Origin of the sequence: Gandjariella thermophila (assembly GCF_005405885.1) — a bacterium.
Taxonomy (GTDB): domain Bacteria; phylum Actinomycetota; class Actinomycetes; order Mycobacteriales; family Pseudonocardiaceae; genus Gandjariella; species Gandjariella thermophila.
The window spans coordinates 57,672-99,662 of sequence record NZ_BJFL01000022.1; the positions used below are offsets into that span (position 1 = coordinate 57,672).

A 41,991-nucleotide genomic window follows, 5' to 3' on the forward strand; every position below is an offset into this window, starting at 1 on the left:
GGGCACATGCGCTCCCCGGAGTTCCTCGCCGCGGTGGACGACCTGCTCGCCGAGGCCCGCCTCCGGCGCACCGCGGTGATGTGCGCCGAGTCGGTGTGGTGGCGCTGCCACCGCCGGATGATCGCCGACTTCGTGGTGCTGGCCAGGGAGACGCCCGTGCTGCACCTGGGCCACGACGGGTCGCTGGCCCGGCACGCGCCCACCGACGCGGCCCGCCGCCGCCCCGACGGCCTCCTGGTCTACGACCAGGGGCAGGACGCCCTCTTTCGAGAATGATCTAGAGTCGCACGACGGCGCCTTCGGTGGCCGAGCGGCGAGCCGCCTCCAGCACGACCAGCCCGGCGATCGCCTCGTCCGGGTCGACCGGGGGCGAACCGCCGTCCACCAAGGCGTCCCGGACGCCGGCGTAGAAGTTCTGGTACGCGCCGGGCTCGCCGGGCACCTCGCGGGTGTCCCCGGGTACGCCGAGCACGCCCCAGCACTCCCGCGGCTCCTCACCCCACCCCGGCTGTCCCGGCCGCCGACCCGCCTGAAGTGCCGCCTCCTGGCCGTCCAACCCGTGCTTGGTGTAGGCCGCCCGGTCGCCCAGCACCCGGAACCGCGGCCCGTGGTGCGCGCTCACCGAGCCCATCCACAGGTGCGAGCGCGCGCCGCCGGCGTGGGTCAGGGCGACGAACGCGTCGTCGTCCACCTCGACACCCGGCCGGCGCCGGTTTAGCTCGGCGTAGACCGAGGTGGCCGGGCCGAGCAGGTGCAGCGCCTGGTCCACCAGGTGGCTGCCCAGGTCGTACAGCACGCCGCCGGCGTCCTCCGGCGCGCCGTTCTCCCGCCAGCCGGTCCTGGGCGTGGGCACCCAGCGCTCGAACCGGGACTCCAGGCGCAGCACCCGGCCGAGGTCGCCGGCGGCCACCACGCGGCGCAGCGTCCGGAAGTCGCCGTCCCACCGGCGGTTCTGGAACACGGTGAGCAGCAGGCCCCGGCTGCGCGCCTCGGCGGCCAGCCGCCGACCCTGCTCGGCGGTGGCGGCGAACGGCTTGTCCACCACCACGGGCAGGCCGGCGGCGAGCGCGGCCCCGGTGAGCGGCACGTGGCTGCGGTTCGGCGTGGCGACCACCACGAGATCCAGGTCCGCCGCACGCTCCCACAGCCGGTCCGGATGGTCGAGTACGACCACGCCGGGATGGTCGCGGCGCGCGCGGTCGGCGCGCTCCGGGTTGCCGGTGACCACGGTGGTCAGCCGGAGCCCCGGGGTGGCGGCGATCAGTGGACCGTGGAAGACGGCGCCGGCCAGCCCGTACCCGAGCAGGCCGACGCGCAGCTCGTCGCGTGCGGTAGTAGACATGGCCGGCAAGTTACTCAACACTGTTGTCTAAATCCAGCCTGGCAGGATGATCGCGATGACCGACACCACGCCCACCACCGGGCCGAGCGGCCCGGGCGGTGCCAACCTGCGCGCGCTGCGCGACCACAACAGCGGGCTGCTGCTGGACCTGGTGCGGGACTCCGGCGAACTCAGCCGCGCGGAGCTAGCCGAGCGTTCCGGGCTGACCGCGCAGGCGGTGTCCAAGATCGTGGCGCGGCTGATCGGCGACGGTGTCCTCGCCGAGTCCGGGCGGGCGGCGCCCAGCGTCGGCAAGCCGCGCACGCTGCTCCGGCTGGTGCCGGAGGCGCGCCTGGCCCTCGGTGCCCACCTGGACCGCGACGAGCTGCGCCTGGTCCTGGTCGACCTCGCCGGCCGGATCGTCCGGAGCCGGCGGGTGCGGCTGCGTACCCCGCCGCGGCCGGCCACGGCGATCGCGCGCATCGCCGGCGAGGCCCACGACCTGGTGTCGGCCGGCGGCGTGAGCACCGACCGCGTGCTCGGCCTGGGGGTCGGCGCTCCCGGGCCGCTGGACCACCGCGCCGGCGTGGTGTCCGGGGCGACCAACCTGCCCGGTTGGCACGAGGTGCCGCTGCGGGACCGGCTCGCCGAGGCGACCGGGTTCCCGGTCGCCGTGGACAAGGACACCAACGCGGCGGTGGTGGCGGAGTGCTGGCGGCGCGGCGAGCGGTTCCGCGACGCGGTGCTGGTCTACCTGGGCACCGGCGTGGGCGCCGGCCTGGTGCTGGACGGCCGGGTGCACCGCGGCAGCAGGACCAACGCCGGGGAGTTCGGGCACACCACGCTGGTGGCGGGCGGTCCGCGGTGCGCCTGCGGCCGGCGGGGCTGCGTCGAGGCGGTGTGCGGCCCCGGTGCGGTGGTCGCCCGGCTGGCCAGGCTGCGGGGCTCCGACCCGGTGCCGCAGGCCGAGGTGCTGCGACGCTTCGCCGAGGCGTGCGCGGCGGCCCGGAACGGGGACCGCGTCGCCGGGGCCGAGCTGGTGCGGGCGGCGCGGCTGTTCGGCGTGGCTGTGGTGGACCTGGTCAACCTGCTGGACGTGGACCAGGTCGTGCTCGGCGGCCGCGCGGTGGGCCCGGCGGGGGAGCCGCTGCTGGCCGGGCTGCGGCGGGCGCTGGCCGGGCAGGCACGCCCGGTGGGGCGGGCGCCGGTCGAGGTGTCCGTCAGCGATCTCGGTGAGGACCTGGTCGCGGCGGGCGCGGCGATGCTGGTGCTGGCCGGCCTCTCCGGCCGCCGGCTGGGTGCCGCGCTCGCCGGCTGACCGCCCTCCGCCGATCGGTGGGTGGGCGTCGGCGAAACTGTCCGCATGCCGTACGAATGGATGTCGTTCACGACCGACTACGGGCTCAGCGACGGCTTCGTGGCCGCCTGCAAGGGAGTGATCGCGCGCACCGCGCCCGGTGTGCGCGTCATCGACGTGACGCACGACGTGCCGCCGCAGGACGTGCGCCGGGGGGCCGTGCTGCTCGCGCAGGTCGTGCCGTACCTGCCGGCCGCGGTGCACGTCGCGGTGGTCGACCCCGGGGTGGGTACCGACCGCCGGGGCATCGCCCTGCTGGCCCGGGACGGAGTCCTCGTCGGCCCGGACAACGGCCTGCTCACGCCGGCCGCCGAGGTGCTCGGCGGGATCGTCGCCGCGTACGAGCTGACCGTGCCCGACTACTGGCTGGCGCACGTCTCCGCCACCTTCCACGGCCGGGACATCTTCGCCCCGGTGGCGGCGAACCTGGCCAACGGCCTGGACCCGGGCCAGCTCGGCCCCGAACTCGATCCGGCCACCCTGGTCCGCCTGCCGGAGCCGCACCGCTGGGTCGAGCAGGGCCGGCTGGAGAGCGACGTGCTGGTCGTGGACCGGTTCGGCAACGTGCAGCTCGCCGCCACCGCCGGGGACGTGCACGCGGCCGGGCTGGCGCTGGGCGCCCAGCTCACCGTGCGCGCCGGCGACGCCGTGCTGCCCGCGACGCTCGGCACCACCTTCGGCGACGTGGCACCGGCCGAGGCGGTGGTGCACGTGGACTCCTCCGACCACCTCGCCGTCGCCATCAACGGCGGTTCGGCCGCCGCGCACCTGGCGGTGGTCCCCGGCACCACGGTGGTGACGCTGGAAAGCTGAGGCAACCGACCGTCCGGCGCAGCGACCACCGGCCGCCCGCCGCGTGCCTCCCGGCACGACCCGCCGTTGCCCGGCGAGCGCAACGACGACCGCGCGCGGACCGCGGGCGGCGCTCTGGTGGCCGAGGACGCGCACGCGGCCAGCGCGCTGGTCGCCGATCGCGGCTTCGACGCGACCTCTGGGCACTGGTCGCAGAACACCACGGTCGCCGGGCAGCCGTACTGGACCAGCGTGCAGCTCGACGAGACCGCCGCGCCGATGCTGCTCGCCGGGCTGCTCGACCGGCACGACCCGGCCACCCTGGACCACCTGGAGCGGGGCGCCGAGTTCCTGGTCAACTACACCAAGGACGGCCACGCCGCGCCGTACAGCGAGCAGGAGCGCTGGGAGAACCAGAGCGGCTACTCGCCGGCCACCATCGCCTCGGCGGTGGCCGGTCTGGTCACCCTGGCCGACCTGCTGAAGCGGGCCGGGGACGCCGCCACCGCCGACCGCTACCTCGCGGTGGCCGACCGGTGGCGCGGGCAGGTCGACGGGTGGACCGCCACGCACATCGGGCCGTACTCGCCGCTGCCGTACTACCTGCGGCTGACCAAGGACGGCCGGCCGGACGCCGGCACCCGGTACGCGCTCGGCGACAACAATCCGGGCACGGTGGACCGACCGCCTCGGCCACCCCGCTGGCCTGGACGCACGCCCAGTTCGTCCGGCTGGCGTGGTCCATCTCGGCGGGCCACCCGGTGGAGCGGCCGGCACCGGTCGCCTGCCGCTACCTCGGCTGCTGACGCTGTGTGCGGTCGGCCACATCCTGGTGGCGGCTTGTGAACCCGTGCACGGGCCGAGAAACATCGTTTTCATGGCGAAACACGGGCCGCCCCGGGCGCGCCGGCAGGTCGTCCTGGACGACACCGCGAGGCGGATCATCGACGAACTGCGCGCCGACGGCCGCCGCCCGTACGCGGCCATCGGCAATGCCGTGGGGCTGTCCGAGGCGGCGGTGCGGCAGCGGGTGCAGCGCCTGGTCGACTCCGGGCTGCTGCGCATCGTCGCCGTGGTCGACCAGGACCGGCTGGGTCACACCCGCAGGGCGCTGGTCGGCGTGCGGGTGGAGGGCGACGTGGACGCGGTCGCCGCCGCCCTGACCGAGTTGGACGAGGTGTCCCGGGTGCTGTTCACCACCGGGTCGTTCGACGTGCTGGCCGAGGTGGCCTGCCGGGACGACGAGCACCTGCTCGACCTGCTGGGCAAGCACATCCGCCGCCTACCGGGCGTGGTGGTCACCGAGACCTTCGTGGTGCTCGGCGAGTCCGGCCCGGGGGCACGCCATGGGCCGGCCTGACCATCGGCAGCCCGGTCCCCGCCCTCACCCGGCCCGCAACGCCAGCCGGCGTACCGCGGCGACCAGCGACCGCTCCCACACCCAGTCGCCGAGCCGGCCCGTGGTCGGCCAGTACACCGCGAACATGCGGCCGGCCCGCGGCTCGACCGGTTTGGCGACCCGGGTCTCGCACACCAGGCGGCTCGCGCCGTCGCGGGGCTCGACCCGGTAGGACACCACGAACGCGGCGTGCCGGGCGTCGTGCTGCCGGACCGTCCTGGCCGAGTCGACCGGCACGAACGGCGAGCGCAGGCTCCACAGTGGACCAACGCCGGCCTGGATGATCTCGTTGGCCGACTGCTCCAGGTACACCTCGCGGACCCGGCGCATGCCCTCGAACACCGGGGTGCGGCCGAGCGCCTCCCGGCTCGGCGCGCGCAGCCGCAGCAGCGACCCGAGCAGCGGTAGGTCGGCCAGCCGGATCTCGCGCAGCGCGGCGAACACCGTCTCCGGCGGGCGGGGGATGTCCGCGGCCACCAGCATCCGCGCGTCCCACGCCGGCATCAGCTCGTCGATGCGGGATCCGGCGACGTCCGGGTGTTCCCTGGCCCGGCGCACGGTGGCCAGCGCCTCGGCCCGCCTGCGGATGCCGACCAGCGTACGGTGCGCCAGCGGGAACTCGGCCAGCTCGAAGAACAGCACGTCGCGGACGCCGCGCAGGGTGGGCCGGTAGCGCACCCGCAGCCGGGTGACCAGCCGGGTGTGCTCGCCGTCGATCGGCGCCAGCGACCACGACCAGGTGCAGTCCCGCCGGCTCCACAGCAGCCAGTGGTCCAGTTCGAAGGCGTGCACCCGCAGCGCGGCATGCTCGATCGTCGCCTTGGACGCCGGGACCAGTTCGCCGACCCGCACCCGGCGCAGTTCCGGGATGGGATCGGCGCCGGGCGGGACGCCGGCCAGGCCGCCGTGCTCGGCGAGCCCGCCCGGCCCCCGCCCGGACTTCACGATCCACGGGTACACCTCCTCGGGCCGCGCCCCGATGCTGACCGCGCGGGTGGCGCGGAAGTGCGGCAGCGGCACGAGATCGTCGCCCGGCATCGGCTGGCGCTGCTCGAATCCGGTCGCGCCGAAGCGCAGGTGCCGGCGGCGGTACCCGGCGAAGGCGCACGCGGCCCCCGCCGCGGCCGCGACGCCGATCGCCGTGCGGCTGGCCATGGTTTCACCCTGCCCCGGCTGGTCCCGCCCCGCGGTAGGGCCGCTGGTCCGGGGCGCCCGGGCCGGATGGCGTGTTTGTCCCGGCGTGCCCGCGGTAACCCGGCGAGCGGTGCCCGAACTGCCTGACGTGGAGGGATTCCGCCGCGTGCTCGCGGAGCACGCGGTGGACGCACGCGTGCGCGGCGTCGACGTCACCGACACCGGGGTGCTGCGCGGCACCACGCCTGCCGCGCTGGACCGTGCGCTCGCCGGCCAGCGGTTCACCGAACCCCGGCGGCACGGCAAGTGGCTGCTCGCCGGCACCGGAGGTCCGACCGTGGTCATGCACTTCGGCATGACCGGCAGCCTGCTGTGGTGCGCCGGGGACGAGCCGAGGCATCCACACGACCGGGTCATCTTCCGCCTCGACCGCGGTGAGCTGCGGTTTCGCGACTCCCGCAAGCTGCAGGGCATCCGCCTGGCCGAGAACGACGACGCGGTCGACCGACTGCTCGCCGACACCGGACCGGACGCGCTGTCCATCGGTCGCGGCGAGTTCGACGCGTTGCTGACCGGTGCTCGGCGGCGGATCAAGGCGCTGCTCACCGACCAGTCCGCGCTCGCGGGGCTGGGCAACCTGCTCGCCGACGAGCTGCTCTGGCGGGTCGGCGTGCATCCCGCGCGTCCCGCGGGCGAGCTGAGCGAGGACGAGCGTGCCCGGCTCTACGACGAGATGCGCCGGGTGCTGCGGGCGGCGGTGCGCGCCGGCCGGGTGCCGCCACGCGAGGGCTGGCTGACCGGGGTGCGGGACGAGCGGGACGCACCGTGCCCCCGCTGCGGCGGTCCCCTGGAGCGCACCCGCACGGCGGGCCGGTCGACCGTGTGGTGCCCGCGCTGCCAGCCCCGCTGAACGGGAGGACCTACCGGTGCGGCGGGGGATCAGCCGGTGCCGGTGACGCCGGAGTGATCGACGGTGGGAGGCTCGTCGGCGACGCCGGCACGCCGGCCGGCGGGGAGGCGGCCGTCCCGGTCGCGCCCGGCGCACCGGGACGGCCGGACTGGAGACCGGGCTTGCCGCTGCCGGTGTAGGAGAGCGGGTAGTTGGCGCCCTCGCAGTCCTTCGGGGTGTTCGGCGACATCCGCACGTTCAGCGTGGTGTCGGTCTGCCCGTGCGCCGGCACGCTGACCGGGGTCTGCAAGGGTGTCACGGTCACGGCATCGGCCGAGCACCGCGCCATCGGCTTGCCCGACCGATCGACCGGCTGGCCGACCGTGGCGGACAGCGAGGAGACCTCGATCGGCACGTCGTTCGGGTTGGTCAGGCGCACCCACTGGCGCTGCGTGCTGCCGGGCCGGAGGTTCAGCACGCGTCCCGGCGTGTCGCTCACCGTGAAGCTGACCGCGGCGCTGGCGGTGCCGGTCCCGCCGCCGGTGGCCGCTCCGGCGGGCGCCGCGCTGGTGTCCCGGTCCGCGCTCCCCGCCCCGCCGTCGGCGCCGTTCGTGGCCCCGTTGTCGACCACGATCGGTGCCACGTCGCCCGGCGGCACCAGCAGCGAGGCGGTGAGCACGCCGCTGCATATGGCAATGGCCGCGAGGGCAAGCGTGGTTAGGCGGATCCGGGACATCGAACGCTCCTCACCCCTCGCAGGAACGGCCGCGCCTGCCCGCCTTCGCGGGTCGTCTGTGGCTTCCCTCTGGTGCTTTCCACGGCTCCTCGCGGCCGTGCCGTGGGACAGTTTGTTGATGCGCCGCCGGTCACGCGCCGGGCGGGAGGCCCGAAACTCCGGGGCTACCTGCCGTTGCGCGTAGCGCCTTGGCCGTGCTACGGGCACCCGCCGAGTGCTACTCGATCAGCCGACTGGCCGAAGGACGGGCCTCGCTACTACTCACAGTGGGCGTTCGGCTGCCGTTAACCGTCATGCTGACCGTCTTCATTCAAAGTCTGCATTCAGGGTGTCACCGAAGTCCACGGTTTCGTCGCATTGTCTCCTCGCGGTTGTCCGGCGCGTCGCCCGCCCCGCTGTCGCCCGATTCGTCGCCCCGCCGGTCGGACGGTGGACGACCCGCCATGGTTCCGCATCTCCCCGGTTCCGCGTTCAGCAGCGGTTCAGAATGTTCAGCACGGCGGCGAACTCGACGGCGTTGCCCGCGTCGGTCGGGTGAATCCGGTCCGGGTTGAGCAGGTGTGTGTCGGCATCGGCGGAGTAGTTCGGCGGGAAGAACTGCCGCAGGTCGATCCAGCCGGCGTGGTACTTCACCACCAGCCGGTGCATGGCCGCGGCGTACTCGTCCCAGGAGTGCACCGCGGTCGGCGAGTGGCGCGGATCGAACGGCCAGATCGTCTCGTAGACCAGCGTGGAGCGCGGCGAGACGGACCAGATCGCACGGGTGAGCCGGTCCAGGTCCGCCTGGTACCGGGCGGGGTCGCGGTCCATGTAGTAGTCGTTGCCGCCGATCTCGATCAGCACCAGGGACGGCTGCCGCCGGCCGATGTCCCGCACCGCTCCGGTGGTCTGCGGCCAGCGGCCACCCGGCAGGAAGTCCGACACCATCGCGCCGTCGTGCGCGTAGTTGACGATCCGGGTGTGCGGCTTGGCCCGGCGCAGCGCCGCCACCCAGGCGTTCTTCGGGTCCACCACGCCGTATCCGGTGGAACCGGAGTCGCCGATAACGGCCATCGACGACTTGTCCCGGCACCAGGTCAGCGGCGAGCGCGGGGCGGTGGACGATGCGGAGGCCGGCGAGGTCAGCGCGGTACCGCCGAGCGCGGCGACCGCCACGATCATCGGCGTGGCATTGGTCCACGCGCGGCGCGGCGGGACGAGGCGGACGCCGCCAAGGCTCGGCACCCGGCGCGGCCACCGCGGCACCCCAGACGGGGGCCAACGCCGCAGCGCTCGCCGCACCAGCGCGGCGGCATCCCGCGGTGCTGCGATGCGCCCGGCCCGCGAGGCCTCGTCCGCCAGCAGCGGCAGGTACCTGTCCGGCATGCGCTGCAGGGCGGGCAGGTGGTGGCCGGTCAGCATACGGCCGGGCCACGACGCCGCGAGGACGCGCAGCAGATCGGCAAGGTCGCCGGCCGGGCCGCTCAGCCGTCTCACGGCAAGCCTGCTCACCCGCGGTACGAGGAAGAGGAAGTCGTTCGGCCGTCTGACGACGAAGTCGCTCGGCCGTCTCAGGCCAAAGCTACGGAGAGTGGCGATGACAGCCGCGCATTTCCGGCGCACGGCGGACGATTCGGCACGGCCTTTCACCCGTCCGGACAGCCCCATGCTCGCTTCCGATCTCCCCGCGTTGCCTGATCGCCCGAACAGGTTAGAGGGTGGGCGTGGCATGCCGTGCGCGGCACGATCAATTCGTCTCGCGGCTCACGGTGCGGATGGTCGTGGCCGGTTCGAGCCGGGGCTCATCCCAGGTTGAAGAAGATCATCGGGTTGTCCCGGCTGGTGCGCACCGGTTCGCCGAGACCGATCTCCCGCTTCAGTTCGCCGAGCCGCCGGTAGACCTCCGGGGCCCGCGCCGCCGACGCGGTGAAGTAGGGGATGTTCTGGCGGGCCAGCCACCGCAGGACCACCGCGCCCTCGGTGAACGGCAGCGCCCAGCGCCCGTGGAAGACGTCGTGCACGCTCACCGGAATCCCGGCCGGCATCGCCGGGAACAGGTTCTCGATGTACCAGCGGGCGAAGCGCGCGCTGTGCGCCGCGTCGATGAACAGGTAACCGGTGTCCCTCGGCACCACGTCGAGCCTGGTCCGGACGTCGCCCTGGGTGAACGTCCAGCGGTCGGCGGCGAGTTCGGCGGGCACGTTGCGCACCACGTTGTCGACGATGTCGAACGAGTACAGGTGGCCGGTCCCGTTGTCCCGCAACGCGCGCAGAATCCAGGTGGTGGACCAACCGTGGAAGGTGCCGATTTCCACCACGGTTTCCGGCCGGTGCTCGCGCAGTAGCAGGTAGGTGATCTCGGCCTCGAGGTCGTCCAGTTGCGGCGTCACCGTCTCGCTGTTCCGCCGCAGGAAGGCGCGCTGGGCGTCGCGCACCTCGGCCAGCGCGGAACCGTACTTCTGGTAGAGCTGCGAGACGTACTCGAGGTCGATCGCGGTCATCAATTTCTCCCCTGGCGTTCCGGACCGCGCGACGCTACCACGGGCGATCAGCGCGCACGGTTGATCACGCTGCGTGCCGAATCCTCGGCGGCGGGGCCGATCGGCCGTGCCATGAGTCCGTAAGCGCGCGGGTCCAAGGGCCCACCATTGCCCGCGCGTGACGTGAATTGTCGGCCCCCGGGGCTAGCGTCGGCACCGACCAGCGCTGGACCGCCCGGCGAGCCTCGCGTCAGGCCGGCCCGGTGCCCGTCCTCGAACCAGTGTGGAGGCAGCGATGGTGACTCGGGACAGCGCTTGGCCCGGCGGCGTGCCGTGCTGGGTGGATCTTGGCGTCGACGACCTCGATCGGGCCAGAGCCTTCTATGGCGAACTGCTGGGCTGGGAGGCGCCGCCCGGTTCGCCGGAGACGGGCGGATACTCGATCTGTCTCAAGAACGGCCGCGCCGTCGCCGGGATCGGCCCCAAGCAGGGTCCGCCGGACGTGCCCCCGGCGTGGACCACATACCTGTCCGTGGCCGACGCCGACGAGACGGCCCGCAAGATCAGCGCAGCCGGTGGGAAGCTGCTGGTGGAGCCCGGCGACGTGATGGACGCCGGCCGGCTGGCCATCGCGGCCGACCCGGGCGGCGCGGTCTTCGGCATCTGGCAGTCCCGCGCGCACACCGGCATCGGGTTGGCCAACGAGCCGGGCGCGCTGTGCTGGAACGAGAACATGAGCCGGGACTACGAGGCCAACCTGGCCTTCTACCGCTCCGTGTTCGGCTACGACTACGACGACATGAGCGCGAACGGCTTCCGGTACTCGGTGTTCAAGGTGGACGGAAACCCCGCGGGCGGCATCGGGGAGCTCGGCGCGGACTTCCCGGCCGACATTCCGCCGCACTGGATGGCGTACTTCGCGGTGGCGGACACCGACGCCGCCGTCGCCAAGGTGACCGAATTGGGCGGCGGCGTGCTGCGAACACCGTGGGACACCCCGTACGGGCGAATGGCCATCCTTGGCGACAGCCAGGGCGCGGTGTTCGCCGTGATCGCCATGCCGGCCGGCGGCTGAGATCCGCGCGGGCGCCACGGGGTCGGGGCGGCGCCGCGCCCGGCCCCCTGGCGCCCCGGCGAATCGGGCCGGAAAGCCGGGCCCGGATCGCGGACCGGATCCGGGTGCGGGTTCTTGCTGAGATCGCGGACCGGAACTGACCGCGATTGTTCCTAGGGTGCCGCCATGGAATTCAACCGGCACATCGTCGACCAACTCGACTGGCACTGGCGGCACCAGCTGCGGAAGCGGCTGGACGGCCTGACCGACGAGGAGTACTTCTGGGAGCCCGTCAGGGATTGCTGGAACGTGCGGCCCCGCGGGGAGAGCACCGCGCCGATCGCGGCCGGCTCGGGCGCGTTCACCATCGACTTCGCCGCACCGGAACCCGATCCGGCGCCGGTGACCACCATCGCGTGGCGGCTCGGGCATATCATCGTCGGCGTCCTGGGCATGCGGGTGGCCAACCACTTCGGCGGCCCGCCCGTCGACTACCAGACCTTCGACTACCCGGGCACCGCCGCCGAGGCGCTGGCACTGCTCGACCGGGGGTACGCGGCCTGGATCGGCGGCGTGCGTGGGCTGGGTGAGGAGGGGCTCGCCCGGCCGTGCGGACCTGCGGAGGGGCCCTACGCGGACCTCCCGATGGCCGCGCTGGTCCTGCACATCCACCGAGAGGTGATCCACCACGGCGCCGAGATAGCCCTGCTGCGGGACCTGTACCTGCACCGCGACCGCTGATATGAGGGTGAGTCCCGGCGGGTCGTCGGGACTCACCCGTGGTAGCGGCGGAGAAGTTCCTCGGCGGCCCGCCGGACGCGGTCGCGCAGCTGGGGCGGCCGCAACACCTCGACGTCCGGCCCGAAGCGCAGCAACTCGCCGGTCGCATGCTCCAGCGACTCGATCGGCAGCGTGGTCCGTACCCAACCGTCCCGGTCCGGGGTGGACGCCCGCCGCGCACCCGCCTCCGCCACGACCGGGCCGAGCAGGAACAGCAGCCGGCGCGCCCGCGGTGACAGGCGCACCTCGGCCTCACCGCGGAACAGCCGCGCCTGCAGCGCCTCCTCCCGCCGCGCCCAGAACTCCGCCAGCACGAAGCCCTCCGGCCGCCGGAACGTCTCGTCCAGCGGCCGGCAGGCGTGGATGCGGGACACCCGGTACATCCTCGGGTTGGCGGCGCCGGCGATCAGGTACCAGACGCCGCTCTTGAGCACCAGGCCGAGCGGCTCCAGCGTGCGGTCCACCACGCTGCGATCCCACCGCTGGTAGCGCACCTCGATGCGGTGCTCGTCCCACACCGCCCTGGCGACCGCCGCGAGCCACGGCACCGAGTCCGCCTCCCGGAACCAGGCCAGCGGGTCGAGTAGGAACCGCTCGCGCACCCGTCCGGCCCGGATGCGCAGTACGGCCGGCAGCGCGGCGGACAGCTTGAGCTGCGCGGCGGCGAGCACCTCGCCGAGCCCCAGTTCGGTCGCGGCCGCCGGCATGCCCGCGAACAGCAGCGACCGCGCCTCGTCCTCGGTGAGCCCGGTCAACCGGGTGCGGTAGCCCTCGAGCAACTGGTAGCCGCCGGCCGAGCCGCGCTCCGCGTACACCGGCACGCCGGCCGAGGACAGCGATTCCACGTCCCGGTACACGGTGCGCACCGACACGCCCAGCTCGCGGGCGATCTCGCCGGCCGTCATCCGGCCGCGCGTCTGCAGCAGCAACAGCAGCGACAGCAGGCGAGAGGCGCGCATGGCAGGAAGTATCCGCGCATACCTGACAGCAGGTGGCAGATATTGGCGGAAGGCTGTCCGCCAGCCGGCGCGCGACGGGCACGCCGGCCCGAGCCAGGGAGCCGACCGACCATGACCGAGCCGATGCCCACCTCAACACCTGGCGCCACGTCCACAGCGAAGGCGAGGTTCGACATCGTCAGCTGGGATGAGGAGCCCTACGACGAGACCGGGCCCAAGCTGGTCCGCGGCCGGGTCCGCTGCCGCTACACCGGCGACATGGCGGGAGAATCCACCTGGGAGGCGCTGATGGCGTACGGCACCGACGGCACGGCGAGCTACGTCGCCCTGGAGCGGTTCACCGGCACGGTGGCCGGCCGCTCCGGCAGCGTGGTGCTGCGCCAGACCGGCATGTTCGACGGGGCGGTGGCCCACACGGCGTGGGCCGTGCTGCCCGGCACCGGCACCGGTGAGCTGAGCGGCCTTCGCGGCGAGGGCGGATACTCCGCCGGCGAGGGCCGGCACGTTTCGGAGGTCGTCCTCCACTGCTTCTTCGCATGAGCGAGCCAACGGGACGGATCGGATGAAGGTCACCCGCCAGCAGGTGCTGGCCTACCGGATCGCCGAGCACGGGTTGCACCGCGCCGCGCGCGACGAGAGCGAGTTGGCGCTGTTCGATCTCGGGGTACAGGACACCTCCAACGCCACCGCCCGGCTCGCGCTCGCCGCCCGGCTGCCCCGCCCGGCGGGTGACCTCGCCGGATTCACCCTGATCTGGTCCTACCGCGGCGCCCCGCACCTGCACCGCGGCGCCGACCTGCCGGCGCTCGCCGAGGCGCTGTGGCCCGGGTCCGAGTCGGACGCCTGGGCGCGGCTGGCGTGGCGCGCCGACCGCGGCATCCCGGCGCTCGAGGCGTACGCGGTGACCGCTCGCGCGCTGCGCGAGGCCGTGCCGCGGACCATGGGCAAGGGGGCCGCCAGCGCCGCGCTGACCGCCGCCATCCCACCCGGCCTCTCCCAGTGGTGCCGCGGCTGCCAGGCGACGCACGTGTCCGAGCAGCTCATGCGATTGGCCGTGCTACCCGCCGGCATCCGGCTGGAGACGGATCGCTACCCGGCCACGCTGAGCCCGATCGAGCCGTGGCCGGGCATCCCCGAGCGCACCCGCGGCGTGGACCGGGTGATCACCACGTACCTGCGCTTCTTCGGCCCCGCGACGCCGGGCGAGGTGGCCGGTTTCCTGGGCACCACGCGGAAGTCCGTGCTGCCGTACTGGCCGGACGATCTGTCCGAAGTGGACGTCGAGGGCCGAACCTGCTGGCTGCCGGAGGACCGGCTCGACCTGCTCCGCGATCCGCCGGCACCGCCGCCGGTGCGGCTGCTGCCGGCCCTGGACCCGTACCTGCAGGCCCGGGACCGGGATCTGCTTGTCCCGGACAAGGCGGCGCAGAAGGCGCTGTGGCGGATCCTGGGCAACCCCGGTGCGCTGCTGGTGGACGGCGAGGTAGCCGGCGTGTGGCGGGCCAGGACCGCCAGGACCAGGATCGAGATCACGGTGCAGCCGTTCGCGCCGCTGGACCCGGAGACCAGGGCGGAGGTCGAGGCGGAGGCCACCACGATCGGCGCGGTGCGCGGAGCCGGCTCGGTGGCCGTGCGGTTCGCCACCGGGTGAGCCCTCGGGTTCAGACCAGCCCGCGGAGCACGCCGGACGGGGGCCGGGAGCCCTGGATGCTGGCCACCATGTCCAGCACCCGGCGAGTCCGCGCCACGTCGTGGGCGCGGAACACCGCGGCGCCCTGCCAGGCGGCCACCGCGGTGGCGGCCAGGGTGGCGTCCACCCGCTCGCTGATCCGCGCGCCGAGCGTCTCACCGACGAAGTCCTTGTTGGACAGTGCCATCAGCACCGGCCAACCGGTTTCGGCCAACTCGCCGACCCGGCGGACGAGTTCCAGGCTGTGCCAGGTGTTCTTGCCGAAGTCGTGGGTGGGGTCGATGAGCACCCCCTCGCGCGGCACGCCGAGCGCGACCACCTCCTCGGCCCGCCGGGTCAGTTCCGCCCGCACCTCGGCCAGCACGTCCACGTAGCGGACCCGGTACGGCCGGCCGCGGGGCGGGCTGCCGCCGGTGTGCGAGCACACGTACCCGGCGCCGAACTCGGCGGCCACCTCGGCGAGTTTCGGGTCGGCGCCCTGCCAGGCGTCGTTCAGCAGGTCCGCGCCCGCCGGGCAGGCCTCCCTGCCGACCTGGTGCCGCCAGGTGTCCACGCTGATCACCAGCTCCGGGTGGTGCTCCCGGACGGCGGCCACGAGCGGCACCACCCGCCGGGTCTCCTCGGCGACGTCCACCTCGGGTCCGGCGCCGGCCTTCACCCCGCCGATGTCCACGATGTCCGCGCCGGCCGCCACCGCGATCCGCACCGCCCGCAGCGCCAGTTCGAAGGAGAACGTGGCGCCCTGGTCGTAGAACGAGTCCGGGGTGCGGTTGACGATCGCCATCACCAGCGGCCGGTCGCGGACGACCCGCCGGCCGCGGAAGGTCAGCTCGACCATGTGCACCGCTTCCCCGCCCGGTCCTCACCCGTCGCCTGGTCCCGGACCGCGCACGGCGGCGGGTCACGCGCCGCGCCCGTCACCCGGCCATCCGCCGTGCCTGGCGGCGAGCCACCGCGTCGTAGCCAGGCTACCGCCGCGTTCGGCCAGGTGACGCGGTCTCGCCGCCCCCGGATCCGCGGACCGGGAGCCCCGGCCATGACCTCGCGGGTAATGGCGGCCGTCCGGCGGCTCGCCTAGCGTCCGAGTGTGGACGGGGTGCGGGTGGATGCGCCGAGCGGCGGGCAGCGGATGGCGACGGGAGCGCCGCCGGACCGGCGGTCCGTCGGGCACCTGCTGCGCGAGTGGCGCAACCGCCGCCGGCTCAGCCAGCTCGACCTGGCCATCCAGGCCGAGATCTCCACCAGACACCTGAGCTTCGTGGAGACCGGGCGGTCCCGGCCGACCCGGGAGATGATCCTGCGCCTCGCCGAGAGCCTGGACGTGCCGCTGCGGGAGCGGAACCGGCTGCTGCTCGCCGGTGGCTACGCGCCCGTCTACCCGGAGCATCCCCTGGACGCGCCGGAGATGAGCGCGGTGCGTACCGCGCTGCGCCAGGTGCTCACCGGGCACGAGCCGTACCCCGCCGCGGTGGTGGACCGGGACTGGCACCTGGTGGACGCCAACACCAGCATCGAGTTGTTCACCGCGAGCGCCGCCGACGAACTGCTCGCGCCACCCGTCAACGTGCTGCGGATCGCGTTGCACCCCAACGGGATGGCGCCGCACATCGTCAACCTCGGCGAGTGGCGTGCTCACCTGCTCGGCCGGCTGCGCCGCCAGGCCGCCGTCACCGCCGACCCCGGGCTCGCCGAGCTTCACCGGGAACTCCGGGCTTACCCCTGCGACCAGCCGGAACCGGAGCTGGAGCTACCCGGGCCGGCCGACGTGGTCGTGCCGCTGCGATACCGGTACCGGGGGACGGAACTCTCCTTCCTGAGCACCATGGCGGTGTTCGGAACACCGCTGGACGTGACCGTGGCCGAACTCGCGATCGAGTCCTTCTTCCCCGCCGACCCGGACACCGCGGCCGCGCTACGCGAGATGCCGGCGGCCGGCGACGGGCAGCCGGTCAGGAGTCGGTACGCCCAGTAACGGGTACGCCCGGGGTGACCGATACAGCGGGTGCAGAGGGGGACCCAGCACAACGGCACATCGGTGGCCGGCCGGGAGTCCGAGATCCGGGCGGCGGTGGTTACGGGCCGTCACGTCCGGCCCGTGCCACGCCGGGCGGCGAGTGCCCGTCGCGGGCGACGTGCCGGTCACCGTCGTGGCGAGGAGGGGATAGTGGTGTTGCGACTGGTGGGGCACGACGATCCGCGCGTGGTCGCGGTGAGCCGGGCGCTGCGACCGCAGGCGTGGCGTTCCTTCACCCCCGAGACGGTCGCCCGGCACGCGCTCGGCGCGCTCGACCATCACCGCGTGATGGAACTGCTCGGCACCGTGCCCGGGGTGCGGACCGAGGACGTTTCGGCCGCCACGCCGGCGGATCGGGACGACGAGCGCGTGCCGATGCTGGTCGAGTTCCTGGCCACCTGCCACTGGCGGACGTTCACCGTGGTCGGCGTGAGCCGGCATCTGGTGAGCGTGCTGGACACCTGCTGGCGGGAACGGGAGTGGCTCGACCTGGAGGCCCACTGGCTGCGCGACAGCGACCGCTGACCGCGCCTGCCCCGTAGCGCCGGATCCGCCGCGGTTCGGCCGTGATCGACCTTCCGCCGACGATCAGCCGCGCTCGCCGCTTTCTGAAACCCTTTGCCGTTCGGCTGTTGTGACCCCCTTCCCGACCGTTCGTCGGGCGTCACCGCGCACCGCCGCCCCACCGGTGTGCGGATTGCCACGTTTCCGGCGGGTAACCGTGCGATCTGCCTATGGGACCGAGTGCGCACGGGTCACTACGGTATGGACTCGTCCCGGACTGCCCACCTGGCGCCCGCGTGGGCGCCGGCCACCCTGGGGGTGTGGCTGGCGGTGATCGCCCGCGACGCCCACGTGCCGCCGACCGGGCCCGCCCTGCCCCATGACCGTGCCCCATGATCTGCTCGATGACGCGACCCGACGTGGCCCGGGTGCGTGCGGCACGCCCCGGCGACGCGCTCGCGGTCGCGCAACCGGCGGAGGAGCTTCCCCATGCGCATCGGCATCGACGTCGGCGGCACCAACACCGACGCCGTCCTGATGGACGGTGCGCGGGTGCTCGCCACCGTCAAGAGCGTCACCACCGAGGACGTCACCTCCGGCATCGTGGCCGCCCTCCACGACCTGCGCGCCCGGTCGCACCTCGATCCGGCGGACGTGCGGGCGGTGATGATCGGCACCACGCACTTCATCAACGCGCTGGTCGAGGCGAACCGGCTGGCGCCGACCGCGGCGCTGCGGTTGGGCCTGCCCGCGACCGAGGCGCTGCCACCGATGGTCGACTGGCCGCGGTCACTGGTCGACGCCGTCGGTGGGCACCGGTACCTGTGCCACGGCGGCTTCGAGTTCGACGGGCATACCATCGCCGACCTCGACGAGGCGGAGATCCGGCGGGCGGTGCGCGACATGCTCGATCGTGGCGTGCGGAGCGTGGCCATCTCGTCGGTGTTCTCCCCGGTCAGCGCGGAGCACGAGACCCGGGCCGCGGAACTGGTGGCCGCCGAGGCGCCGCACCTGGCCGTCAGCCTGTCGCACGAGATCGGCCGGCTCGGCCTCCTGCAACGGGAGAACGCCACGATCATCAACGCCGCACTCCGCGAGATGGCGGCGCAGATCGTGGACGGGCTGGCCGCCGCGGTATGGGCGGCCGGCATCCATGCGCCGCTGTACCTCAGCCAGAACGACGGCACGCTGATGGAGACCGAGTACGCCCGGCGCTACCCGGTGGCCACCTTCGCCTCCGGCCCGACCAACTCGATGCGTGGCGCGGCGTTCCTGTCCGGGCTGGCCGACTGCGCGGTGGTCGACGTCGGCGGCACGACCACCGACGTCGGCGTGCTGCAGCGCGGCTTTCCGCGCGAGGCCGCGACCGAGGTGGTGGTCGCCGGGGTGCGCACCAACTTCCGCATGCCCGACGTGGTGTCCATCGGTCTCGGCGGCGGCTCGCTGGTGCGCGAACTCGACTCCGGTGGTGTCGCGGTCGGCCCCGACAGCGTCGGCTACCGGCTGACCAGGGACGCGCTGGTCTTCGGCGGCGACACGCTCACCGCCACGGACGTCGCGGTCGCGGCGCGCGTCCTCGACCTCGGCGACCGCGACCGGGTGCGGCGCCTCTCCCGGCGGTTCGTCGCCGACGCGCTGGACACGATCGCCGCGAAGATCACCGACGTGATCGACCGCATGCGCACCTCGCCCGAGCGGCCGCCGGTGGTGGTGGTCGGCGGCGCGGGGGTACTGGTCCCGGACCGGCTGGAGGGCGTCGAGACGGTACACCGCGCCGAGCACTACGCGGTGGCCAACGCGATCGGCGCGGCCATCGCCCAGGTCGGCGGGGAGGTCGACCGCATCTACCCGATCGAGCCCGGGCGCCGGGACGCCGTGCTGGACGCGGCCAAGCAGGAGGCCGTGGACCGGGCCGTCGCCGCCGGCGCCGACCCGGACCGGGTGGAGATCGTCGACGTGGACGAGGTGCCCATCGCCTACCTGCCCGGCAACGCCACCCGCATCCGGGTCAAGGCGGTCGGCGACCTGTTGCTCACCGGGCCGCGAGCCGGGAACGTGGCGCGGTGAGCGGCGCCGCCGAGTCCACTGCGGAGTCCTTTGTGGACCGCCTGGCGGGGGACGACGTCGAGGCGCTGGAGCGGGGCGCCAGCCTGCTCGGCTCCGGGGGCGGCGGCCACCCGAGGCTCGGTGCGCTGTGGCTGAACCGGGAACTCGCCGGCGGCGCGGAGGTGCGCGTGGTGGGGGTGGACTCGCTGACCGGCTGGGTGCTGCCCGTCGCGGCGGCCGGGTCCACCGCGTCGGTGGCGGTGGAGAAGCTGTCCGCCGGTGACGAGCTGCGCCGGTGCGTCGAGGTGGCCGAGCAGCACCTGGGCATCGAGGTGGACACCATCGGCGTGCTGGCGATCGGCGGCGGCAATGCGCTGTTCCCGTTCATCGCGGCCGCGCAGACCGGGAAACCCGTGCCGGACGCCGACCTGACGGGCCGGGCGTTCTCCGGCCTGGAGCAGACCGTGGTCGGCTGTGGACCGGAGTTCACCGGGACCTGGGTGTCCGCCGAGGCGCACGGCGCCGCGATGGTGATCGACGGCGCCGGTCCTCCGGCGGCGGAGCGGGTCATGCGGGGTGCGCTGGCCGGCCTGGGCGGCTGGGCCGCGCTGGCCTACCCGCCGCTGCCCGCGGACACCTTCCGCCGGTTGGCGCTGGCCGGCACGGTGAGCCACGCTCTCCGGCTCGGCCACCAGCACCGGCAGGCGGCGCAGGCGGCCGAGGACGGTGCCACGCTGGCGCGCCGGCTGGGCGGCGAGCACCTCGGCCGCGGCACGGTGCTGGAGGTGCACCGCGGTTCCGGCGGGAAGTACGCCGGCGGCAGCGTGGCCATGCGGTCCCCGGACGGCGATGGTCTGTTCCGGGTGGAGATGGGGGACGAGTACACGATGGTGCTCCGGGACGGGGAGGTCGTGGCGACCACACCGGACGTGATCTGCCTGCTGGACACGCACCGGCGGCAGGTGATCCCCACCGGGCAGGTGCGCCGCGGTCACGAGGTGGACATCCTGCTCCTCCCGGTTCCCGACCGGCTGTGGCATGCCGACGTGCTGCCGCGGCTCGCGCCCCGGGCGTACGGCCTGGACGCCGACCCCGTCCGGTACCGGGCGGGTGGGCCGGTGCCGGCGCCCGGCGGCGGGAGTTGACCGCCGGGTGGCGGGATCTCGCTAACGTGAGCGCGCGGATATACCCGGGAGAGTGACCCCGCCCCGGGGTGGAGAGGTTGGCGCGGTGAAGGAGCCGACGAAGCAGCAGCCCGGCGAGCAGCCGCCCGAGCCGGTCACGCTGCGCCAGCTCGTCGGGCATCCGGTGCTGGCCGGCGCCGAGCACGCCGGCGGCGCGTCCCTGGACCGGCAGGTTCGCCGGGTCAGCGTGCGAGCCGGGGTGGACCCGGCCGGGCTGGGCAGCGGTGATCTGATCGTGGTGAGCGGGGCGGTGGACGCCAGCGGCTGGCAGGTGGAGGCTGGCATCCGGCGGTGCGCGCTGGCCGGGATCGCCGGGCTGGTGCTGCCCGTGCGGGACCGTGGACCGCTGGCCACCACCGTGCTGCTGGCCGAGCGACTCAACCTGCCGCTCGTGCTGCTGCCCGCCGACGCCAGCCCGAACGACGTGGCGCTGCGGCTGGCGCAGCTGGTCGCCACCCCGGAGGTGGTGCGCTCGGAGCAGGTGCTGCGGTTCGTCCGCCGGATCCGTGGCCAGGTGGACAGCCTGGAGGCGGTGACCACCGCGGTCGCCGAGGTGATCCACGCTCCGGTCAGCGCGCTCGGCCCGGACGGCGCTCTGGTGCATGGCCGGCACGGCCCGGCCTCCTTCCGGCGCGACCTCAACCTTCCCCAGGTGGTCGTCGAGGGTGAGTTCACCCACGTGATCCAGCCGGTCAGCGTCGGGTCGGCGCCGCTGTGGCTGGTCGCCGCGCTGAGGCTGCCCGCGCCGGCGCAGGTGGAGGTGGCTCAGGCGGTGCTGGCCACCGCGGAGCCGTGGGCGATGTCCTGGCTGGCCACTCGGCGGCTGGCCGCCGAGCGGGACGCCAGGGCGCGCACCACGCTGCTCGCCGACCTGCTGCGGCTGCGGGAGGACGCCGGGACGGTCACCCGGCACCGCGCGGCGATCCTCGGCTGGCGGCTGGACGGTTGGCACACCGCCGCCTACCTGCGCCGGCTCAACGAGCCGCCGACCGACAACCTCACCGACCGCGACGAGATCGCGCGCGCCCTCGCCCAGGCCGGCATCGACGGCCCGCTGGTCGAGCAGTCCGACGGCTGGGTCGCCTGGCAGACCGTGCGCGACGAGCCGTCACCGCAGGAGGTGAAGGTCGTGCTCGAGGCGGTGCGCCGGACGCTGGCGCTGCTTGGCTCGCGGATCGAGCTGGCCGCCGGGGTGGGGCGGCTGCACCCCGGCATCGGCGGCTTGGCACGCACCGTGGACGAGGCCCGCGAGGCGGCGCTGTCCATCGACCCCACCTCGGTGGACGTCAGCCAGGACCCGGCCGCACGCGTCGCGCACATCGACGCGCTGGGAGTGGGCCGCCTGGTGCGTGCGTGGACGCGGTCCCGGTCCGCGCGGGCACTGGCCAACACCCTGCTCGCGCCCCTGGCCGACCAGGAGACCCTGCTCGCCACGCTGGACGTGTACCTGGAACACGAGTCCTCGGTGGTGGCCACGGCCGCCGCGCTCGGCCTGCACCGCAACACGGTGTCCGACCGGATCGCCCGCACCCAGCGCATCCTCGGCGTGGACCTGCGCGACCCGGACGACCGGCTCGCCGTCGAACTCGCCTGCCGGGCCCTACGCCCCAACGTGCGGCGCACGAGTAGCAAATCGCAAATTGCAAATAGCTGATTGCCCGGCAATGTCGGGTGCCCGATGCCTTGCCGAAGCGCGCCGAACTCGCCTGCCCTCTTCTGCCCTCTTCTGCGCTCTTCTGAAGCCTTCTGAAGCTTTCTGAACTCGCGCCGGCCCGACCCGAGCCGTCCATCGGGGCAAACCGCTGAATTTTCAACCGTTCCGGCGGATAATCGGGTTGCCGAAGGGGTTCGTGCTGGCCCGGGCTGCGGCCGCGCGATGTGGGTGTGCGATGTGCCTGCCTCATCTGGTCCCGCCGTGCAAATGGCCCATGGACCGCATGTGCGTGCGTGGCTACCGTGTGCGGTGCTCGACCGAGGCTTCGGTCGTCGCGCCGGGATATCGGTACGCGGTCGTTGCCGAGGCGGTGGGTGAACGCGGTAGTAAGGGGAACGCGCGAATGGCCGCACCTCTGGAAAAGCCGATTGCCTGCCCACGATGTGGCACTGGAACGGAATAATCGCGGGACGTCGGGAATGTTGTCGCATCGCGCCGCGCCGCGTCTTGGCGGTTTCCGCCGGGCAACCGGAGCACCCGGGCCGGGCGCCGGCCCGGTCACGCGCCCCCTCGCGCCGGTGACGCGGGCATGGACGCCGCAGAGCGATCGCGCAACGCCCCCGCCGCACCCCGCGGCCTTGCGACCGCGCCGGGTAGCTCACCGTGTACCAGGAGGAGGCGTGACCACATGGTGGTAGGCAGGCCCGACCAACCCGGCGAGCACGTCCGGCTCGAGCGGTCTTCGGGCCGTGATCGAGCCACGGTCGACCCGTTCGGCCTCGAAACCTGCTATGAGGTCCCGGCCCGCGACAGGTTCGGGCGGCCGCACAAGCTCCGGCTGTGGCCGGAGCGCGGCACGATCGCGCTCGACTGCGCCCCGGCGGACGGTCCGCTGTACGTCGACGTCGCGCATGCCGGTGAACTGCGGAGTTTCCTGAGCGCGAGCGCCTACCGTGCGGCGCTCCTCGCGGGCGAGTCGAACCTGCGCGAAGCGGACGGAGCCGCTGATGACTGCGCGTGACCCGCTGTCCGCGACCGTGTGGGCGCAGGTGGCCGGCACCATGCTCGGTGAGGCGTGCGCCAGCGACGGCATCAGGGTGCCGGGCGACGAACTGCACCGCTGGGCGGGCGCGCTGGGCACCATCGCGGTGGCCGTGTCCCGCTACGTCTCGCGTACCGAAGACGTTCCGAGCCAGCGGAACCCTGCGGACCACTAGCTCGCACCGAGGGTCAGCCCTCCGCCGGCGCCGCGCGGCGCGGATCGGACGGCGACGGTCGTCGGGCGGGAGGCCGACGAACGGACGTGGTCGGCGGGCCGCGCGTGCTGGTACCTCTCGACGGGGCCAGGGAAATCGGCGGCAAGCCAGGAGACGTCTCCGTCTCGTCGAGCCAGGGAGAGCGCCATGCTCGGTGGAAGGGTCGGCCGGATCGCCGGCGCCGTGATCACGTTGGTGCTTCCGTTGCTGGGCGGGGCGATCGCCGAGCCGAGCGCCGAAGCGGCGCCGCCGTCCCCGCACGCCGCGCGGATCGTGTACTACGACGCCAGCGGCGCGGCGGAGTTCAAGCAGGCCGTGGACGAGGGCGCACAGGCGTGGAACGCGGCCGTGCACAACGTCCAGTTACGGCCGGCCGGCCCAGGCCAGGCGCAGGTGACCGTGCTGGCCGACGACGGATGGCCACGCACCGAACCGAGCGGCCTCGGCGCCGGCACCGTCTACATGGGACGCGAGGCGGTGAGCGAGGGCTTCTACCCGCCCCGAATCGCGGCACACGAGTTCGGCCATATCCTCGGCCTGCCCGACAACCGCAACGGCCGGTGCGACTACCTGATGTCCGGGCACAGCTCGCCGACCTCGTGCCGGAGCACCACGCCGCACCCGAGCGAGGCGCAGCAGGTGGAGCAGAACTTCGCCGGCGGGTCCGCGGCCTACCGGGTTGCCGCGGTCAAGGGCGACGACGGGTGTTTCCGGGCACCCGAATCGTCCGAGCCGTCGGCAGCGCGGGGCGGCACCGCTCGCGCGGCGGGCGCACGGCACGCGGCGTGACCGGCCGGCGCGTCCGGGCCCGCACCGGGCGCGGCGCGAGGCGTCACGACGAGCGCTTCACGGCGTGCTCGGCGGCCGGCCAGTTCGCGCGCAGCCGGTCCAGATAGGACTGTGCCTGCGCACCCGGTGGCACGCCGCGGGCGAATGCCCGCATGTTGCCGACGCCTGCGTTGTAGCCGAGGGCGAGCAACTCGTCCCTCGTGTAGGTACCGGGCGATTTCGCGGGCAACTCGTTGGCCAGGTCGTGCAGGTACCACGCGGCCGCCTCGATGGCGAGATCCGGGTCGTCGGGCAGCTCCTGCCAGTCCCGGTTGGCGAAGTCGCGCCCGCGCCTGGTCTGGTCGTACGTGGCCCTGTGCATGTTGGCGACGCCGAGCGCGGCGTCCGGTTTGATGTTCAGCCACGCGCGCTCGGAACCGGGATCGTGCGGCTTGTACGACTCGTTGTAGAGGATCGCCATCAGCAACGTCGGGTTGATCCCGGCCTGGTGGGCGCGCGCGACGACCTGAGTGGCGAACCGCGCCGGGTCCGCCTCGGCGGGCAACGCCGGCCCGGCCGGGCCGGGACTCGCCGGAGCGGGCGACGCGGCGGGCGGCACGGCGCCGGTCCGGCCGGCGTCGGTCCCGGTGCCGGTGGGCTGGCATCCGGCGGACGCGGCCACGACGGTCACCACGGCAAGCCCGGCCAACCACTGCCGACGCATCCGCACCCCCGTCTCCTCCCTACCCGGCGGCGACGGTAGCAGCCGGATGACCACCGGCGCCCGCGGAGCGCCACCCGGTCGGCTGGCGCGGAACGGGCGCGCGGGGAGTCAGGAGAGGTGCGGGAGCACCTCGGCGGCCAGCCGTTCCATCTGCTCAGCCTCGTCGAAAAGCGGGTTGAGCAGGATCATCTCCGCGCCGGCCTCGGCCACCTCGCGCAGCCCGCGCACACAGTCGTCCGGGGTGCCGGCGACGGCCCGAAGTGCGCCGCGATCACGACGGCGCTGACCCGGCGGAGCCACAAGCGCCGGCGCTTCCGACCGGCCGGGTGCCGATCACCACGGTGGCGCCCACCGCGTCGGAGTGAGCCACCCGAGGCGCCAGGTCGTGCGCGGCGAAGGCGGCGAGGGCGGCGGGTGCCTGCCGTTCGCCGGTCTCGATCAGCAGGTGACCGCCCGGCGCCAGCCACCGTGGCGCCGCCGCGGCCACCCGGCGCAGCACGTCCAACCCGTCCGGCCCGCCGTCGAGGGCCGCCCGCGGTTCGTGCACCCGCGCCTCGGGCGGCATCAGCCCGATCGCCTCGGTGGGCACGTAGGGCACGTTGGCCACCAGCACGTCGACCCGGCCGCGCAGCGTGGCCGGCAGTGGTTCGGTCAGGTCGCCCTGGTAGACCCGGCCCCCGGCGGGGGCGAGGTTCCGGCGGGCGCACGCCACCGCCGCGGGCTCGACATCGACCGCGTGCAGCTCGACGCGGCCCAGGGCGGCGGCCAGCGCGGCACCGACCGCGCCCGAGCCGCAGCACAGGTCGACGGCGACGGCGCCCGGCGCCGCGAGGTCAACGGCCAGGCGGACCAGGAACTCGGTGCGCCGGCGGGGGACGAACACACCGGCGTCCACGGCGATCCGCAGGCCGCAGAACTCCGCCCACCCGAGCACGTGCTCCAACGGTTCGCCGGCGACCCGCCGCTCCACCAGGGCGTCAAGCTCGGCCGCGGTGCGGGCCGCGGCGACGAGCAGCGCGGCCTCGTCCTCGGCGAACACGCAGCCGGCGGCCCGCAGCCTGCCGACGGCGGAAGCCCGGGTCGGCGGCGTGGACGGCGAAGAAGGTGGGGAGGCTGGCACGGGAACGCCGCGGGGGTGACTATGCCGCGCCGCCGTGCGGGGAGAGCACCCGGTCCGACCGTGCGGTCATGGGTCTCACCTCCCCGGGGCCGCCGCTGGAAACGGGGCAACACTACCGGAACCGGCGGCCGGCGGGCGCCGCCGTGGCGCTCCTGCCCGCGCCGGCGCGCCGCCGCGTCGCCTATCGTGGGGCGGTCGACGTCCCGCGTGTCGCCCGCTGAGTCGCGGAGAAGGTGAGCCGATGACCGCCGACTCCTCCGGGCGTTCCAGCCCCGAAAGCGCCCCGGAAGGCGTCTCGAACGTCTCCGAACGGCGCCCTGCCCGCACCCCCGGCTCCGAAGGTCGCTCCGAGGGGGTCGCCGCGAGAACGGCCGGGCGCGCGCGGCTGCTGCCGCTGTACGCGGCCGGGTTCGTGACCGCGTTCGGCGCGCACAGCATCGCCGCCAGCCTGGGCGCCTACACCGGCGGACCGCACGCCTCGCTGCTCGCGCTCGGCGTGCTGCTGGCCGCTTACGACGGTGCGGAAGTGCTGCTCAAACCGGTGTTCGGGGCGCTGGCCGACCGGATCGGACCGCGGCCGGTGCTGCTGGGTGGGCTGCTGGCCTTCGCCGCCGCCTCCGCCGCGTTCGTGCTCGCCGGTAGCCCCGCGCTGGTCGGCGTGGCTCGGCTCGGGCAGGGCGCGGCCGCCGCGGCGTTCTCCCCGGCCGCCGGCGCGCTGGTCGCCCGGCTCTCGCCCGGTATCCGGCACGGCCGCGCGTTCGGCGGCTACGGCGCCTGGAAGGGGCTCGGCTACACGCTCGGCCCGCTCGGCGGCGGGGTGCTGATCACCCTCGGCGGGTTCACCCTGCTGTTCGGCACCCTCGCGGTGCTGGCCCTGGCGGTCGCCGGCTGGGCACTGCGGGCGGTGCCGGCCGCGCCGCCGCTGCCCCGCACCCGGCAGACCGTGCTCGCGCTGGCGCGCCGGCTGGGCCGGGGCAGCTTCCTGCGGCCCACCGCGGCCCTCGCCGCGGTGACCGCCGCGCTGGCGGTGGGCGTCGGGTTCCTGCCGGTGGCCGGTATCGACGCCGGGCTCGGGCCGCTGGCCACTGGTGGGGCGGTGTCGCTGCTGGCCGCGTGCGCCGCCCTGGTGCAGCCCAGGGCGGGGCGTGCCCGCGACGCCGGCCGCCTTCCCGACGGCGCCGGCATGGCCGCCGGGCTGGGGCTCGCCGCGGCCGGGCTGGCCGCCGCGGCGGTGTTGCCGGGCGCGGGCGGGATCTTCACCGCCGCCGTGCTCGTCGGCGTCGGCACCGGCGTGGCCACCCCGCTCGGATTCGCGCACCTGGCCGCCACCACACCCACCGAGCGGCTGGGCCAGACCATGGGCGCCGCCGAGGTGGGCCGTGAACTCGGCGACGCGGGCGGCCCGCTGGTCGTGGGCATGCTCGCGGCCGGGCTGTCGCTGGGCGCCGGCCTGGCCGGACTCGCCGTGCTGCTCGCCCTCGTGGCCGTCGCGGTCGCCGGCGCCCATGCCCCGCCCGCGGACACCTCGCCCGGCCACCCGTGACCCAACCGCCAGGCGGCCGGCGCCCGTGCCCGCGCCGCGCCCGCTGCGTACCCCGATGGCGCGTGCAACCCTTTCCGGGTGGGAGGATGGCGGTGGCACCGCCGCCATCCGGTTGTCGGGTGCGAGCCGCGGTGCGTTCCACAGAGGACTGAGAAGCGATGTCGGGTGCCGAACCACTGACCTGGCGCGCCGCCCTGACGGTGTGGGACATGCCGCTTCCCGCGGCGGTTCTTCTCGTGCTGGCCGCCGCGCTCTACCTGTGGGGCGTGACCAGGGCCGCGCGGTGGCCGTGGCCCAACACGGTGTCCTTCCTCGCCGGGCTGCTGGTGACCGCCGTCGCGGTGGGCGGCAGCGTCGGGGTGTACAGCCACGTGCTGTTCGTGATGCACATGGTCCAGCACCTGGCCCTGATCGCGGTGGCACCGATCCTGCTGGTCCTCGGGCACCCGCTGGAGTTGCTGCGCCGCACGACCACGGGACGGCCGCGCGACCTGCTGCGCCGAGCCGGGCGGAGCCGCGTCGTCACGGTGGTGACCCACCCGCTGGTCGTGTTCGTCTGCTACGCCGTCGTGGTCTTCGGCACCCACCTGACCGGCTTCCAGCAGGGCGCCATGACCGTCCCGGCGCTGCACCCGGCGGAGGAGGTCCTGTACCTGGCCAGCGGCTATCTCCTGGCCCTGCTGGTGCTCGGCGACGGGCCGCTGCCGCGCCGGTTCCCCTACCTGATGCGGGTGGTGTTGCTGCTGGTGGGCATGGTGGTGGACACCGTGGTCGGCGTCACCCTGCTGATGACCACGCACGAGCCCTTCCCCGCCTACGCCGAGATGGCGCGTACCTGGGGCCCCGATCCGCTCACCGACCTGCACTGGGGCGGCGCGCTGATGTGGGTCGGCGGCGACGGGTTGATGACCGCGCTGGCCATCGTGGTGATCGCGGCGTGGCTGCGGTCCTCCGAGGGCGGCGATCTCGGACCCTGGCTGGAGGCGGCCCGGCGGTCCGCGCTGCTCGGCACCGGGGCGGGAGAAGGAGCCGGCGCGGACCGCGACACCGCGCCTGCCGGCACCGCCGACATCGACGAGGACGAGGAGGCGCTGCGCGCCTACAACGCGATGCTCGCCCGGCTGTCCGCGACCGAGCGGGACCAGCACCGCCGCGGGCCGGACGCCGGGACCGACCGCGGTCGCCCCCGGCGACCGCCGTCCACGGAGTAGCGTGGCCAGCACGAAGGAGTGCGCCATGAGCCTCATCGGAACCGTACTCGGCTACGTCCTGACAGCGTTCGTCGTGCTGCTGCTCGCCCGGCTGGTGCTGGACTGGGCGGGTGTGGTGACCAGCGGTCCGGCGTGGATGAGCCGGGCCCGGGCGCTGGCCCGCGCTGGGACGGAACCCGTGATCGCACCGGTACGCCGGGTCCTGCGGCCGGTGCGGGTCGGTGGGCTGTCGATCGACCTGGCGTTCACCGCGGTGTTCCTCGTCGCGCTGGTGCTGCGCTCCATCGCCTTCAACCTGTAGCGGTCGGTGGACGACCGCGGTCGGGCGGGAGCGGGCACCGGGCCGGCGTCAGAACGCTGACAACTTGATCGATCATGCTCGCCGGAGCGCCGGGTCGGTTTGCCGGGGATAGGTACGGTCGGAGGCGGACGCACCAGAAACGGCTCGACCACGGGAGCCTCGGCGGACACCGAGTCCCGTTCCGCGTTGCGAGGGCCCGGTTGATGGGTTTCCGCCAAAGGCGACCCGTGCCGAGCCGACAGGCGCCGACAAGGTGGCATCACGATGGGAAGTGCCCTGCACATCCGAAACGACAGCCCCGACCATGCCCTGGTGGTCCGCGTCTCCGGCGAGGTGGACATGACCACCGCCGCCCAGCTGGAACGGCAGCTCGAGCAGGCCTGCGCGCAGGCCGGTCCGGAGGCGGCCGTGGTGGTGGACCTGCTCGACGTGTCCTTCCTCGACGCCGCCGGCCTGGGCGCCATGGTGCGGGTACAGCAGCGCTGCCACCAGCACGGGCACCGGCTGCGGGTGGTGGCCAGCCACCGCCCGGTGCTGCGACCGCTGACCCTGACGGGTCTCGACGCGGTTCTCGAAGTCGTGCCGTCCCTCGCGGACGCCCTGCACCCTGAGGCGGACTGACCGGGTGCCCGGCACGGCCGGGCGGTGTCTGCCGGGAACCGGTGCGCAGGCACCGGCGCAGCCGCGGCAACTGTGGCCAGCCCGACGCTCCCGGAGCGAAGCGGTCCGCCGGCCCGCATACGAGGGCGCCACTGCCCAGAACACACACCTCACGCTCACGCCCGATCGAGAGTTCCTGTCCGCACCGTTCGTATTGCGGGGAACGACCCCCGTTGGGTGGCAGGGTAAGCGCTCACACCGCGGGTCGCAGTGGCACGGATGGCCCGCTCGGTACCGGCGCGCGCGACCGCGCGGAGTCGGTAGCTACGGGTGGCGCCGACGTCTGGTCAGCAGCACGATAACGGCAAAAAAGAGGGTACCCACGACCAGGGTGACGAGGAGTGGGTTGGCGACATTCAACAGCGTGGCGATCACATCCGCCGCCGCGTACGAACCTACGAATCCGAGAATGAGCGGCACGAGCATCGACGAGGCACCTCCTGGCCAACCGACGGAGAGGGACGGTACTGGGAGAAATACCGGTCGCGCCGCCGCGGCGGTGATCGCGGGCGCGATGTCGACGAGGTCGCGCCTAAACTGGACGAACCCATTCCAACGGCGTCGCTCCTGGTCGTGGCGTCGATCGCGCCGCATATTACGTCAGGGACACGGTCACGTCCAACATCGGCCGGACCTGCTTTTCACCCGCAGCGCCGGAAATCTACGGTGAGTTGTTTTCAGATTCAACCTGGCACCATTTGTCGCAATTCGGCAGGGGTGGAAGCAACTGAACGTGAGCGGCGCTGACGGATGTCCTGCGGCTTTACCTCGGCAGGGCGTGCGTCACGCTTGAGCGTTGCTATAGCGATGATCACGCCGGCGCTGGCGACCAGGCGAGCGGCGGTGCGGGTGGCGGGGCACCATCCTGGCGCCGCCGCGTCGGGTGAGGTGGCCGATCGCCCGCGCGGCCCCGAACCGCCGGCCCGGCCCCAGGCGGCGCACCACCTGCCCGCCGTTTCCGGGCAACCGGCCGCGGAACCGGCACCCACCACGCCCAAACAAAAACCGTTCGCGTATTACCACACCCATGAGTGGTACGTAAAAGCGTCGGCCGCCGCGTTCTGGCGCGGCTCGAACCGGTATCCCGAATTTCTCGTACTTTGGGCAGGCTCCAGAAGATGCCGGCTCTTCGGCGACATGGCGTGACCGGGTCGGCCGATCGGTCCACGTGGCACGGGACCTTCGCCCCCCTTTCGGGGCGACCTCCGGGTGCGCCACCGATCCGCACCTTTTCGGAAACGAACGTTGGTCTTACGGTGGGGTAGGAGCCAGCGTGGCCAGGGAGGAGTTATCATGAAAGTGTTTCCTGTCCACGTCGCTGGTCGGGCGACGACCGAGAGAGCGGGGGTTGAGCGGCGGCCTCCGATGATCCGGCGTCCGATGGACCGGGCAGGCGGGGCGATCCTGTCCGCCGTTCGGATCGTCGTTTCTTTCCTCTTTCTCTGCCATGGAGTCGCGATCCTCTTCGGAGCGCTCGGCGGCGCCTATGGCAGGCCGGGATCGACGGCTCCCGTCGGGGCGTGGCCACAGTGGTGGGCGGGTCTGATCCACCTGGTGGCGGGTGGCCTGGTGCTGGTCGGCCTGTTCACCGTGCCGGCGGCGCTGCTCAGTTCGGGGGAGATGGCCTTCGCGTACTTCACCGTCCATCAGCCGCTCGGCGTGCTGCCCCTGCAGAACCACGGCGAACTGGCTGCCCTGTACGCCTGGGTGTTTCTGCTGATCGCGGTGCTGGGTCCCGGGCCATATGCGCTCGACAGCCTGCTTCGTCGACGACATCGGCTACCCGCTCCGAGAAAGGAATGACCATCCCGCCGCAGCGGGCGACCAATCCAACCGAGGAGGGTGCTGGTACGGGTTCGCGGTGGACCGGTCGGGCGCCACGGCCGTTCACCGCGAGACGCCCGATCCGGGATTCGTCACGCCGCGACGGCCAAGGCCTGCCACCAGCGCACATTTTGATTAACTCATGTTCGTCATATGGTCGTGTCGCTACCCGCGTGCCGCCGAGTAGTTCCTGAAGAGCAGGTAGGTGTCGAGGTCGCGGACAACGACCTCGCCACCGGCAAGATCGTCGACGAGATCTCGCACAGCCCGTACTGGAAGGACTCGGCGCTCTTCGTGGTCGAGGACGACTCCCAGGGCGGTGTCGACCACGTCGACGGCCACCGTGCCCCGATCCAGATCATCAGCCCCTGGACGCAGCACGGCACACGATCCGGCACGATGACCGGACGATGGTGCCGCTGACCCAGCGGCCTGGCGGCCTGCAGGCGCCGGTGGAGATCCTCATCCTGTTCGGTCCGCAGGGCGAGCGCATCCACGTCCGCGCGAAAAGCCGAGGCCGGTCCGGCCGCGGTTGACGCCCGGTTTTCCCAGTTCGTGGCCCTCCTCGGCAGCCAAGCGCACACCGGCGTCAGTACTTGGCTGCTGTTGTCCCGTCAGCTCGGACCTTTGCGTCCGACGAGATGAAAGACGCGGCTGAGTTGGCGGTAGGGGTCTCGCCGACTGGCTTCGAGTTCGACCGCGGCCGTCGCCGCTACCTGCTTTGAGTCGGTTGGGTCCAGCTCGGCCCCGCTGAACTCGAGCCAGTCGACAAAGAGCCATACCCCGTACCAGCACAGTGGCTGCACGCCGCGGCTGCGCATGAGCTCGCTGAGTTCTTCCACCGTGTCGGCTCGGCCCGGCACTCCGAGCACCCCGATCTCGGTTCTGGCGTCGAACGACGCCAGAGCGTCGTCCCAGCGCCGTTCCAGGGCCGGGCGCACCGCCATCGCCTTGGCGTTGCCCGTCATGATCGAGACGAGGCCGCCGGCAGCAGCGCAGCGGCACAGCTGGTTGACCAGCGGCTCCGGCTGCTCGTGGTATCCGAGCACGCCATGGCACAACACGGCGGCGAAGCGTTGACCATTCACCGCCTCATCGGCGTTCTCGCCGTCGGCGTGCACGAGCGTCACCCGCCGCTGGACCTCAGGCGGCAGCCGCTGGAGCCGCTGTCGAGCTTTGTCGAGCATCGCCGGTGACGAGTCGAGCAACGTCACGTCGTAGCCGGCTTGGGCCAGCGGAAACGACTGATGGCCGGCGCCGCCGCCGACATCGAGCACGGGCGCTGGAGGCGCCGGCAGATGCTCGAGCAGCTGCTGGTGCATCACATAGGTGCGCACGTACCCCTTCACCGAGGCATAAGCCTCATCGGCAAAGTGGTCAGCCAAGCTGGCCCAGGTGTCGTCGCCCACCACAGCAACGTACATCTGAGCAACTCGTCGAACGCGAATCACCGACCGGGCCGCTGGGTCAGGTCCACGGTGAGCAGGGTGGCGTCGGCATCGCAGGCGACGGATGCCATCCGGTCATTGGGCGCGTCAGTAGAGGTAGATGTCGACCAGGAGAGCACCAAGTGCGGCGAGCCCGGCCAGTGAGGTCGCCCGGTGACCGGCGGCCGTGCGTAGCGGTCCGAAGCCGAGGATCAGCGCTGCGGCGGCGAGGGCGAAGACACCGGAGCCGGTGTCCTGCCAGCTGATCGGGAAGACCACGATGGGGGCGTCGGTGAAGAACTGGTCCGCGTGGGTGGTCCGCAGTATCGCGTTCCAGGCAACTGGCCCGGCGATCGCGCCCGCGGCGACCGCGGCCAGGATGGCTGGCCGCCGTTCGCGGGCGATCAGCAGAACGAGCAGGACGGCCAGGGCCGCGGAGAGTGCGGTGCCGTAGGCGATGACGCCCCAGGACAGCATCAGCGGGTGCCCTTTTTGGTCAGGGGCCGTTCGGGTGCGGTCCGTTTGCCGGCCCACCGACCGCGTGCTTGGCCCAGCCCGTCGAGTGGCGCGGTGAGCGCTGCGCCCCGGTCGCCCTAACGGTTGTCGGTGGGAATTCGGCGGTGGACGGTGGGCGCTGGCCGGGCTCCGTCGTGACGCCATTGCCCGGCGCCGGCGGAGTGGTCCGTTGGGGGCTGCGATGCGGCGTGGGTGTGGCGCCCCCGGACACCGAGGGCGGTTGGGGGCGCACGGGGGACGCGGGTGGTTGCGGGTGTTGCGCTGCGGCGGCGATGCCGCAGAGGGAGAGTGCGGCGAGCGTCGCCGCGACCGTGGCACGCAGGACGCGGTGGTTGCGGGCGGGACCGGCGGTCGGTGGTGCGGCCGCCTGGTACTCGGCGAGCATGCGTTCCTCGCCGGCGAGCGCGCGCTCGCGGTCCGGTGTGGCGGCCGCGGCGAGCAGTTCCGCCAGCGAGTCCGTGGTCGCCGGGTCGCCGCGCGCTGCTGCCTTGAGGAGGCTGTCGATGCGGTCGGGGTCCTGATGGGGGGTGTCGTCGGTCATGTGGCTTCTTTCAGGCCCCGGTCGGTGTGGGTGGAACGGATGGTAGCTGTGCTGGGACACCAACGTCGTTGCCGGCGTCCGAGGTGGATGGTTGAAGCCGTCTGGCGAGGTTGCGTAATCCTCGGTGCAGGGCGGTGCGGATGGCGCCGGGAGTTTTGTCGAGGACCTGCGCGGAGGTTGCGGTGTCGAGGCCGACCACCACGCGCAGCAGGATGGCCTGGGCCTGGTCGGGGGGCAGTGCACCGATGATGGCGAGCGCGGCGGCGGTGTCGATGGCGTTGAGCACGTCGCGTTCGGTGTCCTCGCGGGCGGGTTGGTGGGGGAGGTGTTGTGGGGCGAGGGGGATGGTGGGGCGCCGTCGTCGGAGGTGGTCGATGGCGCGGTGGCGGGCGATGGTGACGGCCCAGGCGCGGAAGTCGTTTCCGTTGCCGGAGAAGGAACGCAGGTCGCGGGCGATGCGGCTCCATGTCTCGGAGGCGACGTCCTCCGCGTCGGTTTCCCCGACCATGGCGCGCAGGTAGTTCAGCAGCCGTGGTTGCAGGGTTCGGTAGAGGTGACGGACGGCGCCTTCGTCGCCGGCTCGCGCCCGCGTCACGGCGGTGTCCAGCGCGGCGTCGACGAGGCCGGGTGTGGGGGAACCGTCGCGGTCACCGTCGCGACGGTCAGGCATCGGGCTGTCGGGGGCTGCCTGTGGTGGTGGACGCGTGGCAGGTCGCTCGGCCGTATGCACCCTGGGCGAGGGAGCTGCTGACGCGGTGACCGTCGACGCTGATCGAGCAGGTGGCCTGGCCGCCCTGCTGGCCGAGGACGACGGTCAGGCTCACCGGGTGGGCACCGACGGGCTCCTGCACCGTGGTGTGCCAGGGGAGTGTGGCGTGTGACGCGGTGCCGCCGGACCAGGTGATGTCGGCGGTTCCCTGGCCGTCGACGGCGAAGGTGATGCCGCGCTTGGCGACGTTGTCGGCCTGATCCGGTGAGGCGCCGCAGCCGGCGAGGAGCAGGGCGAGGGTGACGCCGGCGAGTGCGGTGGATGTGGGCGGCCATCTTCGGACCGATGTGGACATGGTCCTCTCCCGGTTCGGTGGAATGGGCTGCCTGGAGCACCGGTGGTGAGCGCATCGATCGTTGCCGCCGCGGTCGGCCGGAGCCGATGCGAAGGAACCGTAAGGAGTTGGTCAGCGGCTGCGCATGCCCCATTCGGGTGACGCGGCAGGCAACACAGAACTACAGGGTGATGTAGGTCACTTCTGTTGATGGGGGTGTGACTCCCGCGGTCGCCGCTGCGGTCAGCGACGTGGAGCCACGCGAATGCCGCGTGTGCCCGGCTGACCGAAGGGTTGCTCGATGGGCCAGTTGCGTCGGATCGCTGCCGTGCTTGTCGTGTTCGTGTTGTGTGTTGCGGGATCGCCGCAGCTGGCTTTCGCGGCCGCGCAGGCCTCGGCCGCCACGCCGAGCGCCGCCTCCGGTTCGGGCGGACACGCGTGGTGGGACCCGTTCGGCTGGTTCACCGGCGGGTCGCACCGGGCGGATCCGAAGCCGACGACGTTCACCTGGTCGCCGCCGAAGGGGCACACCCCGCCGGGTGTGCGCATCGATCCGAACGCACATCCGGTGGGGGAGTTGCCGGAGCGGCGCACGGCGAACTCCACGTCCTACCGGCTGTCCGACGGTCGGGTGCAGGAGGTGGTGTCGGCGGCGCCGATGCACTACCGGGACGCCCGCGGCCAGTGGCAGCCGATCGGCACGTCGGTCGGTCCGGTTAGTCATGGCGCTGGTTTCACGTTGGGCAGTGAGGCGAACGCGTTCCACACGTACTTCTCGTCGTCGGCGTCGTCGCTGGTGCGCGTGGAGCAGGGCAGCGCGTTCGTGCAGGTGGGTGTGGACGGTGCCCGCGCGGACGCGCCGAGCGTGTCCGGTGACACGGTGAGGTATCCGGGCGCGCTGGGTGGCGCGGATCTGGCGTACCAGGTGGGGGCGTCCGGGGTGAAGGAGCGGATCGTCCTCACCAAGCCGCCCGCCCCGGGCGCCTCCTACGGGTTCACGCTGACGCTGGGCGGGTTGACCCCGAAGCAGCGCGGCGACGGGTCGATCGCGTTCTACGGCACCGAGTCCGACCACCCGGCGTTCGTGATTCCGGCGCCGTACATGTCGGACGCGCACGCGGACGCGGACTCGCCGTACGGGGTGGCGTACTCGACGAAGGTCGCGCAGCACATGGTGTGGGACGCCAAGACCGGCGTGCTGCACGTGACGGTGACCCCGGATGCGGCGTGGCTGGCGGCGAAGGACCGCCAGTACCCGGTGACCATCGACCCGACGATCGCGGTCGCGCCGACCCCCACCGACGCCGCGAACGTGATGATCCTGCAGGACTCGCCATCGTCCAATTTCGACACCAGTTGGCGGTTGTCGGTGGGGACGACGTCGACGGGTGCGGCCCGTGCGCTGATCAAGTTCCCGATGCCGTCGGCGCCGGCCGGCACGACGATCACCTCGGCGTCGCTGAAGCTGTACTACGACCAGTACTTCACCACGGGTGCCAACAACGTGGCGTTGGAAGCGCACGCGGCGACCGCCGCCTGGGATCCGACGACGGCCACGTGGAACAGTGCGAACGGCATCACGGGAGCGCTGGCCGGGTCGACCACCAAGCAGGCCGGCGTGCGCGGCGTGTGGAACACCTACCCGGTCACCTCGACGGTGCAGGGCTGGCTCAACGGCACCTCGCCGAACTACGGGTTCGTGGTCAAGGCGGCGGACGAGGCCACGCTGGGGCAGGGCGGTCCGCGGTATGAGGCGTCTATCCTCGGCTACGGCGGGGAGACGGTGAACTACCCGGAACTCGTGATCACCTACGGGGTGCCGGGCGTGTCGGTGAACCCGCCGACGGTCATCCACGCCACGGGGGCTGAGCTGTCCTGGCCCGCCTACACCAACACCACCGGCGACTCGGGCAACGACCTGGTCGAGTACCAGGTGCACCGCAGCGTGTACCAGACGTTCACCCCGGACGCGTCCACCGAGGTGGCTCCGGTCGCCTCCGGCACGACGAGCTTCGTGGACTCCACCGCGCAGCCCACGCCGACCAGTTCCAGCGACCCCTACGGCAACGCCTACTACTACATGGTCGCGGTGAAGACCGCGTCCGGTGCGCTGATCCCGGGGCCGACCCAGTTGGCGCGGCTGCCCAAGGCCGGGCTGACCACGGTCATCATGCGGCAGGGGGCGGCCACGACGCTGTCCTCGGCGCAGCCGAACACGGTGCTGGGCACGCTGTCCGACTCCGGGTTGCAGCAGCCGTGGCTGGAGGTGGGCGACAACTCCGGCACCTACGGCACGGCGCGGGCGGTGTTCAACTTCGGCGCGTTGCCGTCGACGATCCCGGCGAACGCCACGGTGATGGACGCCTACCTGCGGTTGTGGCAGTTCGAGACGCACACGGACACCTCGGGGGCGGTGTACGAACTGCACGCGTTGACCCGGGCGCCCACCATCTCCCAGGCGACGTGGAACAACGCCACCTCGACCACGGCGTGGACGACACCGGGCGGGGACTACAACGCGACCGCGGACGGCACGGTCTCCGGGTTGACCAACGACCCGAACCGGCAGAACTTCGACGCCACCGCGATCGTGCAGGGCTGGGTCAACAATCCGGCGTCCAACGACGGGCTCGAGGTGAAGCTGGCCGACGAGTCGCCGACGGCGCCGCAGGAGCGGACCCTGTTCGCCGGCACCAACACCGCCGAGCCGCTGCTGGCGCCGACGCTGGTGGTCACCTACCTAGACCCGACCACCGAGAACACCTACTACGCGCCCAGCACGCCGGCCAAGACGGTGCCCGGCACCACGTACACGGTGCCGGTGACGATCAACAACACCACCGGCTCCACCTGGTCGGCGGCGAGCGAGAAGCTGACCTACCACTGGACGCTGCCCGACGGCACCGACGTCACCAACACCACTAACCAGCTGCAGACCGCGCTGCCGGCGGACATGGCACCGGGGTCGCAGCAGACGGTCAACGCGCAGGTCACCCCACCGACGCCAGCAGACACCAACGACAAGGGCCAGTACACCCTGTCCTGGGACATGCTCAACACGTCCACCGGCACCTACCTGTCGTCCCAGACCGGCGGCATCGGGTCGCTGAACCAGGCCGTGGGCGTGGAACAGTCCGGGTCCAACCAACTCGGCCTGGAAAGCTTCTACCAGTACACCCACACCGACACCGGAGCCGGCTCGGCGCTCTACACCAACGACGCCTCCGGCAACACGGTGTGGAACTACAACGCGTTCTCCAACCCCTCCCGCGGGTTCGCCACGTTCGCCCGCATGTCGTACAACTCGTTGGACACCACCGACTCCACGGCCGGGTTCGGCTGGTCGGTGCAACTGTCCACGCCCACCCGGTTGGGCACGCCGCTGGACTTCCACCCCAACCCGAACCCGACCGAGATCACCTTCGTCGACGGCGACGGCACCAGCCACGTCTTCACCTGGAACTCCACCACCAGCACCTGGACCGCCCCGGCCGGGGTGCACCTGTACCTGCAACAGCTCGCCTCGTGCGGGCCGCGGGTCACCAACGCCCGCGCCTGGGAGATGACCAGCCCGGACCGCACCCAGTTCTTCTACGACTGCGAGGGTTTCCCGACCTCCATGGTGGACAAGAACGGCAACGAGGCCGACTTCACTTACAGCGACCGGAAGTCGGAGAACAAGCCCGAGGAGTTCCTCGCCTACATCACCGACCCGACCGGCCGGCGCACCCTGACCGTCACCTACTTCACCAAGGGCGACAACTACAACTACATCGACTCCAACGGCAACCTCGCCTCGGGCACCAACCTCACCAACCCGAAGATCATCGACCACGTCAAGTCCATCACGGACATCTCCGGACGTGAGATCGACTTCCTCTACACCACCAACGGGCTGCTGGCCCGCATGGTCGACGGCGCGGGCACCAGTATCGCCAAGACGTTCAACTTCGCCTACGACGCCACGCAGGGCATGAAGAACGTCAAGCTGGTCCAGGTCACCGACCCGCGCGGCAACAACACCCACGTCTCCTACTACGACCCGGTCACCGACCCGAAGTTCCACTGGTGGACGCAGAACGTCACCGACCGGCTGAACCACACCACGGGCTTCGCCTACACCGAACCCGGCACCATCACCAATGCGGCGATCAAGACCACCGTCACCGACGCCAACAACCACGCGTACAACTACCAGATCGACGGCACCGGCCGGCTGCTGCAGGCCGTCGACCCGCTCAACGAAACCACCAGCCTGGTCTGGGACGGCGACAACAACGTCACCTCACTGACCGAGGCCAACGGCGCCGTCACCACGTGGACCTACGACCCCAACACCGGCTACCCGCTGACACACAAGGACGCGCAGGCCAACCACGACAACACCGCCGCCACGACGTACACGTACCAAACCTCGTTGAACGGGCACGTCGCCGACATCACCGACAAGGTCAGCGCCGCCGGCCGGCACTGGCACTTCGGCTACGACGCCAACGGCAACCTCACCTCGGTGCAGGACCCCAACGGCACCGCCGCGGGCTCCGGCTACACCACCACCTACACCTACGACACCGTCGGTGACCTGCTCACGGTCACCGACGCCAACAACCACACCACCACGTACGCCAACTACGACCCGAGCGGCTACCCGAAGACCACCACGGACGCGCTGAACCACGCCTCGACCGCGGTGTACGGGCCGCGCGGTGAGGTCACCTCGGTCACCGACGCCCTCGGGCACACCACCACGCAGAACTACGACACGTTCCTGCGCCCGCTGGACGGCAGCACCCCCAAGGACCAGGCGAACGGCGTCTACATCACCACCCCCGCCCCGGTGTACGACGCCAACGACAACATCACCCAGAAGACGGCGCCCAACGGGGCGGTGTCCACCGCGGTCTACGACGCCGACGACCGGGCCACCTCGTCCACCCTGCCGAAGGACACCACCTCCGCGCCGACGCGCACCACCACGTACACCTACGACGCGGTCGGCAACCGGCTGACGGTGACCACCCCGAACGGCAACGTTCCCGGCGCGCCACCCGGCTCGTACACCACCACCATCGGCTACGACGCGATGAACCAGCCGACGACGGTCACCGACGCGCTGAACAACCGCACCACGATGGCGTACGACAACGTCGGCAACAAGATCTCCGTCACCGACCCGCTCAACCACACCACCACGACCGCCTACGACCTGGACCACCGACCCACCACGGTCACCGACCCGGCCAACCACACCACCACGACCGCCTACGACCCGGACGGTGCGAAGGTCTCCACCACCGACGCCAACGGCAACACCACCCGCTACACCAACGACGCCGACGGCCACCTCACCCAGGTGCAGGTGCCGCACACCAGCTCCGGCGGCACCATCACCTACAACACCACCCAGTACACCTACGACCAGGTCGGCAACCGCACCGCGATCATCTCCCCGCGCGGCGTAGCCTCCGGCATCGCCAACGCGTACACGGTCAAAACCAGCTACGACGCGGACAACCGCAAGATCGCCGAGTTCGGCGCCTACAACCCGAACGACCCGACCTACAACACCGCGCCGGAAACCGACTACAGCTACGACGCCGCCGGCCGGCTGACCCAGGTCAGCGCCCCCGCCTCCGGTGGCAGCAACGTCCGCGCGGTCACCAACTACACCTACTGGGACAACGGCTGGACCAAGACCTCCACCGACCCCTGGTCCATCACCACCTCCTACGACTACAACGCCCTGGGCAAGCAGACCTCCCGCACCATCACCTCCGCCGGCGGCTCGTCGTCGCGCACCCAGGGCTGGGGCTACTACCCGGACGGCAAGCTGCAGAGCCGCACCGACAATGGCGTCCCGGTCGGCCTGCAGGTGGAGATGGTCGACAACTCCGACACCCAGAACGTCAGCTCCACCGGCACCTGGACCGCGTCCACCACCGGCAGCGGATACAACGGGTACAACTACCAAACCCACGCCGCCGGTGCCGGAACCGACTCGTTCACCTGGAACCTCAACATCCCCGAAGACGGCACCTACCAGGTCTACGTGTGGTACCCGGCCGTGACCGGCGCCGCGACCGGTGCGCAGTACACCATCAACTACAGCGGCGGGCAGGCCACCCAGACCGTCAACCAGACCACCAACACCGGCACCTGGGTCTCCCTCGGCTCCTACGCCTTCACCCAGGCCGGCACCGGCCAGGCCATCTCCCTGGCGCAGAACTCCGGCGGCACGGTCGTCGCGGACGCGGTCAAGGTGGTCCGCAACAACTCCGGTGACACCCAACCCAACCCGGAGTCGTTCAGCTACAGCTACGACCCGAACGGCAACGTCACCGACGTCGCCGACAACTCACCCAACGCCCAGTTCAACGACTACGCCTACACCTACGACGGGCTGAACCGGCTGACCCAGCTGCAGGAGAAGCTCTCCGGCACCGTCAAGCACACCACCGGCTTCAGCTACGACAACGCCGGCAACCCGCTCAGCGAAACCCACGACGCATCCAGCGCCACCTACAGCTACGACGTCCGCAACCTGCTCACCCAGGTCGTCAACAAGGAAACCGCCAGCGACACCGGTAAGACCACCAGCTACACCTACACCGCGACGAAGAAGGTGGCGACCCAGACCAAGGGCAACGGCAACGTCGTCACGTTCACCTACAACCTGGACGACTCCATCGCCACCTCGGTGGAGAAGACTTCCGGCGGCACGGTGGTCGCCCAGCACACCTACACCTACGACCCGAACGGCAATCAGACCCAGGACGTCTCGGTCACCCAGAACGCCGACAACCATGCCGCCACGCTGAACCGCACCGCCACCAACACCTACACCCCGGCGGACAAGGTTCAGACCGTTACCAACTCCGACGGCAACAACAACCAGTCCTACACCTACGACCTCGCCGGCAACATCACCGCCCAAACCATCGGCGGCACCAGCACCAGCTACGTCTACGACCGCAACCGCCTGCTGACCGCCACCACCAGTGGGAGTACCGCGCGCTACAACTACGACCCGTTCGGCCGCACCGACACCGTCACCGCCGCGGGTCAGGTGATCCGCCGCTACAGCT

The 41,991-nt window shown here is 72.4% G+C and carries 42 protein-coding genes (1 of these 42 cut by a window edge); 27 read left to right on the top strand and 15 right to left on the bottom strand.

What is annotated here, in order from left to right; translation table 11 throughout:
* Window positions 1-276: the 3' portion of a DUF488 domain-containing protein gene (locus tag FFT21_RS19125; protein WP_137815277.1), read on the top strand. The gene continues 273 nt to the left of window position 1, outside the view; 276 of the gene's 549 nt are visible here — the last part of the coding sequence; its start codon lies off the left edge, out of view; it ends in the stop codon at window positions 274-276.
* Window position 277: 1 nt separating this feature from the next.
* Here the strand turns inward: FFT21_RS19125 and FFT21_RS19130 are convergent, their stop codons facing one another.
* Window positions 278-1,342, bottom strand: a complete 1,065-nt coding sequence (locus tag FFT21_RS19130) for a Gfo/Idh/MocA family protein (protein WP_137815278.1) — start codon at window positions 1,340-1,342, stop codon at window positions 278-280.
* Between the two features lie 55 nt (window positions 1,343-1,397).
* Here FFT21_RS19130 and FFT21_RS19135 point away from each other — a divergent pair, with 55 nt between their 5' ends.
* From FFT21_RS19135 to FFT21_RS19150, 4 genes are all read left to right on the top strand, one after another.
* The gene (locus tag FFT21_RS19135; RefSeq protein WP_137815279.1) at window positions 1,398-2,639 is read left to right on the top strand and encodes an ROK family transcriptional regulator; all 1,242 of its coding nucleotides are present in this window, start codon (window positions 1,398-1,400) and stop codon (window positions 2,637-2,639) included.
* Between the two features lie 60 nt (window positions 2,640-2,699).
* Window positions 2,700-3,491 (top strand): SAM hydrolase/SAM-dependent halogenase family protein, encoded by a 792-nt coding sequence (locus tag FFT21_RS19140; RefSeq protein ID WP_307722948.1) that lies wholly within the window; start codon window positions 2,700-2,702, stop codon window positions 3,489-3,491.
* Window positions 3,492-3,557: 66 nt separating this feature from the next.
* On the top strand, window positions 3,558-4,316 hold the full coding sequence (locus tag FFT21_RS19145) for a glycoside hydrolase family 15 protein (RefSeq protein ID WP_137815281.1): 759 nt from the start codon (window positions 3,558-3,560) through the stop codon (window positions 4,314-4,316).
* 31 nt (window positions 4,317-4,347) lie between these two features.
* Window positions 4,348-4,830, top strand: a complete 483-nt coding sequence (locus tag FFT21_RS19150) for an Lrp/AsnC family transcriptional regulator (RefSeq protein WP_137815282.1) — start codon at window positions 4,348-4,350, stop codon at window positions 4,828-4,830.
* A gap of 24 nt (window positions 4,831-4,854) precedes the next feature.
* On the opposite strand, the gene FFT21_RS19155 is transcribed toward FFT21_RS19150, so the two are convergent.
* Window positions 4,855-6,024, bottom strand: coding sequence for a hypothetical protein (locus tag FFT21_RS19155; RefSeq protein WP_137815283.1), 1,170 nt, complete (start codon window positions 6,022-6,024; stop codon window positions 4,855-4,857).
* Window positions 6,025-6,133: 109 nt separating this feature from the next.
* Between FFT21_RS19155 and FFT21_RS19160 the strand changes: the two genes are divergently transcribed.
* Window positions 6,134-6,913 (top strand): Fpg/Nei family DNA glycosylase, encoded by a 780-nt coding sequence (locus FFT21_RS19160; RefSeq protein WP_137815284.1) that lies wholly within the window; start codon window positions 6,134-6,136, stop codon window positions 6,911-6,913.
* 10 nt (window positions 6,914-6,923) lie between these two features.
* On the opposite strand, the gene FFT21_RS19165 is transcribed toward FFT21_RS19160, so the two are convergent.
* The 3 genes from FFT21_RS19165 to FFT21_RS19175 all read right to left on the bottom strand — a co-directional run bounded on the left by FFT21_RS19165 (window position 6,924) and on the right by FFT21_RS19175 (window position 10,108).
* Window positions 6,924-7,628, bottom strand: a complete 705-nt coding sequence (locus FFT21_RS19165; protein WP_137815285.1) for an LEA/WHy family protein — start codon at window positions 7,626-7,628, stop codon at window positions 6,924-6,926.
* Between the two features lie 471 nt (window positions 7,629-8,099).
* On the bottom strand, window positions 8,100-9,104 hold the full coding sequence (locus tag FFT21_RS19170) for an SGNH/GDSL hydrolase family protein (RefSeq protein ID WP_192909635.1): 1,005 nt from the start codon (window positions 9,102-9,104) through the stop codon (window positions 8,100-8,102).
* 305 nt (window positions 9,105-9,409) lie between these two features.
* Complete coding sequence (locus tag FFT21_RS19175; protein ID WP_137815287.1) at window positions 9,410-10,108, bottom strand: class I SAM-dependent methyltransferase; 699 nt, start codon at window positions 10,106-10,108, stop codon at window positions 9,410-9,412.
* Window positions 10,109-10,382: 274 nt separating this feature from the next.
* Between FFT21_RS19175 and FFT21_RS19180 the strand changes: the two genes are divergently transcribed.
* Both FFT21_RS19180 and FFT21_RS19185 read left to right on the top strand, forming a co-directional pair.
* Window positions 10,383-11,162, top strand: a complete 780-nt coding sequence (locus FFT21_RS19180; protein WP_137815288.1) for a VOC family protein — start codon at window positions 10,383-10,385, stop codon at window positions 11,160-11,162.
* Between the two features lie 165 nt (window positions 11,163-11,327).
* Window positions 11,328-11,882 (top strand): DinB family protein, encoded by a 555-nt coding sequence (locus FFT21_RS19185; protein WP_137815289.1) that lies wholly within the window; start codon window positions 11,328-11,330, stop codon window positions 11,880-11,882.
* Window positions 11,883-11,914: 32 nt separating this feature from the next.
* On the opposite strand, the gene FFT21_RS19190 is transcribed toward FFT21_RS19185, so the two are convergent.
* Entirely contained in the window at window positions 11,915-12,880 is a 966-nt protein-coding gene (locus FFT21_RS19190; RefSeq protein WP_137815290.1) for a helix-turn-helix transcriptional regulator, read from the bottom strand.
* Between the two features lie 111 nt (window positions 12,881-12,991).
* Here FFT21_RS19190 and FFT21_RS19195 point away from each other — a divergent pair, with 111 nt between their 5' ends.
* Both FFT21_RS19195 and FFT21_RS19200 read left to right on the top strand, forming a co-directional pair.
* Window positions 12,992-13,420, top strand: a complete 429-nt coding sequence (locus tag FFT21_RS19195) for a DUF3224 domain-containing protein (protein WP_137815291.1) — start codon at window positions 12,992-12,994, stop codon at window positions 13,418-13,420.
* Between the two features lie 22 nt (window positions 13,421-13,442).
* A complete protein-coding gene (locus FFT21_RS19200; protein ID WP_137815292.1) occupies window positions 13,443-14,531 on the top strand; it encodes a DNA glycosylase AlkZ-like family protein in 1,089 nt (362 codons plus the stop codon).
* A gap of 10 nt (window positions 14,532-14,541) precedes the next feature.
* On the opposite strand, the gene folP is transcribed toward FFT21_RS19200, so the two are convergent.
* A complete protein-coding gene (gene folP / locus FFT21_RS19205) occupies window positions 14,542-15,408 on the bottom strand; it encodes a dihydropteroate synthase (protein ID WP_137815293.1) in 867 nt (288 codons plus the stop codon).
* A 291-nt stretch (window positions 15,409-15,699) separates the two neighbouring features.
* Here folP and FFT21_RS19210 point away from each other — a divergent pair, with 291 nt between their 5' ends.
* From FFT21_RS19210 to FFT21_RS19245, 8 genes are all read left to right on the top strand, one after another.
* Window positions 15,700-16,542: a helix-turn-helix domain-containing protein gene (locus FFT21_RS19210; protein ID WP_137815320.1), complete on the top strand. Its 843-nt coding sequence runs from the start codon at window positions 15,700-15,702 to the stop codon at window positions 16,540-16,542.
* Between the two features lie 195 nt (window positions 16,543-16,737).
* Window positions 16,738-17,109, top strand: coding sequence for a hypothetical protein (locus tag FFT21_RS19215; RefSeq protein WP_137815294.1), 372 nt, complete (start codon window positions 16,738-16,740; stop codon window positions 17,107-17,109).
* 468 nt (window positions 17,110-17,577) lie between these two features.
* The gene (locus FFT21_RS19220; protein WP_137815295.1) at window positions 17,578-19,155 is read left to right on the top strand and encodes a hydantoinase/oxoprolinase N-terminal domain-containing protein; all 1,578 of its coding nucleotides are present in this window, start codon (window positions 17,578-17,580) and stop codon (window positions 19,153-19,155) included.
* Entirely contained in the window at window positions 19,152-20,279 is a 1,128-nt protein-coding gene (locus FFT21_RS19225) for a DUF917 domain-containing protein (protein WP_137815296.1), read from the top strand. The genes FFT21_RS19220 and FFT21_RS19225 overlap by 4 nt, the downstream gene beginning before the upstream one ends.
* Window positions 20,280-20,364: 85 nt before the next feature.
* On the top strand, window positions 20,365-21,972 hold the full coding sequence (locus FFT21_RS19230; RefSeq protein ID WP_137815297.1) for a helix-turn-helix domain-containing protein: 1,608 nt from the start codon (window positions 20,365-20,367) through the stop codon (window positions 21,970-21,972).
* 688 nt (window positions 21,973-22,660) lie between these two features.
* Window positions 22,661-22,993, top strand: coding sequence for a hypothetical protein (locus FFT21_RS19235; protein ID WP_137815298.1), 333 nt, complete (start codon window positions 22,661-22,663; stop codon window positions 22,991-22,993).
* Window positions 22,980-23,189 (top strand): hypothetical protein, encoded by a 210-nt coding sequence (locus FFT21_RS19240; protein ID WP_137815299.1) that lies wholly within the window; start codon window positions 22,980-22,982, stop codon window positions 23,187-23,189. The genes FFT21_RS19235 and FFT21_RS19240 overlap by 14 nt, the downstream gene beginning before the upstream one ends.
* A gap of 186 nt (window positions 23,190-23,375) precedes the next feature.
* Window positions 23,376-24,017 carry a snapalysin family zinc-dependent metalloprotease gene (locus FFT21_RS19245; protein WP_137815300.1) on the top strand — a complete coding sequence of 214 codons (642 nt, stop codon included), beginning with the start codon at window positions 23,376-23,378 and terminating at the stop codon, window positions 24,015-24,017.
* A 43-nt stretch (window positions 24,018-24,060) separates the two neighbouring features.
* Here FFT21_RS19245 and FFT21_RS19250 read toward each other — a convergent pair whose 3' ends face one another.
* Both FFT21_RS19250 and FFT21_RS19260 read right to left on the bottom strand, forming a co-directional pair.
* The gene (locus FFT21_RS19250) at window positions 24,061-24,720 is read right to left on the bottom strand and encodes a transglycosylase SLT domain-containing protein (protein WP_137815321.1); all 660 of its coding nucleotides are present in this window, start codon (window positions 24,718-24,720) and stop codon (window positions 24,061-24,063) included.
* A gap of 271 nt (window positions 24,721-24,991) precedes the next feature.
* Complete coding sequence (locus FFT21_RS19260; protein ID WP_137815301.1) at window positions 24,992-25,840, bottom strand: putative protein N(5)-glutamine methyltransferase; 849 nt, start codon at window positions 25,838-25,840, stop codon at window positions 24,992-24,994.
* A gap of 241 nt (window positions 25,841-26,081) precedes the next feature.
* Here FFT21_RS19260 and FFT21_RS19265 point away from each other — a divergent pair, with 241 nt between their 5' ends.
* From FFT21_RS19265 to FFT21_RS19280, 4 genes are all read left to right on the top strand, one after another.
* Window positions 26,082-27,383, top strand: a complete 1,302-nt coding sequence (locus tag FFT21_RS19265) for an MFS transporter (protein ID WP_137815302.1) — start codon at window positions 26,082-26,084, stop codon at window positions 27,381-27,383.
* Between the two features lie 158 nt (window positions 27,384-27,541).
* Window positions 27,542-28,594, top strand: a complete 1,053-nt coding sequence (locus FFT21_RS19270) for a cytochrome c oxidase assembly protein (protein WP_137815303.1) — start codon at window positions 27,542-27,544, stop codon at window positions 28,592-28,594.
* A 25-nt stretch (window positions 28,595-28,619) separates the two neighbouring features.
* The gene (locus FFT21_RS19275) at window positions 28,620-28,895 is read left to right on the top strand and encodes a YggT family protein (protein ID WP_137815304.1); all 276 of its coding nucleotides are present in this window, start codon (window positions 28,620-28,622) and stop codon (window positions 28,893-28,895) included.
* A 264-nt stretch (window positions 28,896-29,159) separates the two neighbouring features.
* Entirely contained in the window at window positions 29,160-29,516 is a 357-nt protein-coding gene (locus FFT21_RS19280) for an STAS domain-containing protein (protein ID WP_137815305.1), read from the top strand.
* Between the two features lie 303 nt (window positions 29,517-29,819).
* On the opposite strand, the gene FFT21_RS28880 is transcribed toward FFT21_RS19280, so the two are convergent.
* Window positions 29,820-29,981: a hypothetical protein gene (locus FFT21_RS28880; protein ID WP_153816562.1), complete on the bottom strand. Its 162-nt coding sequence runs from the start codon at window positions 29,979-29,981 to the stop codon at window positions 29,820-29,822.
* Window positions 29,982-30,362: 381 nt separating this feature from the next.
* On the opposite strand from FFT21_RS28880, the gene FFT21_RS19285 reads away from it, so the two are divergent.
* The 4 genes from FFT21_RS19285 to FFT21_RS30350 all read left to right on the top strand — a co-directional run bounded on the left by FFT21_RS19285 (window position 30,363) and on the right by FFT21_RS30350 (window position 31,915).
* The gene (locus FFT21_RS19285; protein WP_137815306.1) at window positions 30,363-30,701 is read left to right on the top strand and encodes a hypothetical protein; all 339 of its coding nucleotides are present in this window, start codon (window positions 30,363-30,365) and stop codon (window positions 30,699-30,701) included.
* Between the two features lie 234 nt (window positions 30,702-30,935).
* Window positions 30,936-31,358, top strand: a complete 423-nt coding sequence (locus FFT21_RS19290) for a DoxX family protein (protein ID WP_137815307.1) — start codon at window positions 30,936-30,938, stop codon at window positions 31,356-31,358.
* Window positions 31,359-31,532: 174 nt separating this feature from the next.
* Complete coding sequence (locus FFT21_RS19295) at window positions 31,533-31,802, top strand: alkaline phosphatase family protein (protein ID WP_225978557.1); 270 nt, start codon at window positions 31,533-31,535, stop codon at window positions 31,800-31,802.
* Window positions 31,790-31,915, top strand: coding sequence for a hypothetical protein (locus FFT21_RS30350; RefSeq protein WP_264081654.1), 126 nt, complete (start codon window positions 31,790-31,792; stop codon window positions 31,913-31,915). The genes FFT21_RS19295 and FFT21_RS30350 overlap by 13 nt, the downstream gene beginning before the upstream one ends.
* 78 nt (window positions 31,916-31,993) lie before the next feature.
* On the opposite strand, the gene FFT21_RS19300 is transcribed toward FFT21_RS30350, so the two are convergent.
* From FFT21_RS19300 to FFT21_RS19320, 5 genes are all read right to left on the bottom strand, one after another.
* Window positions 31,994-32,788, bottom strand: coding sequence for a class I SAM-dependent methyltransferase (locus tag FFT21_RS19300; RefSeq protein ID WP_137815309.1), 795 nt, complete (start codon window positions 32,786-32,788; stop codon window positions 31,994-31,996).
* A gap of 126 nt (window positions 32,789-32,914) precedes the next feature.
* The gene (locus FFT21_RS19305; RefSeq protein WP_137815310.1) at window positions 32,915-33,283 is read right to left on the bottom strand and encodes a hypothetical protein; all 369 of its coding nucleotides are present in this window, start codon (window positions 33,281-33,283) and stop codon (window positions 32,915-32,917) included.
* A 19-nt stretch (window positions 33,284-33,302) separates the two neighbouring features.
* Window positions 33,303-33,863 carry a hypothetical protein gene (locus FFT21_RS19310; protein ID WP_137815311.1) on the bottom strand — a complete coding sequence of 187 codons (561 nt, stop codon included), beginning with the start codon at window positions 33,861-33,863 and terminating at the stop codon, window positions 33,303-33,305.
* A gap of 10 nt (window positions 33,864-33,873) precedes the next feature.
* A complete protein-coding gene (locus FFT21_RS19315; RefSeq protein WP_137815312.1) occupies window positions 33,874-34,533 on the bottom strand; it encodes an RNA polymerase sigma factor in 660 nt (219 codons plus the stop codon).
* Window positions 34,526-34,927, bottom strand: a complete 402-nt coding sequence (locus FFT21_RS19320; RefSeq protein WP_137815313.1) for a hypothetical protein — start codon at window positions 34,925-34,927, stop codon at window positions 34,526-34,528. Before FFT21_RS19320 ends, FFT21_RS19315 begins: the two co-directional genes overlap by 8 nt.
* A 280-nt stretch (window positions 34,928-35,207) precedes the next feature.
* Between FFT21_RS19320 and FFT21_RS19325 the strand changes: the two genes are divergently transcribed.
* The coding region (locus tag FFT21_RS19325) for a DNRLRE domain-containing protein (RefSeq protein ID WP_137815314.1) at window positions 35,208-41,991 on the top strand (6,784 nt) is incomplete at its 3' end.

Excerpts from the sequence above, each read along its gene's own strand:
- FFT21_RS19130 (WP_137815278.1), bottom strand. The coding sequence starts at position 1,342 with ATGTCTACTACCGCACGCGACGAGCTGCGCGTCGGCCTGCTCGGGTAC.
- FFT21_RS19135 (WP_137815279.1), top strand. The coding sequence starts at position 1,398 with ATGACCGACACCACGCCCACCACCGGGCCGAGCGGCCCGGGCGGTGCC.
- FFT21_RS19140 (WP_307722948.1), top strand. The coding sequence starts at position 2,700 with ATGTCGTTCACGACCGACTACGGGCTCAGCGACGGCTTCGTGGCCGCC.
- FFT21_RS19150 (WP_137815282.1), top strand. The coding sequence starts at position 4,348 with ATGGCGAAACACGGGCCGCCCCGGGCGCGCCGGCAGGTCGTCCTGGAC.
- FFT21_RS19155 (WP_137815283.1), bottom strand. The coding sequence starts at position 6,024 with ATGGCCAGCCGCACGGCGATCGGCGTCGCGGCCGCGGCGGGGGCCGCG.
- FFT21_RS19165 (WP_137815285.1), bottom strand. The coding sequence starts at position 7,628 with ATGTCCCGGATCCGCCTAACCACGCTTGCCCTCGCGGCCATTGCCATA.
- FFT21_RS19175 (WP_137815287.1), bottom strand. The coding sequence starts at position 10,108 with ATGACCGCGATCGACCTCGAGTACGTCTCGCAGCTCTACCAGAAGTAC.
- FFT21_RS19180 (WP_137815288.1), top strand. The coding sequence starts at position 10,383 with ATGGTGACTCGGGACAGCGCTTGGCCCGGCGGCGTGCCGTGCTGGGTG.
- FFT21_RS19185 (WP_137815289.1), top strand. The coding sequence starts at position 11,328 with ATGGAATTCAACCGGCACATCGTCGACCAACTCGACTGGCACTGGCGG.
- FFT21_RS19190 (WP_137815290.1), bottom strand. The coding sequence starts at position 12,880 with ATGCGCGCCTCTCGCCTGCTGTCGCTGCTGTTGCTGCTGCAGACGCGC.
- FFT21_RS19195 (WP_137815291.1), top strand. The coding sequence starts at position 12,992 with ATGACCGAGCCGATGCCCACCTCAACACCTGGCGCCACGTCCACAGCG.
- FFT21_RS19200 (WP_137815292.1), top strand. The coding sequence starts at position 13,443 with ATGAAGGTCACCCGCCAGCAGGTGCTGGCCTACCGGATCGCCGAGCAC.
- folP (WP_137815293.1), bottom strand. The coding sequence starts at position 15,408 with ATGGTCGAGCTGACCTTCCGCGGCCGGCGGGTCGTCCGCGACCGGCCG.
- FFT21_RS19210 (WP_137815320.1), top strand. The coding sequence starts at position 15,700 with ATGGCGACGGGAGCGCCGCCGGACCGGCGGTCCGTCGGGCACCTGCTG.
- FFT21_RS19220 (WP_137815295.1), top strand. The coding sequence starts at position 17,578 with ATGCGCATCGGCATCGACGTCGGCGGCACCAACACCGACGCCGTCCTG.
- FFT21_RS19235 (WP_137815298.1), top strand. The coding sequence starts at position 22,661 with ATGGTGGTAGGCAGGCCCGACCAACCCGGCGAGCACGTCCGGCTCGAG.
- FFT21_RS19240 (WP_137815299.1), top strand. The coding sequence starts at position 22,980 with ATGACTGCGCGTGACCCGCTGTCCGCGACCGTGTGGGCGCAGGTGGCC.
- FFT21_RS19245 (WP_137815300.1), top strand. The coding sequence starts at position 23,376 with ATGCTCGGTGGAAGGGTCGGCCGGATCGCCGGCGCCGTGATCACGTTG.
- FFT21_RS19250 (WP_137815321.1), bottom strand. The coding sequence starts at position 24,720 with ATGCGTCGGCAGTGGTTGGCCGGGCTTGCCGTGGTGACCGTCGTGGCC.
- FFT21_RS19265 (WP_137815302.1), top strand. The coding sequence starts at position 26,082 with ATGACCGCCGACTCCTCCGGGCGTTCCAGCCCCGAAAGCGCCCCGGAA.
- FFT21_RS19270 (WP_137815303.1), top strand. The coding sequence starts at position 27,542 with ATGTCGGGTGCCGAACCACTGACCTGGCGCGCCGCCCTGACGGTGTGG.
- FFT21_RS19275 (WP_137815304.1), top strand. The coding sequence starts at position 28,620 with ATGAGCCTCATCGGAACCGTACTCGGCTACGTCCTGACAGCGTTCGTC.
- FFT21_RS19280 (WP_137815305.1), top strand. The coding sequence starts at position 29,160 with ATGGGAAGTGCCCTGCACATCCGAAACGACAGCCCCGACCATGCCCTG.
- FFT21_RS28880 (WP_153816562.1), bottom strand. The coding sequence starts at position 29,981 with ATGCTCGTGCCGCTCATTCTCGGATTCGTAGGTTCGTACGCGGCGGCG.
- FFT21_RS19285 (WP_137815306.1), top strand. The coding sequence starts at position 30,363 with ATGATCACGCCGGCGCTGGCGACCAGGCGAGCGGCGGTGCGGGTGGCG.
- FFT21_RS19290 (WP_137815307.1), top strand. The coding sequence starts at position 30,936 with ATGGACCGGGCAGGCGGGGCGATCCTGTCCGCCGTTCGGATCGTCGTT.
- FFT21_RS19295 (WP_225978557.1), top strand. The coding sequence starts at position 31,533 with ATGGTCGTGTCGCTACCCGCGTGCCGCCGAGTAGTTCCTGAAGAGCAG.
- FFT21_RS30350 (WP_264081654.1), top strand. The coding sequence starts at position 31,790 with ATGGTGCCGCTGACCCAGCGGCCTGGCGGCCTGCAGGCGCCGGTGGAG.
- FFT21_RS19305 (WP_137815310.1), bottom strand. The coding sequence starts at position 33,283 with ATGCTGTCCTGGGGCGTCATCGCCTACGGCACCGCACTCTCCGCGGCC.
- FFT21_RS19310 (WP_137815311.1), bottom strand. The coding sequence starts at position 33,863 with ATGACCGACGACACCCCCCATCAGGACCCCGACCGCATCGACAGCCTC.
- FFT21_RS19315 (WP_137815312.1), bottom strand. The coding sequence starts at position 34,533 with ATGCCTGACCGTCGCGACGGTGACCGCGACGGTTCCCCCACACCCGGC.
- FFT21_RS19320 (WP_137815313.1), bottom strand. The coding sequence starts at position 34,927 with ATGTCCACATCGGTCCGAAGATGGCCGCCCACATCCACCGCACTCGCC.